General features: G+C 72.0%; 53 protein-coding genes (1 of these 53 only partly in view). 26 read left to right on the top strand and 27 right to left on the bottom strand.

Features of this window, described 5'->3' with window-relative positions:
- The 4 genes from ABL310_RS06980 to ABL310_RS06965 form a co-directional block, all read right to left on the bottom strand.
- Positions 1 to 100, bottom strand: the 5' portion of a protein-coding gene (locus tag ABL310_RS06980; protein WP_349370966.1) for an ABC transporter ATP-binding protein. 686 nt of this gene lie to the left of the window's left edge; the window shows 100 of its 786 coding nt (coding positions 1–100); the start codon lies at positions 98 to 100; its stop codon lies off the left edge, out of view.
- Complete coding sequence (locus ABL310_RS06975) at positions 97 to 1,962, bottom strand: ABC transporter permease (RefSeq protein ID WP_349370965.1); 1,866 nt, start codon at positions 1,960 to 1,962, stop codon at positions 97 to 99. Before ABL310_RS06975 ends, ABL310_RS06980 begins: the two co-directional genes overlap by 4 nt.
- 70 nt (positions 1,963 to 2,032) lie before the next feature.
- Entirely contained in the window at positions 2,033 to 2,863 is an 831-nt protein-coding gene (locus tag ABL310_RS06970; protein WP_349370964.1) for a flagellar motor protein MotB, read from the bottom strand.
- A gap of 12 nt (positions 2,864 to 2,875) precedes the next feature.
- A complete protein-coding gene (locus ABL310_RS06965) occupies positions 2,876 to 3,643 on the bottom strand; it encodes a MotA/TolQ/ExbB proton channel family protein (protein ID WP_349370963.1) in 768 nt (255 codons plus the stop codon).
- 172 nt (positions 3,644 to 3,815) lie between these two features.
- Here ABL310_RS06965 and ABL310_RS06960 point away from each other — a divergent pair, with 172 nt between their 5' ends.
- On the top strand, positions 3,816 to 5,591 hold the full coding sequence (locus ABL310_RS06960; protein ID WP_349370962.1) for a glucan ABC transporter ATP-binding protein/ permease: 1,776 nt from the start codon (positions 3,816 to 3,818) through the stop codon (positions 5,589 to 5,591).
- An 8-nt stretch (positions 5,592 to 5,599) separates the two neighbouring features.
- On the opposite strand, the gene ABL310_RS06955 is transcribed toward ABL310_RS06960, so the two are convergent.
- The 3 genes from ABL310_RS06955 to rph are packed head-to-tail and all read right to left on the bottom strand — an operon-like array spanning position 5,600 to position 7,751.
- Positions 5,600 to 6,382, bottom strand: a complete 783-nt coding sequence (locus ABL310_RS06955; RefSeq protein ID WP_349370961.1) for a molybdopterin-synthase adenylyltransferase MoeB — start codon at positions 6,380 to 6,382, stop codon at positions 5,600 to 5,602.
- A gap of 2 nt (positions 6,383 to 6,384) precedes the next feature.
- A complete protein-coding gene (gene rdgB, locus ABL310_RS06950) occupies positions 6,385 to 7,026 on the bottom strand; it encodes an RdgB/HAM1 family non-canonical purine NTP pyrophosphatase (protein WP_349370960.1) in 642 nt (213 codons plus the stop codon).
- A gap of 11 nt (positions 7,027 to 7,037) precedes the next feature.
- On the bottom strand, positions 7,038 to 7,751 hold the full coding sequence (gene rph / locus ABL310_RS06945) for a ribonuclease PH (protein ID WP_349370959.1): 714 nt from the start codon (positions 7,749 to 7,751) through the stop codon (positions 7,038 to 7,040).
- A gap of 156 nt (positions 7,752 to 7,907) precedes the next feature.
- Between rph and hrcA the strand changes: the two genes are divergently transcribed.
- From hrcA to ABL310_RS06930, 3 genes are read left to right on the top strand one after another with little or no spacing between them, the layout of a single operon-like run.
- The gene (gene hrcA / locus ABL310_RS06940) at positions 7,908 to 9,020 is read left to right on the top strand and encodes a heat-inducible transcriptional repressor HrcA (protein ID WP_349370958.1); all 1,113 of its coding nucleotides are present in this window, start codon (positions 7,908 to 7,910) and stop codon (positions 9,018 to 9,020) included.
- 53 nt (positions 9,021 to 9,073) lie between these two features.
- Positions 9,074 to 9,628 carry a hypothetical protein gene (locus ABL310_RS06935; RefSeq protein WP_349370957.1) on the top strand — a complete coding sequence of 185 codons (555 nt, stop codon included), beginning with the start codon at positions 9,074 to 9,076 and terminating at the stop codon, positions 9,626 to 9,628.
- The gene (locus tag ABL310_RS06930; RefSeq protein WP_349370956.1) at positions 9,625 to 9,957 is read left to right on the top strand and encodes a hypothetical protein; all 333 of its coding nucleotides are present in this window, start codon (positions 9,625 to 9,627) and stop codon (positions 9,955 to 9,957) included. Before ABL310_RS06935 ends, ABL310_RS06930 begins: the two co-directional genes overlap by 4 nt.
- Positions 9,958 to 9,991: 34 nt before the next feature.
- Here ABL310_RS06930 and ABL310_RS06925 read toward each other — a convergent pair whose 3' ends face one another.
- From ABL310_RS06925 to ABL310_RS06910, 4 genes are all read right to left on the bottom strand, one after another.
- Positions 9,992 to 11,359: an outer membrane beta-barrel protein gene (locus ABL310_RS06925; protein ID WP_349370955.1), complete on the bottom strand. Its 1,368-nt coding sequence runs from the start codon at positions 11,357 to 11,359 to the stop codon at positions 9,992 to 9,994.
- 455 nt (positions 11,360 to 11,814) lie between these two features.
- Entirely contained in the window at positions 11,815 to 13,086 is a 1,272-nt protein-coding gene (gene ispG / locus ABL310_RS06920; RefSeq protein ID WP_349370954.1) for a flavodoxin-dependent (E)-4-hydroxy-3-methylbut-2-enyl-diphosphate synthase, read from the bottom strand.
- Positions 13,087 to 13,172: 86 nt separating this feature from the next.
- On the bottom strand, positions 13,173 to 14,582 hold the full coding sequence (locus tag ABL310_RS06915; protein ID WP_349370953.1) for an ATP-binding protein: 1,410 nt from the start codon (positions 14,580 to 14,582) through the stop codon (positions 13,173 to 13,175).
- Positions 14,579 to 15,625: a lysylphosphatidylglycerol synthase domain-containing protein gene (locus ABL310_RS06910; RefSeq protein ID WP_349370952.1), complete on the bottom strand. Its 1,047-nt coding sequence runs from the start codon at positions 15,623 to 15,625 to the stop codon at positions 14,579 to 14,581. Before ABL310_RS06910 ends, ABL310_RS06915 begins: the two co-directional genes overlap by 4 nt.
- Before the next feature lie 239 nt (positions 15,626 to 15,864).
- Between ABL310_RS06910 and ABL310_RS06905 the strand changes: the two genes are divergently transcribed.
- The gene (locus tag ABL310_RS06905; RefSeq protein ID WP_349370951.1) at positions 15,865 to 17,250 is read left to right on the top strand and encodes a malonyl-CoA decarboxylase; all 1,386 of its coding nucleotides are present in this window, start codon (positions 15,865 to 15,867) and stop codon (positions 17,248 to 17,250) included.
- Between the two features lie 157 nt (positions 17,251 to 17,407).
- Complete coding sequence (locus ABL310_RS06900; protein ID WP_349370950.1) at positions 17,408 to 18,928, top strand: malonyl-CoA synthase; 1,521 nt, start codon at positions 17,408 to 17,410, stop codon at positions 18,926 to 18,928.
- Positions 18,929 to 18,944: 16 nt separating this feature from the next.
- Here ABL310_RS06900 and ABL310_RS06895 read toward each other — a convergent pair whose 3' ends face one another.
- The 5 genes from ABL310_RS06895 to ABL310_RS06875 all read right to left on the bottom strand — a co-directional run bounded on the left by ABL310_RS06895 (position 18,945) and on the right by ABL310_RS06875 (position 23,750).
- Positions 18,945 to 19,790 (bottom strand): NlpC/P60 family protein, encoded by an 846-nt coding sequence (locus ABL310_RS06895; protein ID WP_349370949.1) that lies wholly within the window; start codon positions 19,788 to 19,790, stop codon positions 18,945 to 18,947.
- Between the two features lie 7 nt (positions 19,791 to 19,797).
- Positions 19,798 to 21,324 (bottom strand): ABC transporter ATP-binding protein, encoded by a 1,527-nt coding sequence (locus ABL310_RS06890; RefSeq protein WP_349370948.1) that lies wholly within the window; start codon positions 21,322 to 21,324, stop codon positions 19,798 to 19,800.
- A gap of 51 nt (positions 21,325 to 21,375) precedes the next feature.
- Complete coding sequence (locus tag ABL310_RS06885) at positions 21,376 to 22,392, bottom strand: BMP family ABC transporter substrate-binding protein (RefSeq protein WP_349370947.1); 1,017 nt, start codon at positions 22,390 to 22,392, stop codon at positions 21,376 to 21,378.
- Between the two features lie 162 nt (positions 22,393 to 22,554).
- Positions 22,555 to 22,737, bottom strand: coding sequence for a hypothetical protein (locus ABL310_RS06880; protein WP_349370946.1), 183 nt, complete (start codon positions 22,735 to 22,737; stop codon positions 22,555 to 22,557).
- A gap of 386 nt (positions 22,738 to 23,123) precedes the next feature.
- On the bottom strand, positions 23,124 to 23,750 hold the full coding sequence (locus ABL310_RS06875) for a CDP-alcohol phosphatidyltransferase family protein (protein ID WP_349370945.1): 627 nt from the start codon (positions 23,748 to 23,750) through the stop codon (positions 23,124 to 23,126).
- A gap of 135 nt (positions 23,751 to 23,885) precedes the next feature.
- On the opposite strand from ABL310_RS06875, the gene apaG reads away from it, so the two are divergent.
- The 3 genes from apaG (at position 23,886) to ABL310_RS06860 (ending at position 26,284) form a co-directional block, all read left to right on the top strand.
- The gene (apaG, locus tag ABL310_RS06870; RefSeq protein WP_349370944.1) at positions 23,886 to 24,275 is read left to right on the top strand and encodes a Co2+/Mg2+ efflux protein ApaG; all 390 of its coding nucleotides are present in this window, start codon (positions 23,886 to 23,888) and stop codon (positions 24,273 to 24,275) included.
- Positions 24,276 to 24,305: 30 nt separating this feature from the next.
- A complete protein-coding gene (argE, locus tag ABL310_RS06865; RefSeq protein WP_349370943.1) occupies positions 24,306 to 25,466 on the top strand; it encodes an acetylornithine deacetylase in 1,161 nt (386 codons plus the stop codon).
- Between the two features lie 308 nt (positions 25,467 to 25,774).
- A complete protein-coding gene (locus ABL310_RS06860) occupies positions 25,775 to 26,284 on the top strand; it encodes a hypothetical protein (RefSeq protein ID WP_349370942.1) in 510 nt (169 codons plus the stop codon).
- Between the two features lie 18 nt (positions 26,285 to 26,302).
- On the opposite strand, the gene ABL310_RS06855 is transcribed toward ABL310_RS06860, so the two are convergent.
- Positions 26,303 to 27,229 (bottom strand): polyprenyl synthetase family protein, encoded by a 927-nt coding sequence (locus ABL310_RS06855; protein WP_349370941.1) that lies wholly within the window; start codon positions 27,227 to 27,229, stop codon positions 26,303 to 26,305.
- A 94-nt stretch (positions 27,230 to 27,323) separates the two neighbouring features.
- Between ABL310_RS06855 and ABL310_RS06850 the strand changes: the two genes are divergently transcribed.
- Positions 27,324 to 28,058 carry a biosynthetic peptidoglycan transglycosylase gene (locus ABL310_RS06850; protein ID WP_349370940.1) on the top strand — a complete coding sequence of 245 codons (735 nt, stop codon included), beginning with the start codon at positions 27,324 to 27,326 and terminating at the stop codon, positions 28,056 to 28,058.
- Between the two features lie 9 nt (positions 28,059 to 28,067).
- Here ABL310_RS06850 and ABL310_RS06845 read toward each other — a convergent pair whose 3' ends face one another.
- Both ABL310_RS06845 and erpA read right to left on the bottom strand, forming a co-directional pair.
- Positions 28,068 to 28,547 carry a DUF411 domain-containing protein gene (locus tag ABL310_RS06845; RefSeq protein ID WP_349370939.1) on the bottom strand — a complete coding sequence of 160 codons (480 nt, stop codon included), beginning with the start codon at positions 28,545 to 28,547 and terminating at the stop codon, positions 28,068 to 28,070.
- A gap of 112 nt (positions 28,548 to 28,659) precedes the next feature.
- Positions 28,660 to 28,986 carry an iron-sulfur cluster insertion protein ErpA gene (gene erpA / locus ABL310_RS06840; RefSeq protein ID WP_349370938.1) on the bottom strand — a complete coding sequence of 109 codons (327 nt, stop codon included), beginning with the start codon at positions 28,984 to 28,986 and terminating at the stop codon, positions 28,660 to 28,662.
- Positions 28,987 to 29,066: 80 nt separating this feature from the next.
- On the opposite strand from erpA, the gene ABL310_RS06835 reads away from it, so the two are divergent.
- Together ABL310_RS06835 and ABL310_RS06830 are read left to right on the top strand one after the other, a co-directional pair.
- Positions 29,067 to 30,296 (top strand): deoxyguanosinetriphosphate triphosphohydrolase, encoded by a 1,230-nt coding sequence (locus tag ABL310_RS06835; protein WP_349370937.1) that lies wholly within the window; start codon positions 29,067 to 29,069, stop codon positions 30,294 to 30,296.
- Between the two features lie 9 nt (positions 30,297 to 30,305).
- Positions 30,306 to 32,138: a bifunctional 2',3'-cyclic-nucleotide 2'-phosphodiesterase/3'-nucleotidase gene (locus tag ABL310_RS06830; protein WP_349370936.1), complete on the top strand. Its 1,833-nt coding sequence runs from the start codon at positions 30,306 to 30,308 to the stop codon at positions 32,136 to 32,138.
- Positions 32,139 to 32,214: 76 nt separating this feature from the next.
- Here the strand turns inward: ABL310_RS06830 and ABL310_RS06825 are convergent, their stop codons facing one another.
- Together ABL310_RS06825 and ABL310_RS06820 are read right to left on the bottom strand one after the other, a co-directional pair.
- Entirely contained in the window at positions 32,215 to 33,309 is a 1,095-nt protein-coding gene (locus ABL310_RS06825; RefSeq protein WP_349370935.1) for a DNA topoisomerase IB, read from the bottom strand.
- The gene (locus tag ABL310_RS06820; RefSeq protein WP_349370934.1) at positions 33,306 to 33,614 is read right to left on the bottom strand and encodes a SemiSWEET transporter; all 309 of its coding nucleotides are present in this window, start codon (positions 33,612 to 33,614) and stop codon (positions 33,306 to 33,308) included. Before ABL310_RS06820 ends, ABL310_RS06825 begins: the two co-directional genes overlap by 4 nt.
- 279 nt (positions 33,615 to 33,893) lie before the next feature.
- Here ABL310_RS06820 and ABL310_RS06815 point away from each other — a divergent pair, with 279 nt between their 5' ends.
- The 7 genes from ABL310_RS06815 to ABL310_RS06785 all read left to right on the top strand — a co-directional run bounded on the left by ABL310_RS06815 (position 33,894) and on the right by ABL310_RS06785 (position 38,277).
- On the top strand, positions 33,894 to 34,184 hold the full coding sequence (locus ABL310_RS06815; RefSeq protein ID WP_349370933.1) for a DUF1330 domain-containing protein: 291 nt from the start codon (positions 33,894 to 33,896) through the stop codon (positions 34,182 to 34,184).
- Positions 34,184 to 34,495 (top strand): DUF1330 domain-containing protein, encoded by a 312-nt coding sequence (locus ABL310_RS06810; protein WP_349370932.1) that lies wholly within the window; start codon positions 34,184 to 34,186, stop codon positions 34,493 to 34,495. Before ABL310_RS06815 ends, ABL310_RS06810 begins: the two co-directional genes overlap by 1 nt.
- Before the next feature lie 3 nt (positions 34,496 to 34,498).
- Positions 34,499 to 35,029, top strand: coding sequence for a GNAT family N-acetyltransferase (locus ABL310_RS06805; protein WP_349370931.1), 531 nt, complete (start codon positions 34,499 to 34,501; stop codon positions 35,027 to 35,029).
- A gap of 83 nt (positions 35,030 to 35,112) precedes the next feature.
- The gene (gene dapB, locus ABL310_RS06800) at positions 35,113 to 35,916 is read left to right on the top strand and encodes a 4-hydroxy-tetrahydrodipicolinate reductase (RefSeq protein ID WP_349372008.1); all 804 of its coding nucleotides are present in this window, start codon (positions 35,113 to 35,115) and stop codon (positions 35,914 to 35,916) included.
- A 38-nt stretch (positions 35,917 to 35,954) separates the two neighbouring features.
- Positions 35,955 to 36,575: a 2,3-bisphosphoglycerate-dependent phosphoglycerate mutase gene (locus tag ABL310_RS06795; protein WP_349370930.1), complete on the top strand. Its 621-nt coding sequence runs from the start codon at positions 35,955 to 35,957 to the stop codon at positions 36,573 to 36,575.
- Entirely contained in the window at positions 36,572 to 37,198 is a 627-nt protein-coding gene (locus tag ABL310_RS06790; protein WP_349370929.1) for an alpha-ketoglutarate-dependent dioxygenase AlkB, read from the top strand. The genes ABL310_RS06795 and ABL310_RS06790 overlap by 4 nt, the downstream gene beginning before the upstream one ends.
- 56 nt (positions 37,199 to 37,254) lie before the next feature.
- Positions 37,255 to 38,277: a hypothetical protein gene (locus ABL310_RS06785; RefSeq protein WP_349370928.1), complete on the top strand. Its 1,023-nt coding sequence runs from the start codon at positions 37,255 to 37,257 to the stop codon at positions 38,275 to 38,277.
- A 214-nt stretch (positions 38,278 to 38,491) separates the two neighbouring features.
- On the opposite strand, the gene fliG is transcribed toward ABL310_RS06785, so the two are convergent.
- Positions 38,492 to 39,532 (bottom strand): flagellar motor switch protein FliG, encoded by a 1,041-nt coding sequence (fliG, locus tag ABL310_RS06780; protein ID WP_349370927.1) that lies wholly within the window; start codon positions 39,530 to 39,532, stop codon positions 38,492 to 38,494.
- A 262-nt stretch (positions 39,533 to 39,794) separates the two neighbouring features.
- On the opposite strand from fliG, the gene ABL310_RS06775 reads away from it, so the two are divergent.
- The 5 genes from ABL310_RS06775 (at position 39,795) to ABL310_RS06755 (ending at position 47,657) form a co-directional block, all read left to right on the top strand.
- A complete protein-coding gene (locus tag ABL310_RS06775; protein ID WP_349370926.1) occupies positions 39,795 to 41,135 on the top strand; it encodes a flagellar hook-basal body complex protein in 1,341 nt (446 codons plus the stop codon).
- Between the two features lie 177 nt (positions 41,136 to 41,312).
- Entirely contained in the window at positions 41,313 to 42,647 is a 1,335-nt protein-coding gene (locus tag ABL310_RS06770; protein ID WP_349370925.1) for an FAD/NAD(P)-binding oxidoreductase, read from the top strand.
- 25 nt (positions 42,648 to 42,672) lie between these two features.
- The gene (locus tag ABL310_RS06765; protein ID WP_349370924.1) at positions 42,673 to 43,065 is read left to right on the top strand and encodes a DUF5368 family protein; all 393 of its coding nucleotides are present in this window, start codon (positions 42,673 to 42,675) and stop codon (positions 43,063 to 43,065) included.
- Between the two features lie 331 nt (positions 43,066 to 43,396).
- Positions 43,397 to 46,972, top strand: a complete 3,576-nt coding sequence (locus ABL310_RS06760; protein ID WP_349370923.1) for a NahK/ErcS family hybrid sensor histidine kinase/response regulator — start codon at positions 43,397 to 43,399, stop codon at positions 46,970 to 46,972.
- 157 nt (positions 46,973 to 47,129) lie between these two features.
- On the top strand, positions 47,130 to 47,657 hold the full coding sequence (locus tag ABL310_RS06755) for an HPP family protein (RefSeq protein ID WP_349370922.1): 528 nt from the start codon (positions 47,130 to 47,132) through the stop codon (positions 47,655 to 47,657).
- Positions 47,658 to 47,661: 4 nt separating this feature from the next.
- Here ABL310_RS06755 and ABL310_RS06750 read toward each other — a convergent pair whose 3' ends face one another.
- Positions 47,662 to 48,213 (bottom strand): thioesterase family protein, encoded by a 552-nt coding sequence (locus tag ABL310_RS06750; RefSeq protein ID WP_349370921.1) that lies wholly within the window; start codon positions 48,211 to 48,213, stop codon positions 47,662 to 47,664.
- 166 nt (positions 48,214 to 48,379) lie between these two features.
- Between ABL310_RS06750 and ABL310_RS06745 the strand changes: the two genes are divergently transcribed.
- Both ABL310_RS06745 and ABL310_RS06740 read left to right on the top strand, forming a co-directional pair.
- Positions 48,380 to 48,901: a hypothetical protein gene (locus tag ABL310_RS06745; RefSeq protein ID WP_349370920.1), complete on the top strand. Its 522-nt coding sequence runs from the start codon at positions 48,380 to 48,382 to the stop codon at positions 48,899 to 48,901.
- A gap of 7 nt (positions 48,902 to 48,908) precedes the next feature.
- A complete protein-coding gene (locus tag ABL310_RS06740; protein WP_349370919.1) occupies positions 48,909 to 49,808 on the top strand; it encodes a serine hydrolase domain-containing protein in 900 nt (299 codons plus the stop codon).
- A gap of 63 nt (positions 49,809 to 49,871) precedes the next feature.
- On the opposite strand, the gene ABL310_RS06735 is transcribed toward ABL310_RS06740, so the two are convergent.
- The 4 genes from ABL310_RS06735 to ABL310_RS06720 form a co-directional block, all read right to left on the bottom strand.
- Positions 49,872 to 51,572: a Cache 3/Cache 2 fusion domain-containing protein gene (locus ABL310_RS06735; RefSeq protein WP_349370918.1), complete on the bottom strand. Its 1,701-nt coding sequence runs from the start codon at positions 51,570 to 51,572 to the stop codon at positions 49,872 to 49,874.
- Between the two features lie 117 nt (positions 51,573 to 51,689).
- Entirely contained in the window at positions 51,690 to 52,595 is a 906-nt protein-coding gene (locus ABL310_RS06730; RefSeq protein WP_349370917.1) for a PfkB family carbohydrate kinase, read from the bottom strand.
- A gap of 22 nt (positions 52,596 to 52,617) precedes the next feature.
- The gene (locus ABL310_RS06725) at positions 52,618 to 53,058 is read right to left on the bottom strand and encodes a VOC family protein (RefSeq protein WP_349370916.1); all 441 of its coding nucleotides are present in this window, start codon (positions 53,056 to 53,058) and stop codon (positions 52,618 to 52,620) included.
- A gap of 80 nt (positions 53,059 to 53,138) precedes the next feature.
- Positions 53,139 to 54,509, bottom strand: a complete 1,371-nt coding sequence (locus tag ABL310_RS06720; protein ID WP_349370915.1) for an MFS transporter — start codon at positions 54,507 to 54,509, stop codon at positions 53,139 to 53,141.
- Between the last annotated feature and the right edge of the window lie 439 nt (positions 54,510 to 54,948).

The following is a 54,948-nucleotide window of genomic DNA, read 5'->3' as shown; positions in this document are numbered from 1 at the left end:
CGAGCATTTCGCCTGCATGGAGCGCGAAGGAGACCGCGTCCGCGGCGACGACGCCGCCGAAGCGCTTGGTCAGCCCCTTCGCTTCGACGAGCACGCTCACGCCCCAGCCTCCTTCCCGCGACCGCGCGCGCTCTCGATGGCGCCGACGACGCCCCGCGGCGCGAGGAGCACGATGGCGAGGATGACGAGGCCGAGGATGAGGCGCCAATAGTCGGTGAGCGGCATCACCTGGTCCTTGACCAGGTGCAGCAATCCGGCGCCGACGAGCGGGCCGATCACCGTCTGCGCGCCGCCGAGCAGCAGCATGGCGAGGGCGTCGACGGAGACGGGGATGGAGAGCACTGTCGGGTCGATGGCGCCCTTGAGGAAGGTCCAGAGCCCCCCGGCGAGGCCCGCCGCGGCGCCCGAGAGGGTGAAGGCGAGCCAGCGCGTGCGGCGCACGGCGATGCCGATCGCCTCGGCGCGCAGCGCGCTGTCACGGGCGGCGCGCAACGCGTAGCCGAAGGGCGCGTACATGATCCGGCGCAGCGCCCAGATCGCGAGGAGGCCGAGCGCCAGGGTCAGATAGAAATAGACCATCCTGTCGGAGGCCCAGCGCGCGGGCCAGACGCCGACGATGCCGTTGTCGCCGCCGGTGACCTCGACCCATTGGAAGGCCACCGCGTAGAGGATCTGCGCCACGGCGAGCGTCAGCATGGCGAGGTAGATGCCCGACAGGCGCACGACGAAGAGCCCGAACAGGGCCGCGCCGAGCCCGGCGACGAGCGGCGCCAGCGGCAGCGCCGCCTCCATCGGCCAGGCGAGGGACTTCACGCAGAGCGCCGCGGCGTAGGCGCCGAGCCCGAACCAGGCGGCGTGGCCGAAGGAAACGAGACCGCCCACCCCGATGAGGAGGTGCAGCGAGAAGGCGAGCAGCGCGAGGATCACGGCCTCGGTCGCCACCGTGATCCCGTAGGCGTCGAGCAGCAGCGGCGAGACGGCGAGCGCGACGATCGCGACGAGGGCGAGCGCGTTCTCGAGCCGGCTCCAGGGACGCAGGGCCAGCGCGAAGGCCGCGCCCGGGCCGGCGCCAACGGGCTCGGGCTTGCCGAGGAGGCCGTAGGGCCGCACCACGAGGACGAGCGCCATCAAGAGGAAGACCACGACGAGCGTGATCTTCGGGAAGATCAGGATGCCGAAAGCCTGCAGCTGCCCGATGAGGAGGGCCGCGAGGAAGGCCCCTGGCACCGAGCCCATGCCGCCGATCACGGTGACGACGAAGGCCTCGGCGATGATGGCGAGGTCCATCTCGGTGTTGGCCGGCGCGCGCGGGATCTGCAGGGCGCCGCCGAGCCCGGCGAGGAAGGCGCCGAGGAAGAGCGTGCCGGTGAAGAGCTTCGCCTGGTCGACCCCGAGCGCGCCGACCATCTCGCGGTCCTGCGTCGCGGCGCGCACGAGCACGCCGAAGCGGGTCTTCTTCAGGAGGAGCCAGAGAAGGCCCAGCACGATCGGTCCCATGGCGATGAGGAAGAGCTCGTAGAGCGGGAAGCGCCGTCCGAAGATCTCGACGAATCCCGTGAGCCCCGGCGCACGGGGGCCGAGGATGTCCTGCGGGCCGATGAACAGGATCACGAGATCCTGGACGATCAGCACGAGCGCGAAGGTGGCGAGCAGCTGGAACAGCTCGGGCGCGCGATAGATCCGGCGCAGCAGCACGAGCTCGATGACGACGCCGAGCAGCCCCACCGCGAGCGCCGCCGCCGCGATGGCGCCCCAGAAGCCGAAGGGCTTGCCGAGGCTCGCCATGAACAGCGGCGCGAGGATCGCCGCCGCGTAGGCGCCCAGCATGTAGAGCGAGCCGTGGGCGAAATTGACGATCCGCGTCACCCCGAAGACGAGGGTGAGGCCGCTCGCGATCAGGAACAGCGACGAGGCGCTGGCGAGCCCGTTCAGGGCCTGGACGACGAGGAAGGCGGGATCCATCGAGGCTCGCGAGGCTTTGCGGGAGAGCCCGTCTTGTGCCGCCTCGCGGCGCGGGATGCAAGCGTCGGCCTCACGGCCGGAAGTTCGGCGGGACCGGCGGCTCCTCGGCGAGCAGCGTGACGGTCACGCGGCGGTTGGGGGCGATGTAGGGGTTGTCCGGGAAGGCCGGCTCGGTGTCGGCCTTGCCCGTCACCGAGGCGAAGCGCCCATCGGGCAGGCCCGCGGCGGAGAGGATCTCGCGCACGGCGAGCGCCCGGCCGGCAGTGAGGCTCCAGCTGTCGGTGGACGGCGTCGCGCCGGGGCGAACGGCGGCGTCGTGGCCGCTCACGGCGAGCCGGTTGGGCAAGCGGCGGAGCACCGGGGCGATGGCCTCGAGCACGAGGCGGGTCCGCTCGTAGGGGTAGACCGACCCTTCCGGGAACATCGAGCGCCCGTCCTGGTCGACGAGGGAGACGTCGAGCCCCTCCTCGGTCTCCTCGATGACGAGGTTGCGGGAGAGCTCCGCGATCTCCGGCATGTCCTGCAGGGCCTGGCGCAGCGAGGCGGCGGCCAGCCCGAAGCCGCGGTCGAAGGTCACCGAGAACAGGCCGTCGTCGCGCCGGTCGAGCTCGTTGGGCGTGGTGTGGTCCGAGGCCTGCTCCGGCGGCACGGGCTCGACGTTCTGGAGCGCGCTGAGCGTGGGCAGGCCGTCCTGCTCGATGATGCCGGAGAAGCGCGATTCCGGATTGACGCCGAAGGCCTCGCGCAGCGAGCCGGCGACGATCTGCATCTTGCGCTGGTCCTGGGTCGAGTAGGCGGCCAGGATGACGAAGAAGCTCATCAGGAGCGCCATCAGGTCCGCGAAGGTGACGAACCAGGCGGGCGCGCCCTGGGGGGCCGCTTGCTTTCTGCGCTTCGCCACGATCGCGCCTCCTCAGGCCTCTGCCAGCTCTTCGCGGTGGTGCTCCGGCAGGTAGGCGGACAGCATCTCGCGCACGATCGTCGGTGAACGCTGATCGCGGATCTGCAGGATGCCGTCGATGATCATCGAGCGCAGCACCTCCTCGGCGGAGAGACGCATGGCGAGCTTGTCGGCGATGGGGAGCGCGATGACGTTGGCGATGAGCGAGCCGTAGAGCGTGCCCAGCAGCGACACCGCCATGGCGGGACCGAGCTTGGAGGGGTCCTCCATGTTGGCGAACATCATGATCATGCCGACCACGGTCGAGATCATGCCCCAGGCCGGGGCGACGTCGCCGATGCCGCGCCAGACCTTGGAACCGTCCTCGAGGCGCTGGACGAAATTGTCGCGATCCTTCTCCAGCGCGTCCTTGATGAACTCGCGGTCGTAGCCGTCCGCGACGTAGCGCAGGCCCTGGGCGAGGGTCGGGTTGTCGACCTGCACGTTCTCGAGGCCCATCGGGCCGGACTTGCGCACGACGTCGGCGACCTGGGTGATCTCGTCGAGCAGCTGACGCGGGCTCGTCTTGAGCATGCTCAGCCCGTAGCGGATGCCCATGGGAAGGCCGCTCATCATGGTGGGGAATGTGAAGCGCACCATGGTGGAGGCGAAGGCGCCGCCGATCACGCAGACGAGGGCGACCTCGTCGAAATACGAGGCGAGGCTTCCCCCGCCGATCAGGATCATGCCGAGCACGGTCCCGACGCCGGCGACGAGGCCGATCGCGGTTGCGAAATCCATGAGCGAGCTCCACGCGAGCGGCGCCTCGGGGCCCGAGACGGCCGCACTTCCGTCGACGCTACCCGGGCGGGCTGAGCATTTGGTTAAGGTGGCCCACCCGTGACGGCACGCCGCATCGGCCCTAGCTTTGCTCCGGGGCCGCGCTCGCGCCTCGCCGGACCGGAACGGGATCATGTCGCTCAGCCGTATCTACCTGCGCGCCGTCGCCGCGATCGGGCCGGAGCGGCGGCTGGCGGCGATGCTCGTCGCCGGCAACGTCGCCCTCGCCTTCGCGACCTTCGCCGAGCCCGTCCTGTTCGGGCTCGTGATCGACGCCCTCGCCCGTGCGCAGACCGCGCCCGAGCCGGGGGAGGCGCTGGGGCGGCTGCCGTGGCTGATCGGCGCGTGGGTCGGCTTCGGGCTGTTCAGCATCGCCGCCGGGGTGCTGGTCGCGCTCCACGCCGATCGCCTGGCGCATCGCCGGCGGCTCGCGGTGATGGCGGACTTCTTCGAGCACGTGCTCGCCCTCCCCCTCGCCTTCCACGCCGGCACCCATTCGGGCCGCGCGCTCAAGGTGATGCTCGACGGCGCGGGGGCCATGGCGGGGCTGTGGCTCGGCTTCCTGCGGGAGCATTGCGCGGCGCTGGTCGGCGTCGTCGTGCTGCTGCCGCTGACGCTGTTCCTCAACTGGCGGCTGGGGCTCCTGCTGGTGGCGCTCGTCGTCGCCTTCGCCGGCCTGACCCTGGTGGTCGTGCGCCGGACGGAGAAGCTCCAGGGCGGCGTCGAGCGGCACCACACGGCGCTCGCCGGGCACGCGTCGGACGCCTTCGGCAACATCGCCGTGGTGCAGTCCTTCACCCGCATCGACGCGGAGGCGCGGGCGCTGCGGCGCATCGCGACGGATCTCCTCGCGGCGCAGACGCCGGTCCTCTCCTGGTGGGCGCTCGCATCCGTGGCGACCCGTGCGGCGGCGACGCTGACGGTGACCGCCATCCTGGTTCTGGGCGTGGCGCTCTTCCTCGACGGGCTCGCGACGCTGGGCGAGATCGTCGCCTTCGTGAGCCTCGCCGCGCTCGTGATCGCGCGCCTCGACCAGCTCGTCGTCTTCGCCAACGGCCTCCTGATGCAGGCGCCGAAGGTGGCGGAGCTCTTCGCCGTGCTCGACGCCGTCCCGGCCATCGCCGATCGTCACGGCGCCGTCGATCCGGGGCGGCTGACGGGGGCGGTGGCGTTCGAGGGCGTGTCCTATTCCTACGACGGCGCGCGGCCCGCCGTGCGGGACCTCGCCTTCAGCGTGCGCCCGGGCGAGACGATCGCCCTCGTCGGCGAGACGGGATCGGGCAAGTCGACCACCGTCGCGCTCCTCCACCGCGCCTTCGATCCCACCACCGGCGTGGTGCGGCTCGACGGGCGGGACGCGCGGGAGATGAAGCTCGACGCCCTGCGCCGGCAGATCGGCGTCGTGTTCCAGGAGCCGATGCTGTTCGCCCGCACGCTGCGGGAGAACCTCCAGGTCGGCCGGCCGGAGGCCTCGGACGACGAGATGGTCGCGGCGCTGGAGCGCGCCCAGGCGGGCGCCTTCCTGCGGCGGCTTCCGGCGGGGCTCGACACGCCGATCGGCGAGCGCGGGCGCTCGCTCTCGGGCGGCGAGCGCCAGCGCCTCGCCATCGCGCGGGCGCTGCTCAAGGACCCGCCGATCCTCGTCCTCGACGAGGCGACGAGCGCGCTGGACGCCAATACCGAGCGCCGGCTGCAGGAGGCTCTGGCGGAGGCCATGCGCGGGCGCACGGTGTTCGTCATCGCCCATCGGCTCGCCACGGTGCGCGACGCGGACCGCATCCTCGTCTTCCACGAGGGCCGGATCGTCGAGGAGGGGACCTACGACGCGCTCGTCGCCGCGGGCGGTCGCTTCGCCGCGCTCGCCCAGGCGCAATACCTGCTGGCGCGGCTGGAGACCGAGGGCGCGTGAGCGGCGGCTCAGCCGCGCGCCCCCTCCCCGCTCAGCGGGTTCGACGGATCCCAGCCGTAGCGCAGGGTCTCGAAGCGGATGGCGCGCGCGTCGACCATGAGGAGGCGGCCGACCAGCCCCTCGCCGAAGCCGACGATCTCGCGCACGACCTCGAGCGCCATCATCGATCCCATCACGCCCGCGAGGGCGCCGAGCACGCCGGCCTCCGCGCAGGTGGGAATCGCGCCGGGCGGCGGGGCGTCGGGGAAGAGGCAGCGATAGGTGGGATTCGGCCGCCCGTTCGGCCCGGTCTCGTGGGCGCGGATCGTGGTGAGCGTGCCGTCGAACTGGCCGAGCGCGGCGGTGACGAGCGGGCGCTTCTCGTGAAAGCAGGCGTCCGAGACGGCGTAGCGGGTGGCGAAATTGTCCGAGCCGTCGGCGACGAGGTCGTAGCCCGCGACGAGGGCGCGGGCGTTCTCCACGGTGAGCCGCGTGCGGTGCGGCTCGACCGCGACATGCGGGTTGAGCCGCGCCACCGCGTCCGCGGCGCTCTCGACCTTCGGGCGGCCGATGTCCGGCGTGCCGTGGATCACCTGGCGCTGCAGGTTGCCGAGATCGACGGCGTCGTCGTCGACGATCCCGATCGCGCCGACGCCGGCGGCGGCGAGGTACTGGATCAGCGGGGCGCCGAGGCCGCCGGCGCCGATCACCAGCACCCGGGCCGCCTTCAGCCTCGCCTGTCCCGGCCCGCCGACGTCCTGGAGAACGAGATGGCGGGCGTAGCGGGCGATCTCGTCGTCGGCGAGCGCCATGGTCAGCCCTCTCGGCGCGGTCCGAGGATGGCGGCGGCGAGCTTGCGGAAGGCGCGGGCGCGATGCGAGAGGCCGCTCGCCGCGTCGCTCCAGTCGATGCCGTGCTTCTCCTGCGCCGTCATCTCGCCGAAGGTGCGCGTCTCGCCGTCGGGAAGGAAGATCGGGTCGTACCCGAAGCCCGCCGTCCCGCGCGGCGGCCAGACGATCGCGCCGGGGCAGCGGCCCTCGAACAGCTCCTCGTGCCCGTCCGGCCACGCGACGACCAGCGCCGAGACGAACCACGCCGTCGTGTCGGTCGCCTCGCGCATGTCGAGCTCGCGCTTCACCCGTTCCATGGCGGGGCCGAAATCGCGGTCCACCGACCAGTCCGCCGAGAACAGGCCCGGCGCGCCGTCGAGCGCGAGCACGCAGATGCCCGAATCGTCGGCGATGGCGGGAAGCCCCGTCGCCTCGGCCGCGGCATGCGCCTTGAGCGCGGCGTTCTCGGAGAACATCGTGCCCGTCTCGTCGGGCACGGGCAGGCCGCGCTCGCCCGCGGAGGTCGCCTCCACGCCGAAGGGGGCGAGCAGCTCGCGCATCTCGCGCAGCTTGCCGGCATTGTGGGTGGCGATGATCACGGGGCCTTCGAGCCGGCGGTGCTGCATGGGGCGCTCCCTCAGGCGATGGCCTGCTTCTGCAGATCGACGAGCGACCGTACCCCGGACTGGGCGAGGCGCAGGAGCCCGATGAACTCGTCCTCCGAGAACGGCTTGCCCTCGGCGGTGCCCTGCACCTCGACGATGCCGCCCGTGCCGGTAATGACGAAGTTCGCGTCGGTCTCGGCGGCGGAATCCTCGGCATAGTCGAGATCGATCACGGGCTTGCCCTGGTGGATGCCGCAGGACACCGCGGCGACGTGGTCGCGCAGCGGGTTCACCGAGATGATGGAGCGCTTCATCATCCACTGGAAGCACTCGTGCAGCGCCACCCAGGCGCCGGTGATCGAGGCCGTGCGGGTGCCGCCGTCGGCCTGGATGACGTCGCAGTCGATCACGATCTGCCGCTCGCCGATGGCGTGGAGATCGACGACGGCGCGCAGCGAGCGGCCGATCAGGCGCTGGATCTCCTGGGTGCGGCCCGACGGCTTGCCGGAATTCACCTCGCGGCGGGTGCGCTCGTGGGTGGCGCGGGGCAGCATGGCGTATTCCGCCGTGACCCAGCCCTTGCCGGTGCCGCGCAGCCAGCCGGGCGCGCGCTCCTCCAGCGAGGCGGCGCAGAGCACCTTGGTCTCGCCGAAGGTGACGAGGCACGAGCCCTCGGCGTAACGCACGACGCCGCGCTCGAGGGTGACGGGGCGCATCTCGTCGGGGGCGCGCTTCGAGGGCCGCATCGGTCTCTCCTTCTCTCGGGATTGCGGGTGTAGACCCCGCGCGGGCCGTCGGCAAGGCTCGAAGGCGGACCGAGGCGTGCGCGAGCCGAGCCTTGCGCCGCCGTGGACGGGCGGTCACATATAGCGCATGCGCCATCCCCAGACGCGAACCCGAGCATGAGCGAGAGCCCGTTCCGCCACGACGCCTTCAGGCACGATCCGTCCGGCCAGGCCCGCGCGCTCGCGGACCTGAACGAGCGATCGCGCGAGATCTTCCGCCAGATCGTCGAGAGCTATCTCGCCACCGGCGAGCCGGTGGGCTCGCGCAACATCTCGAAGCTGCTGCATGCGCCGCTCTCGCCGGCCTCCGTGCGCAACGTCATGGCCGACCTGGAGCAGGCGGGGCTGATCTTCGCGCCGCACACCTCGGCCGGGCGCCTGCCCACCGAGACGGGCCTGCGCTTCTTCGTCGACGCCATGCTCGAGATCGGCGACCTCTCGCTGGAGGAGCGCGGCAACATCGAGGCGCAGATGCGCGCCGCCGCGCAGGGGCGCGACTTCGAGACGGCGCTCGCGGAAGCCTCCGCCATGCTGTCGGGCCTCTCCCGCGGGGCGGGCGTCGTCGTCACCTCGAAGCAGGACCCGCGGCTCAAGCACATCGAGTTCGTGCGGCTCGACCCGGCCCGCGCCCTCGTCGTGCTGGTCTCCGAGGACGGCTCGGTGGAGAACCGGCTCCTCGACCTGCCGCCGGGCCTGCCCTCCTCCGCGCTGCAGGAGGCGGCGAACTTCCTCAACGCGCGCATCCGCGGCAAGACGCTCGCCGAGGTGCGCGAGGAGACCACCGCGCTGCGCCAATCGATGGAGCGCGAGCTCGACGCGCTCACCGCTCGCCTGATCGAGGCCGGGGTGGCCCTGCCCTCCGAGGGCGCCGAGCAGCGCCAGCTGATCGTGCGCGGCCAGGCGAACCTGCTCTCCGACCTGCAGGCGCTGGAGGATCTCGAGCGCATCCGCCTGCTCTTCGAGGACCTCGAGACCCAGACCGACGTGATCGACCTCCTCGGCCGCGCCGAGGCCGGCGAGGGCGTGCGCATCTTCATCGGCTCGGAGAACAAGCTGTTCTCGCTCTCGGGCTCGTCCCTCGTCGCCGCGCCCTTCCGCGACGGCGCCCAGAAGATCGTCGGCGTGCTGGGCGTCATCGGCCCGACGCGGCTCAACTACGCCCGCATCGTGCCGATGGTGGACTACACGTCGAAGGTGCTCACGCGCATGCTGGAGGGCGGGGGGCGGTAGACCGCTGCCAGACGACGATAATGCTCGCTATGATCGGCCCGACGTGAAGGGGCGTGGACATGCGGGCGCGATCGGAAACCTGGATCCTCATCGAGAACCTCGACGAACGGCATCCGGGATTGACGGCGACGAGGGCGCGAGCGCTCTACGAGGCGGCGAGTGTATGCCTCGATCGGCACCACGCCTCCCCGGCTCTGCTTCGGATCGATGACGAGGGGACTATCGGGGGGCGGCAGATCGCCTGGGTGGAGCCGAACGGCCGGGCGAAAGTTGCAAACGGCAACGAGATCGATGCAACATGCGACGGTGCCTATGCGGTGTCGCTCGCGACTATCGAAGTGGAACGCGGCCTTGTCGCGATCGGGCGCGCGTGGACCGGTAGCGGGGCGGACTTCTTCCTGACACCCAAGGAGATGTGCTCCACGGCGGATTTCGAGACCGCTCTGCGGCTGGAGGTTTCAGGCGTCGACAAGGGCGGTGCGTCGACCCTCCGTCACCGCCTGAAGCAGAAGAGAATGCAGCTGACGCGCGGAAAAAGCGACAGCGCCGCGATCGCGTCGGTCGTCGGATTTCGGGAGCTTCTCGTTCTTCTGGGAACGGTCACATGACGAGCTGGATCGAGCATCACAGGCTGGCCGAAGCCGCGGCCGAGGAGGCGGAAGCCGCCCATCGCGCTGGAGGTTTCGAGGGAGCGCGCGCGGCGTTCGCACGAGCCGGTCGGCACGAGGAGGACGCGTTTCGCGCCGTCGAGCCGAGCAAGACGCGCACCCTCAGCGTCATCGGCGTCAGCGCCGTGTCGCTCTACTCCAGGGCCGCCACCCCTGCGCACGTGACCCGTCTCGCGAGCGACGTGCTCGAGACGCCCGGCCTGCATGGCTTCGCCGGACGGCAGATCCGGGACATGCTCGACGGCACGCCGATGCGCCGACCCGGGTAGACCACGAAAAAGTCGCGTCCGCAGCCGGCGCCCCTCACCGCGTCAGCCGCACCCCCACCAGCGCCACGTCCGCCACGTGATCGCCCCCCGGGCGCGTCGACTCCAGTCGCTCGTGAGAATAGCGCGCGGTGACCGCGAGGCCGCGGTCGAGCCGCCATTCGAGGCCGGCCGCGGCCGCGATCAGCTCCTCGGACAGGGAGACGCCCTCGTAGTCCGTGCCGGCCCAGCTGAGCGAGGCGTCCAGCACGAGACTGCGGCGCAGCCGGTGGGCGATCGCCACGGACGCGCGCCGGGCTTCCGCGGCGGTGGCGCCCGCGACGCTTGTCTCGGCGAGGCGGCTCTCGCCGGCGAGGGTGACCGTCGTGAGCGGCGTCGGCGTCCAGACGAGGCGCGCCTGCGCCACGGCGCCGGTGGCGTCGCCGCGGGCCGGGCTCTCGTAGTCGCGCTCCTGCCAGCCGGCGGAGACCTCGCCCGCGAGGAGGCGCGTCAGCTCGATCTCGGCGCCCACACGCGCGGTCGTCCCGACGGAATCGCGCCTCGCGCCCGCGCCCTCGTAGCGGCGCTGATCGATCTCGGCCTCGACGAAGGGCGTGAGCCGCGGCGAGACCGCGTAGCCGAGGCGCAGGGCCGCGCGCGTCTCGGTGAAATCGTCGTCGGAGCGGTCGACGCGGCTGCCGTCGGCGCGCACGCCGTCCGCGTTGACGGAGCGCGCGATGGCGCCGCGCAGGGTCGTCTCCAGCCGGCCGAAGCCCATGGCGAGGGCGGCCTCGGCGCCGTAGGTCGACGTCTGCGGGCCCTCGGCGAGGTCGCTCGGGACTTCCGGCGAGCCGACGCGCTCGGTGGCCGTGGCCGCGGTGGCGCGCAGGGACAGCGCCGTGCTCTCGCGGATGTCGAGGCGAAGCCCGAGATCGGCGGCGCCGGAAAAGCGCGGCTCGAGATCGCCGCCGCGATAGGCGTCGTAGACGCCGCTCACGGATCCCGTGAGGGCGTGGCGCGACCAGTCGCTCTCGAGCGTGAGGTCGCCCTGCGTGCGCGAGAGCGCGCGGCCCTCGGCGCCGGTCTCGACGCGCTCGGGGTTGGTGTCCCAGCCGGCGGACTGGGTGATCGAGGGGCGCAGGGTGAAGGCGCCCAGGCGGATGCCCAGCGGCGCGTAGGGGTCGCCCTCGGGCGCCCGGCGCGGAGCGGCCTGCCGGGCCGGCGGGCTCGGCGCGAGGCGGGTGACCGGGGCGCGGACCTCGGCGCGCGGGAGACCGGACACGGGCGCGAACACCGCCTCGTCCCGCGCCGGCCGCAGGTCCGGCGGCGCGTCCTCGACGCCGATCACCGTCTGCGCCTGCGCGCTCCCCGCGGCGAGGCCGGCGGCGAGGACGACTACGGTCAGGCGAGCGGCGGCGCGCGGCACGGGACGGGGGCTCCGGAAGGTATGGTTTCCGGAGGGTGAACGAGGAGGGTTAAGGGACGGTTGAAGGGGGACGCGCGCGACGCGGTTCCCCTCTCCCTCGTGGCTACTCGATTCACACTTCGTCCCGCGCCGTTGGTCGCGATCTGCGAGCGGCGCCAGCCGCTCGTCCTTCTCCCTTGTGGAGAAGGTGCCCCCGAAGGGGGCGGATGTGGGTCGGGATGCAGCGCGAGACGTCTCGGGACGGGATCGACGTTCCCGGTTCGAGCGGCATCGAGGTCGCGGCAGTTCTGCACGACCCACACCCCCGGCCCCTCGCCACAAGGGCGAGGGGAGACCGTCGGCGCTCTACGCTTCAGGTCGCGACTGCCTAGCGGAACGCCTTCGCCGAGCGAGATGTGTGCATCAGCTAGCCCTCGTGGAGAGGGAAATCCCGTCGGCGCTCTACGCCAGCGCCGTCACTCCGCGGCGGAGCGGTCCCCCGTGCCGTAGCGCCGGTCGATGTAGTCCACGACCAGCGTCTTGAAGTCGTCGGCGATGGTGGGGCCGCGCAGGGTAACGGCCTTCTTGCCGTCGATGAAGACCGGGGCGGCGGGGGCCTCGCCGGTGCCGGGCAGCGAGATGCCGATGTCGGCGTGCTTCGATTCGCCCGGGCCGTTGACGATGCAGCCCATCACCGCGACGTTGAGCTCTTCCACGCCCGGATGCGTGGTCTTCCATTCCGGCATCGACGTGTCGATCCAGCGCTGGATGTCGCGGGCGAGCTCCTGGAACACCGTCGAGGTGGTGCGCCCGCAGCCGGGGCAGGCGGCGACCAGCGGGACGAAGGTGCGAAAGCCCATCGTCTGGAGCAGCTCCTGCGCCGCCTTCACCTCGAGCGTGCGGTCGCCGCCGGGCTCGGGCGTGAGCGAGAAGCGGACCGTGTCGCCGATGCCGTCCTGGAGCAGTACGCCGAGCGCCGCCGAGGACGCGACGATGCCCTTCGAGCCCATGCCGGCCTCGGTGAGGCCGAGATGCAGCGCGTAGTCCGAGCGCCGGGCGAGCTCGCGATAGACCGCGATCAGGTCCTGCACGTTCGACACCTTCGCCGAGATCACGATCCGGTCCTTGGGCAGGCCGATCTCGATGGCGCGCTCGGCCGAAAGGAGCGCCGACTGCACCATCGCCTCGCGGGTGATGGCCCCCGCCGCCAGCGGGTCGGGCCGCGCGGCGTTGAGGTCCATCAGGTGCGTGAGCAGCTCCTGGTCGAGCGAGCCCCAGTTGGCGCCGATGCGCACGGCCTTGCCGTGCTCGATGGCCTTCTCGACGATCATCGAGAACTGCCGGTCCTTCTTGTCCTTGAAGCCGACGTTGCCCGGGTTGATGCGGTATTTGGCCAGCGCCTCGGCGCAGGCCGGGTGATCGGCGAGCAGCTTGTGGCCGATATAGTGGAAGTCTCCCACCAGCGGCACGTCGCAGCCGATGCGGTCGAGCCGCTCGCGGATGCGGGGCACGGCGGCGGCGGCCTCGTCGCGGTCGACCGTGATGCGCACGATCTCGGAGCCGGCGCGGGCGAGCTGGGCCACCTGCGCGACGGTGGAATCCACGTCCGCCGTGTCGGTGTTCGTCATCGACTGCACGACGACCGGCGCGCCCCCGCCGACCTGGACGTGCCCGATCATCACGCCGGCGGTCCTGTGGCGCGCGGCCGCGCCGGACTTGGTGTGATCGGCTTCAGCGAGGAGATCCATGGGTCGTACCCGTGTCGGAGGCTGTCCGGGGGAGAGGTGACGCGTCGCGCCGCGAAGGTCAAGGTGGGCCGGGACCGGAGGCGGCCTCACGCCACCTCCTTCGGCGCCGGGAAGTCCACGGCGAAGAGCGCGCCCTTCCCGAGCTCGCTCTCGATGGTGAGCTTCGCGCGGTGGCGGGCGACGATGTGCTTGACGATGGCGAGGCCGAGCCCCGTCCCGCCGCGCTCGCGGCTCGCGGCGACGTCGACGCGGTAGAAGCGCTCGGTGAGGCGCGGCAGGTGCTCGGGGGAGATGCCGGGGCCGTGGTCGCGCACGGCGAGGCGGATGGTCTCGGCCTCCTCCCCCGGGCGCCCGTTCTCGGCCGCGCGCCGCGCGATCGTGACCTCCACCCGCTTGCCGGCATCGGCGTACTTGATGGCGTTCTCGACGAGGTTCTCGACGACGCGCAGGAGCTCGTCGCGCTCCCCGGCGATGGTCGCGGGCGCCTCGGGATGCGCGAAGACCACCTCGACGCCGCGCTCGCGGGCGAGCGGAGCGAGGGTGTCGAGCATCTGCTTCGTCACCGCGGTGAGGTCGATCGTGGTCTGCGGCGGCACGTGGGCGCGCAGCTCGATGCGCGAGAGCGAGAGCAGGTCGTCGATCAGCCGGCTCATGCGCTGGGCCTGGACGCGCATGATCTCGAGGAAGCGCTCGCGGGCGGCGGCGTCGTTCTTCGCCGGCCCCTGCAGCGTCTCGACGAAGCCCAGCAGCGAGGAGAGCGGCGTGCGCAGCTCGTGGCTGACGTTGGCCACGAAGTCGACGCGCATGGTCTCGAGCCGGCGCGCCGAGGTCAGGTCGCGGAAGTAGAGCACCACGCTCTGCTCGCGCGGAGGGCGCTCGATGGCGCTCGCCTCCGTCTCGCGGCGCTCGGCCTCGAGGTCGAGCGGGCCGATCATCACCTCGAAGACGCGCTCCGTCGGCACGCGCTCGGCGTATTCGACGCGCACCCGCTCGCCGGTGCGAAGCGCCTCCTCGACCCCGTCGAGGACCTGCGGCGCGCGCAGCGCGAAGGAGAGCGGGTGACCGATCCGAAGGCCGGGAAAGAGCCCGTTCGCCGCCCCGTTCGCCTCGCGCACGATGACGCGCCGGTCGATCATCACCACCGGGTCGGGGATATTGGCGAGAAGCGCCTCGACGATGGCGAGGCGCCGCCCCGCGGCGACGAGCTTCTTGACCCGGCGCGCCTGGACCCGCTCGCCGACCGCGATGGCGGCGGCGGCGACCGCGATGGGCATGGCGACGACGAGCCAGACGTTGACGCCCTCCGTCGCAGCCGCGACGAGGAAGAGCAGGCCCGCCGCGATCAGCGCGCCCGAAGCCACGGCGCGGCGCGAGGCGCGGTCTCGGGCGACGCCGTCCGGCGGCGGGTCGTCTCCGTCCTGCGCGTCCTCCAGGTCCCTCTCCTGCACGGCCGTCTCCTCGGGATCGGCGGTCGGCGGCGGCGGCGGAGGCGTCACGCCAGCGGCTCCTCGGGCTCGAGCACGCTGCGCAGCGCTTTCAGCCGCCGCGTGATCTCGTAGGCGCCGAGCAGAGCCAGCGCCACGATGAACGGGAGGAAGTAGTAGCAGATTCGGAACAGGAGGAGGGCGCCGAGCACCTGCTCGCGCGGCAGGCCCGAGAGCGCGATCAGCATCGTCGCCTCGAAGACGCCGAGCCCGCCCGGCGCGTGGGAGGCGATGCCGAGCATCACCGCGACGACGTAGATGGCGAGGAAGGCCTCGAAGCCGATGCCGTGGCCCGCCGGGAGGAGGACATAGAGCACCGCGCTCGCCGCGCAGACCTCGGCGGCGCCGATCAGCGACTGGCCGAGCGAGAGCCGGAAGCCCGGCAATTCCAGCCGCCAGCCCTGGATCGTCACCGATCGGCGCCTGAGCGAGACGAAGACCATGTAGACGACGAGCGCCGCGCCGACGCCCACCCCGATGAGCTTGACGAGCCCGAGCCCGATGCCCGTCAGCGCCGTCACCGCCGCGCCCTCGGAGAGCAGCGTCCAGGTGAGGACGAGGCCCATGCCGAGCCAGAAGGTGATGCCGGCGATGACGGTGAGGCTCGCCACCCGGCTCGCGCGCAGGCCCTTGGGCGCGTAGATCCAGTAGCGCACGGTCCCGCCGGTGAGGAGCGGGAAGCCCAGGTTGAAGCTCACCGCGTAGCTCGTGAACGAGGCGAGCGCGGTGGTTCGGTAGGGCACCCGCAGCTTCAGCTGCTTGAGCGCCAGCGCGTCGTAGCAGGTGAGGAGCGCATAGCTGATCACGACGAAGCCGATGGCGGCCCAGAGCTGCTCCGCGCTCGCCTGGACGAAGGCCGCCTTCAGCTCCGTCCATTCCAGGTCGGAGACGACCTGCCAGAGGAACACGATCGAGGCGATGAACAGGCCGAGGCCGAGCGCGCTGCCGATCCAGGCGAAGCGGCGCGATCCCTGCGGCATGCGGTTCACCGCCTGCACGCGCAGAGGCGCGGCGGCGGCGTCCGGCTGGCCGTCGAGATCGGGAGGATGGGTCATCGCGTCAGAGGCTCGGGATCAGGGGCTCGTCCGGTCTCGTTCGACGCTCCCCGTCGGCAGCGCGCCGGAGGCCGATCGTGGCCTCGCGGGGAGACATAGGCCGGCGCAACCCCGCTTGCAATGCGCGCGGCGCAGCCCCCTTACCCGAAAAGCCGAGCCCTCGCGCCATGGCGAAGCGCGGCGCGCTCCCCTATCCTGTCCGGACACGGGGGGCGAGGAGGCGCAGGAGAGAGGCGCGGATGGCCGCGGGCACGATCTCGTTCTTCACGGACATGGTCCAGCAGATCGCGGACCGCGGGCGCTCGCTCGTGACGGGCGGACGGGCCCGCGCGCGCGACGCGAAAGAGCTCGCCCATCTCGCCGAGGCGCTGCTCTCCGGCGCGGGCGAGGCCTCGAGCGTGGCGCGCGCCGGCGACCTGCTCACGGCCTACGCCGCCGCGCCCGCCGAGATGCGCCGCGGCTTCCTCTCGCTGCTCGCGAGCCGCTTCGGCCCGGTGGAGGAGCGCATCGCCCACGCGATGGCGGCCTATGCCGACGCGCCCGGGCCCCGCATGGCCATGGCGCTGCACCTCGCCGCCGAGCCGCGCCGGCAGGAGCTGTTCCGCAAGCTCAACCGCGCGCCGGGGGGCACGCTCGCGCTGGTGCGCATGCGCGAGGACGTGCTCGCCGGTCTCGCGGACGACCCCGCGCTCGCCGACGTCGACGCCGATTTCCGGCACCTGTTCTCGTCGTGGTTCAACCGCGGCTTCCTGACGCTGAGGCGCATCGACTGGACCTCGCCGGCCAACGTGCTGGAGAAGATCGTCGCCTACGAGGCGGTGCACCGCATCGACAGCTTCGAGGACCTGAAGGGCCGCCTCGCGCCGCCCGACCGGCGGCTCTACGCCTTCTTCCATCCCGCGCTCGTCGACGAGCCGCTGATCTTCGTCGAGGTGGCGCTCACCCGCGACATCCCCGGCGCCATCGCCGGCATCCTCGCGCCGCAGCGCACGCCGCTGCCGGCGGGCGAGGCGACGACCGCCGTGTTCTACTCGATCTCGAATTGCCAGAAGGGCCTCGCCGGGGTGAGCTTCGGCTCCTTCCTGATCAAGCAGGTGGTGGAGGAGCTGCGCCGGGACCTGCCGCAGCTGCGCACCTTCGTGACGCTCTCCCCCGTGCCGGGCTTCGTCTCGTGGCTGCAGGGGGAACGCGACGACCCCGCCTCGCTTTGCCTGACCAAGGAGGAGCGCGCCGTGCTCGAGAAGCACCTCCACGACGGCTGGGAGACGGACGAGGCGGCGCGCGAGGCGCTGCGCGAACCGCTGCGGGCCCTGTGCGCCACCTATCTCGCCCGCGCCCGCGCGCCGTCCGGTAAGCCGCTCGACCCGGTCGCGCGCTTCCACCTCGGCAACGGCGCGCGGCTCGAGCGCGTGCACGCGCTGGCCGACCTCTCCCCGCGCGGCCTCGCCCAGGCGGCGGGGGCGATGGTGAACTACCTCTACGACCTCGACACGATCGAGCGGAACCACGAGGCCTATGCCGAGCGCGGCGAGGTGGCGCTCTCCGGCGAGGTGCGGCGGCTCGCCAAGCCGGCGCGGGCGGTGAAGCCGTCGGGCGAGAAGGAGACGGCGCCGGCGCAGGGGTGAGGCTCGGGCGGCGGCGGCGAAGGCGCGGATGAGGCCTTCCGGCGCGATCGCGCAATCCCTTCCTCGCGTCCGCCGCCCTTGACGCGGCGCGCGCGGCGGGTCACCCCTCGACGAAGCGGGGAAAAGCCCGGGGAAAAAGCCGAGGACACGCCGAAATATGGCCTCTCATCTCTACGCCCAGATCGTGGCGGGCATCGACGATACGAGCCGCACCTTCATCGAGACGCCCACGGGGCGACGCATCTCCTACGCGGACCTGTTCGCCGAGGCGGGGCGCTTCGCCAACACGCTGCGCGATCTCGGCGTCGAGGTCGGGGACCGCGTGGCGGTGCAGGTCGAGAAGAGCCCCGAGGTGATCCTGCTGCTGCTCGGCTGCCTGCGCGCCGGGGCGATCTTCCTGCCGCTGAACACGGCCTACACGCCGGCCGAGCTCGCCTATTTCATGGAGGACGCCGAGCCCGCCCTCTTCGTCTGCGACCCGAAGGCGCGCGACGCGCTCGCCGCTCTCGCGACCGAGCGCGGCTGCAAGGCGGTCGAGACGCTCGACTCCGCCGGCGCCGGCACGCTGCGGGAGAAGGCGTCCGCCGCCTCCCCCGATTTCGCCGACGCCGAGCGCGGGCCCGACGATCTCGCCGCGATCCTCTACACCTCGGGTACGACGGGGCGTTCCAAGGGCGCGATGCTCAGCCACGAGAACCTCGCCTCCAACGCGCGGACCTTGCGCGAGTATTGGCGCTTCACGAAGGACGACGTGCTGCTCCACGCGCTGCCGACCTTCCATACCCACGGCCTGTTCACGGCGACGAACACCATCCTCGCCGCCGGCGCGACCATGCTGTTCCTGCCGAAGTTCGACCCGGACGAGATCCTGCGGCTGATGCCGCGGGCGACCGCCATGATGGGCGTGCCGACCTTCTACGTGCGGCTCCTGCAGCATCCCGGCCTCACCCGCGAAGCGACGGCGCACATGCGCCTGTTCGTCTCCGGCTCCGCGCCGCTGCTGGCGGAGACGCACACCGCCTTCTCCGAGCGCACCGGCCACGCCATCCTCGAGCGCTACGGCATGACCGAGACCAACATGAACACCTCGAACCCCTACGAGGGGGACCGGCTGCCGGGCACGGTGGGCTTCCCGCTGCCGGAGGTGGACCTGCGCGTCGTCGATCCCGAGACCGGGGCGGCGCTGGCGCAGGGCGAGATCGGCATGATCGAGGTGCGCGGGCCCAACGTCTTCAAGGGCTATTGGCGCAACCCCGAGAAGACCGCGGCCGAGTTCCGCGAGGACGGCTTCTTCGTCACCGGCGATCTCGGCAAGGTCGACGATCGGGGCTACGTCCACATCGTCGGGCGCGGCAAGGACCTCGTCATCACCGGCGGCTACAACGTCTACCCGAAGGAGGTCGAGACCGAGATCGACCTCCTGCCGGGCGTGGTCGAGAGCGCCGTGTTCGGTGTGGCGCACCCGGATTTCGGCGAGGGCGTCACGGCCGCCGTCGTGACGCGGCCCGGCTCCGAGGTGAGCGAGCCGGCGATCCAGGCCGCCCTCGCGGACCGGCTGGCGCGCTACAAGCAGCCCAAGCGGGTGATCTTCCTCCCCGAATTGCCGCGCAACACGATGGGCAAGGTGCAGAAGAACGTCCTGCGGGAGCGCTACGCGGATCTCTACGCGGCCGGGTGAGCGCCCGCCGTCATCCTCACGGCCGGCGGATGCTCGTCACCGGGCCGAAGCTCTTCTCCAGGATGCGGGCGCGGGCGGTCTCGAAGGGCTCGCTCGCGACCTTCATGTGCCAGCCGTTGGCGTGGAGAAGCCGGGTCTCGTCCTGCATGATGCCGACATGGCCCTTCCAGAAGACGAGGTCGCCGCGGGCGAGCGTGGCGCCCTCGGGCACACGGGTCTCGAAGAAGGCCTCCTGCATGTCGGTGTCGCGCGGGCAGGCGCGGCCGGCGGCGTGCCGCGCGGCGCGCACCAGGCCCGAGCAGTCGAGACCGAGGCTGGAGATCCCGCCCCAGAGGTAGGGCGTCTCGAGGAAGCGCTCGGCGACGGCGACGAAATCGGGCTCGGGCGGTGCATCGAGCGGCGCGAGATGGCGGGCGAAGATCCAGCCGGCGCCGTCGACCCGGGCGTAGTCGCCGCGCGTCTCGGCGACGGCGATCTGCGCGCCGAGGGAGAGCCAGCCGAGGATCGGCTGCTTCAGGCTGGGCCCCGGATAGAGGAAGGTGCGCACCTCGGCGACGCGGTGCGTCGGCGCGGGGTCGGCGTCGCCGAGCGCGTCGGCGGAGAGCCAGCCGACATAGCCGTCGCGCACGAGCCGGCCGAAGGCGAAGCCCTCCTCGTCGACGTCGAGCACGTCCACCGCCTCCCCCATCAGGGCCTGCGTGTCGATGCCGACGTCGAGCCGCGGCTCGGGGCGGAGGTCGACGAGCGGCAGGGTCACGCGCCGACGGGTCGGGGCGACGTAGCGCGCGGCCGGAACGACGCCGTCGAGGGCGCTGTCGGCGAGGTCCGGGCGGGCGAGGGTGAGGCGGCGGTCGGGGGTCATGCGAAGGTTACGCCGCGACGCCGGCCATCAGGAGGCCGAGCTCGCCCTCGTTGGTCTCGGAGGGGCGGCGCTCGCCGGTGATCCTGCCGCCGCACATGGCGAGAATGCGGTCCGACAGGCTCATGATCTCGTCGAGCTCGACGGAAACGAGCAGGATGGCCACGCCCTGGTCGCGCAGCGCGATCAGGCGGCGGTGGATGAACTCGATGGCGCCGATGTCGACGCCGCGGGTCGGCTGGCCGACGAGCAGCACCTTCGGGCCGCGCTCGATCTCGCGGGCGAGCACGATCTTCTGTTGGTTGCCGCCGGAGAAGTTCGCTGTCTTGAGCCGCGGCTCCGGCGGGCGCACGTCGTAGAGCTCCATCTTGCGTCTGGCGTCGGCGATCATCCGGGAATGGCTGAGGATCGGCCCGGCGCCGTAGCCGGGATCGTCGACGAACCCGAGAGCGGCGCTCTCGAAGGCCTCGAAGGCCGGCACGAGGCCCATGCGGATACGGTCCTCCGGCACGTGCAGGAGCCCGTGCTTGCGCAGGCGATGCGGGTCGCGCTCCTCGGCCGTGAGCGCGCGGCCCTGCAGCGTGATGGTCCCGGTGGCGATGGGGCGCATGCCGGCGAGCGCCTCGAGCAGCTCGGACTGGCCGTTGCCGGCGACGCCGGCGATGCCGACGATCTCCCCCGCGCGCACGTCGAAGGACACGTCGACCACGCGCATCACGCCCATCGTGTCGGCGACGGAGAGGTCGCGCACCTGCAGCATCGGCTCGCCCGGCCGGTGCTCGCCCTTCTCCACGTGGAGGAGCACGTGGCGCCCGACCATCAGCTCGGCGAGCTGGGCCGGGGAGGTCTCGGCCGTGGTTACGGTGGCCACCATCTCGCCGCGGCGCATGACGGAGACGTGGTCCGTCGCGGCCATGATCTCGTGGAGCTTGTGGGTGATCAGGATGATGGTGACGCCGCGCGCCACGAGCGTGCGCAAGAGCTCGAACAGCCCCTGCGCCTCGTGCGGCGTGAGCACGGCGGTGGGCTCGTCGAGAATGAGGATCTCGGCGCCGCGATAGAGCGCCTTGATGATCTCGACGCGCTGCTGGAGGCCGACCGAGAGGTCCTCCACCAGCGCGTCGGGATCGATGGTCAGCCCGTAATCCCGGGCGAAGCGCGCGAGCTCCGCGCGGACCCTGGCCTCGCCGCCGGCGAGCATGCGCCCGCCCTCCGCGCCGAGCATGACGTTCTCGACCACGGTGAGCGTGTCCACCAGCATGAAGTGCTGGTGGACCATGCCGATGCCGGCGGCGATGGCGTCCGCCGAGGAGCGGATGCGCAGCCGCTCGCCCTTCACCCGGATCTCGCCCCGATCGGCCTCGTAGAAGCCGTAGAGGATCGACATCAGGGTCGACTTCCCCGCCCCGTTCTCCCCGACGATGCCGTGGATCGAACCGGCCTGGACGGCGAGGTTCACGTCCTTGTTGGCGCGGACGGGGCCGAAGCTCTTGTCGATGCCGACGAGCTCGATGGCGAGGGGGGCGGTCGAAGCCATGGGCGGGCGGGCCTTACGCGAACGCTGGAGGCGCGATCACACGGATCGCGATCACATGGACACGGCCGGGCAGGAGCCGTCTTCCATGTAGTCGTGCACCACGACCTCGCCGGAGACGATCTTCTGCTCCGCCTCGGCGACGGCGTCCTTCATCTCCTGGGTGATCAGCGCCTCGTTGTTCTCGTCGAGCGCCCAGCCGACGCCGCCCTCGGCGAGGCCGAGAACCTGGAGGCCCGGCTCGAAGTCGCCCGCCTGGGAGGTGGTGAACAGCTGGTAGGTGGCGTTGTCGACGCGCTTGAGCATCGAGGTCAGGACCGAGCCCGGATGCAGCATGTTCTGGTTCGAATCGACGCCGATGCCGAGCTTGCCGGCGTCCGCCGCCGCGCGCAGCACGCCGATGCCGGTGCCGCCGGCGCCGTGATAGATCACGTCGGCGCCCTGCTCCATCTGCGAACGGGCGAGCTCGCCGCCGCGCACCGGGTCGTTCCAGGCCGCGCCGGTCGTGCCGGTCATGTTGACGATCACCTCGGCGTCGGAATCGACGGCCTTGACGCCCTGCGCGTAGCCGCAGCCGAAGCGGCGGATCAGCGGGATGTCCATGCCGCCGACGAAGCCGACCGTGCCGGTCTCGGAGGCGAGCCCGGCGAGCATGCCCACGAGGTAGGAGCCCTCGTGCTCCTTGAAGACCATGGAGGCGACGTTCGGCAGGTCGACGACGGAATCGATGATGGCGAAGTCGGTCTCGGGGAATTCGGCGGCGACGCGCTCGAGCGCGGATTGCTGCGAGAAGCCGACCGCGAGGATCGGCGAGAAGCCCTGCTGGGCGAAGCGGCGCATGGCCTGCTCGCGCTGGGCGTCGTTCTGCGGCTCGAACTCGCGGAACTCGATCCCGCTCTCCTCCTGGAAGCGGACGGCGCCGTTGTAGACGCCCTCGTTGAACGAGCGATCGAACTTGCCCCCGAGGTCGTAGATGATGGCCGGGCGGACGTCGTCCTGCGCAGCCGCCGGAGCGGCCGCGGCGAAGGCGGCGGCCGTCGCGCCCACAAGGGCGGTGACAATCTTCTTCATGGAAACGGACCCCTCTTGCGGAACGGGAGCGTAGGCCCCCGTTTGCGCCAACGTGGCACGGCGTTTCTCGTACAGTAAAGAGCGTTTGCGCGGCAACTCACGGGATTGCGCACGGGGCGTCGCACCGAGGCGGCGCGGGGCGCGGCGGCCGGGCGGGCCGGCTCACTCCTGGCCGCGCTGCTTGCGCGACAGGGCCGCGCGCACGTGCGCGCTCGCCAGGACGCGCCGCGCCGTCGAGATGCGCCGCTCGCGGATCTCCGCGGAAAGCGCGCTGATGTCGCGCAGCGCCGCATCGACGGCGGCGAGCGCCGGCTCGAACGTACGATCGACGCTGTGAGACGTCATGGCCTCTCGCCCTCTCTCGGCTCGGCTTCTCTCGGCGCGCCGACACAAAGCGGGCGAATGCGGCGAGGGTGCGACGGACGGCCGCCGCTCTCCGCATTCGTTGAAAGAGGCGTGTAAAAAAGAGGCAACCATGCTGTCCTTTTCGCCTTGGCATCGGCGGCGGGGCGACCTAAGTAAGGACTGCGGACGGCGCGATCGCTCGCGTCTCCGTATGCCCTCCTTGGGCGTTTCCTCCCTAGACTCAAGGCCGCCGCACCCCGGCGGCTTTTTTTTGCGCGGAGCGCTTGTTCGATCCTGGATCGCATCTGGATCGACGGCCGGCCCGTGCTCGCGCGTGATCACCACCTGGATCGCCGCCCGGAAGCGTGCCCGGCGCGTTCCCCCGCTCAGCCCTCCCCCTCCTCCTCGTCCTTGAACAGCACGGAGGCGAACACGATGCGCGAGATCGCCGTCATCAGCGTGAGCCCGGCGAAAAAATAGGCGATCAACGGAAACCAGCCCGGCAGCAGGATCATCAGCGCGAAGGCGAGGATGGTCTCGGTGCCCTCGGCGAGGCCCGCGGTGAAGTAGATGGATTTCACCCCCCGTGCGGCGCTCTCCATGCCGCGCTTAGCGGCCACGGCGGCGAAGGCGAGAAAGCTCGCGCCGTTGATGTAGAAGGTGAAGAGCAGCACCGCCGCCGGCAGGCCGAACAGGGCCGGGTCGCGCAGGGCGAAGCCGAGCGGCACCGCGCCGTAGAAGACGAAGTCGAAGACGATGTCGAGAAAGCCGCCGCGATCGGTCTTCGCGGTGGCGCGCGCGATCGCGCCGTCGAGGCCGTCGCACAGGCGCGAGAGCGCGAGCAGGAGGAGCGCGATCGCGTCCGCCGAGGCGGCGATCGCCCCGGCGCAGCCGATCCCGAAGACGAGACCCGCCATGGTGACGCCGTCCGCGCCGATCCCGATCCGGGCGAGCAGCTCGCCCGCGCGGTTCAGCGGCGGGTCGATCAGGCGACGCATCACGCCGTCGAGCATGACGACGCCGTGCGGTGCGCGATTTTCGTGACGTTGACGAGGTGCATGCGCCGGCTTACCACCTTGCTCGTTTCGTTTTCGCCCGTGTCCGGGCCCCGACCGGACCCGAAGCCGCACCCGCGCCGGAGGCCGCTCATGTACACCGCCGTGACGTACGGTGTCCGCGTGACCGTGACGCCGTCCTACATGGAGGACCAGTCCCATCCCGACGAGGGGCGGTACTTCTTCGCTTACACCGTGGAGATCACCAATCTCAATTCCGAGCGCGTGCGCCTACGCGATCGTTACTGGAAGATCGTAGACGGTCACGGCCGCGTGCAGGAGGTGCGCGGCGCCGGGGTGGTCGGGCAGCAGCCCGTGCTCGGCCCCGGCGAGACCTTCACCTACACGAGCGGCTGCCCGCTCGACACGCCGGACGGCACGATGCAGGGGTCCTACGGGATGGAAAGCGAGGGCGAGAGCTTCCGGGCCGAGATCCCCGCCTTCTCCCTCGACAGCCCCTATGCGCGGCGCTCCGTCCACTGACCCACGCAGGCTCCGGAACGCGCGCCCCCGATGACAGCTCCCCGCTACACGCCGCTCGAGATGCTCGAGCGGCTCGTTTCCTTCGACACCGAGAGCCACAGGTCGAACCTGCCGCTGATCGACTTCGCGGAGGACTACCTGCGCGCCCACGGCATCGCGGTGCGCCGCCTGCCGAACGCTCAGGGCGACAAGGCGGCCCTGCTCGCGACGATCGGGCCGCTGGTCGAGGGCGGCGTCGTGCTCTCCGGGCACACCGACGTCGTGCCGGTCGAGGGTCAGGCCTGGTCGAGCGATCCCTATCGCCTGCGGGTGGCGGACGGGCGCGCCTACGGCCGCGGCGCGGTGGACATGAAGGGCTTCGACGCCATCGCGCTTTCGCTCGCGCCCGACTTCGCGGCGGCGCCCTTGAGGGAGCCGATCCACATCCTCCTCTCCTACGACGAGGAAACCACCTGCCTCGGCGTGCTCGACGCCATCGCGGCCTTCGGGCGGGACCTGCCGCGCCCGCGCGCCGTCCTCGTGGGCGAGCCGACGGGGCTCGAGGTGGCGGACGCGCACAAGGGCGTGGCCATGTGCGAGACGCGCGTCTCCGGGACGGAGGCGCATTCCTCCGATCCCGAGGCCGGCGCCAGCGCGGTGATGGCGGCCTGCGACTACGTCGCGCGGCTGATGGCGCTCGGGGACCGCCTGCGCGCCGCCGGCGACGCCACGGGGCGCTTCACGCCGGGCTACTCGACGCTGCACGTGGGCACGATCGAGGGCGGCACGGCACGCAACATCCTGGCGCGCGCCTGCGGCTTCGGCTGGGAGATCCGCTACCTGCCGGGGGTCGACATGGCCGAGATCCAGGCGCAGGTCGAGGACATCGCCCGCGGCGTCGCGGCCGAGCGGCTGACGCGCTACGGGCCGTACGGGGCCATCGAGAACCGCTGGTCGGTGGACGTGCCGGGGCTCGCGCCCGATCCGGGCTCGGAGGCGGAGCGCCTCGCGCTCAGGCTCGCCCGGCGCAACCGGCCGATCACAGTGGCCTACGGCAGCGAGGCCGGGCGCTTCCAGGGCGCGGGCCTGCCCACCGTGCTGTGCGGCCCCGGCGACATCGCGCGGGCGCACAAGGCGGACGAGTACATCACGCTCGACGAGCTCGCCGCCGGCGAGGCCTTCCTGAGACGCCTCGCGGCGGAGCTCTCGTGAGAGTAGCCCGCGGGCGCGACGGGTCGCTCGCTCGGGACGGTCGGAAAACCGGACGATCGCCGTAACGCGCCGTTGACCCTGTCCGCGGAAGCGCTTCGATTTGCTTCCAGTTCCGCGCTTATTTTTCTGAAAATGGAGCCGATCCGGATCGTGCGCGGCGGCGCGGCGGCGTAGACGTCCTCTGGACGCCTCGCGCCGCCGACGCGCCCTCCGGGGCCCGCGCACGGCGCGTCCCCTTTCCCTACGAACCGGCGCCGGTCGCCGGCGCGCCTCGGCGCGCCTGCCCTGGGGCCCCGTGGAGCACGAGGATGACGACGGACGGGTCGAGCGGCAGCGGAAGGCCGCAGCGGTTCCCGCGACAGGAGAAGGAGCGCACGCTGCCGATCGATCGGGACGTGTTCGCGCATCGCCTGTGGCAGGCGATCAAGCGCAGCGGCCTCACCTATCGCGAGGCGGCGCGGCTCGCTCAGGCGCACCTGCCGCCGGGCCAGCGCCTGAGCGACGTCAGCGTCTGGTCCTACGCCAAGGGCCGCAGCCTGCCGCGCCGGATGGCGCAGATCGAGGCGCTCGCGAAGGTCCTCGAGGTCGAGGTCTCGGATCTCGTGGAGGAGACGAGCTCGATGCGCGCGACGCGCCCGAGCGGATCGACGGGCATGACGATCGTGGATCTGGGAGACGGGCGCGCCCGGATCGTCGCCGACATCGAGGCGCCCTGGCCCGTCGCGATCGAGGCGCTGCGCCTCCTGCGCGGAGAGGACGCGGCGGCGGCGGCCGGCAAGGAGGCCGACGACGCCTGCCGGGACGACCGCTCCGCCTGACGCGTCGCGCCGCGCGGCTCAGGCCTTGCGCGCCGCCGTGAAGCGCGCGGCCTCGATCAGGATCCCGGCCCGGTCGCCGTAGGGCGCGAGCGCCGCCTCGGCCTCGGCCACCAGCCGGTCGCATTCGGCGCGCGCCGCTTCCAGGCCGAGGAGGTCGACGAGCGTGCCCTTGCCCTTCTCCGCGTCCTTGCCCACGGCCTTGCCCAGCGCCTCCGCCGTCGCCTCGCGGTCGAGGATGTCGTCGGCGATTTGGAAGGCGGCGCCGAGCGCGCGGCCGTAGGCCAGCAGGCGCGCCCTGTCCTGCGCCGGCGCCTGCGCCGCCACCGCGCCGGCCTCCGCCGACCAGGCGAGGAGCGCGCCGGTCTTCATCGCCTGAAGGCGGCGGATGTCGACCTCGCCCAGCGTGCGCGGGCCGTAGCGCCCCTCGGCGGCGAGGTCGAGCAATTGCCCTCCGACCATGCCGGCGAGCCCCGCGGCGCGGGCGAGGCCGGCGGCGAGCGACGCGCAGACGCCCGCCGGAACGCCCTCCCCCGCCTCCGCCGCGACCTCGAAGGCGAGCGTCAGCAGCGCGTCGCCGGCGAGGATCGCGGTCGCCTCGTCGTAGGCGACGTGAACGGTCGGCTTGCCGCGGCGCAGGTCGTCGTCGTCCATGGCCGGGAGGTCGTCGTGGACCAGGGAATAGCAGTGCACGAGCTCGACCGAGAGCCCTGCGCGCCAGGCGGCCTCGCCCTCGCAGCCGAGCAGGCGCGCGGACTCCACCGCGAGGAAGGGCCGCAGGCGCTTGCCGCCGGCGAGCGCCGCGTGGCGCATCGCCGCCATCAGCCGGTCGGGCCGCGCGATCTCGCCGTCCCGCGGCGCGTCGGCGAGGAGCGCGTCGAGCCGGCGCTCCACCTCTGCGGCGACCGCGCGCAGGCGCGCCTCGAAGGACAGGGGTTCGTACGGCATCGGGGAGCAACCTCGGTGAGACGTCGGACGCCCGCTTGCCGCAGCCGCGTTCCCGGGTCAAGTACGGGGCGGGGGCGCAGGCTGCGGGAATCAGATGGCTCAGCGCATCGAGACGGACGAGACCGGGCGGACGCCCCGGCGGGGGCTGCTCCGCCGGCTCGGGCGCTGGCTCTTCGCCATCGCCTGGCGCGGGGCGCTGGCGCTCGCCGTCGTGCTGGTCCTCCTGACGCTGATCGGCAGCGCGATCACCCCCGTCTCGACCCTGATGATCGGCCGCTGGGCGACGCTCCAGCCGGTGAACCGCACGGTCGTGCCGCTCGAGGCGATCTCGCCCCACGTGCCGCGCATGGTCGTCGCCTCGGAGGACGCCCGCTTCTGCCGCCATGCGGGGGTCGACTTCGACGAGCTGTTCAAGGTGATCGAGGCGGGGGCCGAGCGCGGGGCTTCCACCATACCCATGCAGACGGCGAAGAACGTCTTTCTCTGGCCGGAGCGCTCCTATCTCCGCAAGGCGATCGAGATCCCGCTCGCCCTGTGGATCGACCTCGTCTGGGGCAAGAGGCGACTCGTCGAGGTCTACCTGAACGTCGCCGAATGGGGCGAGGGCGTCTTCGGCATCGAGGCGGCGGCGCGGGCGCATTTCGGCAAGAGCGCCGCCGAGCTGACCCGCCGCGAGGCCGCGCTCCTCGCCACGGCGCTGCCGAACCCGCGCGGGCGCGATCCCGGCGCGCCGGCGGCGGGGCACCGCCGGCTGGCGGAGAACCTGATGGCGCGCGAGCGCGGCTCGGGCGACATCCTCGGGTGCCTCGCGGACGAGAGCGGCGCCTGAGCGACCCGCTCAGCCGATGCGCGCGCCCCCGCGGTAGCGCGAGAACCGCTCGAGCCGGCTCTCGCCGAAGAGGACGACGTCGTATTCCTCGTCCGCCACCCCCGGCACCTCCATGCCCGGCGAGCCGATGGGCATGCCCGGAACCGAGAGGCCGTGCGCCTGCGGCCGCTCGGCGAGGAGCCGCTTGACGGCCTCGGCCGGCACGTGCCCCTCGAGGACGTAGCCGTCGACCGTCGCGGTGTGGCACGAGCCGAGCATCTGCGGCACGCCGAGCCGCTGCTTGACCGGCCCCATGTCGGAGGTCTCGTTGACGGTCAGAGAAAACCCGGCCGCTCGCATGTGGTCGACCCAGGCCCCGCAGCAGCCGCAATCGGGGTCCTTCCAGACGACGACCTCCGGCAGGCTCTGCGCGCGCGCCGGCGTGAATGCGGCCAGCGGCGCCGCCGCGAGCCCGGCCAGGAAGGCGCGACGGTGCATCGCGACGGTCATGGGCGTGTCTCCTTTCACCGAGGGGGCCGCGCAGGGCGCGACGTCGAGCGAGGCGCGGCGGCGCGGACGAAGGAGCCGCGCGTCCCCTCCCCTGCCCGCCGCGCCGCCGCGCTCAGATCGTGAAGCTCACCCCGCAGCCGCAGCTCGCCTGGGCCTGGGGGTTCTCGATCTTGAAGGACTGGCCGATCAGGTCGTCGACGAAATCGATCACCGCGCCGTCCATGTATTGCAGGGAGATCTCGTCGATGAGCACGCCCGCCCCGTCGCGCTCGACGACGATGTCGTCCTCCTGCCGGGCGGCGTCGATGTCGAAGGCGTACTGGAAGCCGGAGCAGCCGCCGCCCTGAACGGAGACGCGGAGCATCGAACCCGGCGCCTCGGACTTCATGATCTCGCTGATGCGCTTCGCAGCGCGCGGCGTGAGCTCGATACCGGCCATTCTCGATACGCCCTCGACCTTGCCAAATCGGTTTCTCGAAATGTAAGTCGGGAGCGGTCGGTCCGCAACGGGGAGAGGTCATGCGCTCGGGCGGCGAGAGATGGCGCGCTGCTTACGCCTGCGATCCGGGCGCGAGCCGCGGCCGGCAGCATGGCGCCGGCGCCTCGCCGACGCGCTCAGAGTTCCAGCGCGACCGCGACCGCATCATCCACTCCACCGCCTTCCGCCGGCTCAAGCACAAGACGCAGGTCTTCGTCTTCCACGAGGGCGATCATTTCCGCACGCGCCTCACCCACACGATCGAGGTCTCGCAGATCGCTCGCGCGCTGGCGCGCTCGCTCGGCCTCGACGAGGACCTCGCCGAGGCGCTGGCGCTCTCGCACGACCTCGGCCACACGCCCTTCGGGCATACCGGCGAGGACGCGCTCGACGCCCTGATGGCGGCCCACGGCGGCTTCGACCACAACGCCCAGGCGCTTCGCATCGTCACGCGGCTGGAGCGCCGCTACGCCGAGCACGACGGGCTGAACCTCACCTGGGAGACGCTGGAGGGGCTCGTGAAGCACAACGGCCCGCTCGTCGACGAGGCGGGCCGGCCGCGGGAGCGCTACGCCGCCTACGGCGTGCCGGGTGCGATCCTGGACTTCGACGCCGAGTTCGGTCTCGACCTGTCGACCCACGCCTCCGCGGAGGCGCAGGCCGCCGCCATCGCCGACGACATCGCCTACGACGCGCACGACATCGACGACGGCCTGCGTGCGGGCCTGTTCGGGCTCGACGACCTTAAGGCGATCCCCTTCCTGGCGGAGGTCCTCGCCGAGGTGGACGACCGCTATCCCGGCCTCGAGACGCCCCGGCGCATCCACGAGCTCGTGCGGCGGGTGATCACCCGCCTCGTCGAGGACGTGATCCGCGAGAGCGAGGCCCGCCTCGCCGAGGCCGCGCCGGGCTCGGCCGAGGCGGTGCGCCAGGCCGGGCGCACGCTCGTGACGTTCTCGCCGGCCATGGCCGACGCGGACCGGGCGATCAAGGGCTATCTCTATCCCAACATGTATCGCCATCCGAAGGTCAAGGCCGTGCGCGCCGACGCCGACCGGGTGGTGCGCGACCTCTTCGCCCGCTTCACCGCCGAGCCCGACGCCATGCCCGAGGAATGGCGGGCGGGGCTTTCCGGGGGAGGCTCGGCCGGCGCGGACGAGGGCCGTATCGCCCGGCGTGTGGCGGACTACATCGCCGGCATGACCGACAGCTACGCGCTGCGCGAGCACCGCCGTCTGTTCGCGTCGACGCCCGACCTGAAGCTGGGGTGAGGAGTTCCGATGCCGCGCCTCAGGCTCATCGCCACCTCGGACCTCCACGCCCACGCCCAGCCCTACGACTACATCCACGACCGGCCCGATCCGCGCCACGGGCTCGCGGCGGCGGCGGCGGAGATCGCGCGGGCGCGGGCGGAGGCCGAGGCGGCGGGGGCGGCGGTGCTGGTGTGCGACAACGGCGACCTGCTCCAGGGCGCGGCTTTGGGGGACCTGATCGGCGGGGAGGGGCTCGCGGAAGGCGAGACGCATCCGATGATCGCGGCCCTCGCGGCGCTCGGTTGCGACGCGGCGACGCCGGGGAACCACGAGTTCAACTACGGCCTCCCCTTCGTCGAGGCGGCCTACGGCGCGGCGCCCTTCCCGGTCGTGTGCGCCAACGTGGCGCGCGCGGACGGGACGCCGCTCTTCGCGCCCTTCGTGGTGATCGAGCGCGCGCTTCCCGGCGAGGCCGCGCCTTTGCGCATCGGGATCACCGGCTGCCTGCCCCCGCAGATCGCGCTGTGGGACAAGGCGCTGATCGCGGATAAGCTCGTCGTGCGCGACATGGTGGACGCCCTCGCCGAGACCGTGCCCGCCCTGCGCGCCGCGGGGGCGGAGGTGGTGGTCGTGCTCTGCCATTCCGGCATCCAGGGCGGCCGTCGCGAGGGCGGGGAGGAGAACGCGGCGGTCTTCGTCGCGCAGATCCCCGGCATCGACGCGATGGTGACGGGGCACCTCCACCGCGTCTTCCCGGGCGGGACGGAATTCGCGGACATCCCCGGCGTCGACATCGAAGCGGGGACGCTTCACGGCGTGCCGGCGCCGATGCCGGGCTTCCACGGCTCGCACGTCGCCATCGTCGACCTCGACCTCGCGCGTGCGGACGATCGCTGGCGGGTCGTGCGCGGGGAGTCCGCCGTGCGGCCGGTGCCGCCTCTGCCGGAGCCCGCGCCGGAGGCGGCGCGGCCCGTCCTCGCCGCCACCGCGGGCGCCCACGCGCGCACGCTCGCCCACGCGCGCAAGCCCGTCGGCGAGACGCTGGCGCCCATCGACACCTATTTCACCGTGCTCGGCGACGACGGCGATCTCGCCCTCCTCGCCGCCGCGCAGGAGGCTTTCGTGCGCGCGCGCATCGCCGGCACCGCGCTCGCCGACCTGCCGCTCCTCTCCGCCGCCGCGCCGTTCCTGGCGGGCGGGCGCGGCGGGCCGGAGGCCTATACCGACGTCCCCGCGGGCCCGCTCGCCATGCGCGACCTGGCCGCGCTCTATCCCTATCCGAACGCGGTCTGCGCCGTGCGCATGACCGGTGCGGACATCGTCGCCTGGCTCGAGCGCGCGGCGGGGCTGTTCGCGCGGATCGACCCGGCCGAGCGCGGGCCGCAGATCTTGCGGGACCGGCTGTTCCCCTCCTACCATTTCGACATGATCCGGGGCCTCGGCTACGTCATCGACCCGACGCGGCCCTCGCGCTTCGACCGGGACGGCGGCCTCGCCGACCCGACGGCGCGACGCGTGCGCGACATCGTCTTCGAGGGCCGGCCGCTGCGCGACGACGACGTCTTCCTTGTGGCCACCAACACCTACCGCGCCGGCGGCGGCGGGCGTTTCTGCGGCGGGCGGCTGGAAACGGTGTTCACCTCGACCACGCTCGTGCGCGAGGCCCTGCGCGACTTCGTCGCCGCCTCCGGGCCGCTGACCCTCGCCGACCGCCTGACCTGGCGGCTCGACCTGCCGGCCGGCTGCGAGATCCTCTACGCCACGGGCCCCGGCGCCGCGGGGCGCGAGCCGCCGGGGCTCGCGCTCGAGGATCGCGGGATCGGGCCCGACGGCTACCGGGTCTACCGCGTCGGGACCTAGAGCGGGAACCGCTCTAGATTCGTGCGTGGAGCATGATCTCGTCCACCAACCGGATTCCACTTGGTGGGATCATGCTCTAGCGCTCGCCCCGGGCGAGGCGGGTGCGCAGCATGCCGAGCACGGCGGCCTCCTCGGGCTCGAGCCCTTCGAGCTCGCCCTTCAGCGCCCGCTCCGCCTCCCGCGTCACCGCGTCGGCGAGTGCCCCCTCGAGATGGGCGGAGAGGATCTCCGGGTGGACGTAGCATTTGCGGCAGATGGTCGGCGTGTTGCCGAGCCGCGCCGCCACGTGCTCGATGGCGGCCTTGAGCTGCTTCTTGGCCTTGGCCTGGCTGTCGAAGCCCTCGAACTCTTTCAGCGCCAGCGCCGCGAGCACCGTGCCGCCCCAGGTGCGGAAGTCCTTGGCCGTGACGTCCTGCCCCGTGATCTCGCGCAGGTAGGCGTTGACGTCGGCGCTCTCGACCGAGTGCCGCTCGCCCTCGTCGTCGACCCACTGGAACAGGCGCTGGCCGGGCAGGTCCTCCAGCATGCGCACCGTGCGAGCGACGCGCCGGTCGCGCATCTTCAGCCGCCATTCCTTGCCGCCCTTGCCGCGGAAGACGAAGCGCAGGCTCTCACCCTCGACGTCGACATGGTCCTCGCCGAGCGTGGTGAGGCCGTGGGTCTGGTTCCGGCGGGCATAGTCGGCATTGCCGACGCGGATGAGGGTCGTCTCGAGCAGGTGGACGAGGGTGGCGAGCACCTTCTCGCGCGAGAGCTTGCGTTTGCGCATGTCGGCATCGACCCGCTCGCGGATGCGCGGCAGCGCCTCGGCGAAGGCGACGAGATGCTCGAACTTGGTCGTGTCCCGCACCTCGCGGAACTTCGGGTGATAGCGGTACTGCTTGCGCCCGCGGGCGTCCCGTCCCGTCGCCTGGATGTGGCCGTTCGGATCGGGCGAGATCCACACGTCGGTATAGGCCGGGGGCACGGCCAGCGACTTCAGCCGGCGAAGCTCGTCGGGATCCGTGATCGTGCGGCCCTTCGGGTCGAGAAAGGTGAAGCCCTTGCCCGACTTCCTGCGGCGGATGCCCGGCTCGTCGTCTTGGACGTAGGTGAGGCCCGCGCTCTGCGCGGCGTCGACGGGATCGACCACCCCGCCTTCCGAGACCGCGCTGTCGGCGAGCGCGCTCACGAGCCGATCTCCGCCGGCCGCGTCCGCGCCCGGCGGCGCGCGCGGCGCAGGTTGCGCAGCTTCATGACGAGGACGGAGCCCGACAGCATCAGGCTCAGCGCGTTGAAGACGATGATCGGCAGGCTCCAGATCATCACGCCGTAGACGATCCACAGCGAGAAGGCGCTCACGGTCACCACGTACATGCGTTTCGAGATCGCGCCGGTGTCGTTCTCGCGCCAGGATTTCCACACCTGCGGCACGAAGCTCGTCGTCGAGCAGATCCCCGCCACGGTCCCGATCAGGGTCGCGAGATACGCCTCCATCCGTCCGCCACGCCTCCATACGCATGCTGGTGAGCGGGATGAACGGCCCCGCGACGGCCGCGTTCCGCGCCGCTTCGCCGCGGGGGCGGCCGCGCGCTTTGTCGGACACGAGGGCGGCCGACCATGGCCGCGGGCCGGCATGGCGATGCGCGGCGCGGCTGCGCCGCCGGCGATGGCGGCGCCGCGCCCTCCCCTCGCGCCTCCCCTTGCGCCCTCTCCCGGCATGGCCGATACGATGGAGCATGCGCCCGAACGGGCCGAACGACAGGAACGAACGCCATGCCCAAGGCCTATTTCATCGCCCGCGTCACCGTCACCGACCCAGAGCGCTATGCCGAGTACGCCAAGGGAGCGACGGAGGCGATCCGCAAGTACGGCGGAAAGCCCCTCGTGCGCGGGGGCGCCATGAAGGTGATGGAGGGCGAGGGCCGGCCGCGCAACGTCGTCATCGAGTTCGAGTCGGTGGAGCAGGCGGAGCGCTACTACCATTCGCCGGAATACCAGGCGGCCAAGGCCAAGCGCGAGGGCGCCGGCATCGCCGACATGGTCATCGTCGAGGGAGCGGAATGATGCCCAAGGGCTACTGGATCGGTCGCGTCGACGTGCGCGACGCCGACGCCTACAAGAACTACGTCGCGAAGAACGCCGCCGCCTTCGCCAGGTTCGGCGGGCGCTTCCTCGTGCGCGGCTGCGCCTTCGAGACCGTCTCCGGCGAGGCGCGGGCGCGCAACGTCGTCATCGAGTTCCCCTCCTACCGGGACGCGCTGGACTGCTGGAACTCGGCCGAGTACCAGGCGGCGCGCGCCGAGCAGAAGGGCGGGGCCGACGTCGATCTCATCGTCGTCGAGGGCTACGACGGGCCGCAGCCCGGAGAGAGCTGACCGGTGAAGGTCGACCCCGCACCCGGCTACGCCGTCCGCCCCGCGCGCGAGGCGGACGTGCCGCTGCTGCCGGCGGTCGAGGCCTCGGCCAGCACGCTGTTCCGGAGCATCGACATCGGCTACCGCGGGGACTGGAGCACGACTCCGCCGGGGGCGCTCGACCTGTGCCGCGTCTCCGGCACGCTCTGGGTCGCGGCCGACCGGGACGATGCGCCGGTGGGCTTCCTCGCCGCCGGCGAGCTCGACGGCTTTCTCTACGTGCACGAGCTCTCGGTGGCGGCGGAGCACCAGCGCCGCGGGCTCGGCGCGGCCCTGATGGCGGCGGCGGTCGATTTCGGCCGCTGGGCCTACATCCCCGCCGTGACCCTCACCACCGACCGCTACGTGCCCTGGAACAAGCCGTTCTACGCCAGGCTCGGCTTCGTCGAGCTCCAGCGCGAGGGCCTGCCGCCGGGCCTCGCCCAGATGCTGGCGAAGCAGGAGGCGCGCGGCCACGATCCCGCCCGCCGCTGCGCCATGGCCAAGGTGCTCTGAAGCGGCCCCCCGCCGCGAGGCTTCCCCTTCGCGCGCGCACGTCCTATACCCGCGGCCATCGAAGGAGAGGTGCGATGAGCGACATGCGTCTCGCCGTGGTAGGCGCCGCCGGCCGGATGGGCCGGATGCTGGTCAAGACGATCGTCGAAACCGATGGCTGCGCGCTCGCGGGCGCCTCCGAACGTCCGGGGTCGGACGCGATCGGCCAGGACGCCGGCGTGCTCGCCGGCCTGCCGGCGCTCGGCGTCGCGATCGTCGACGATCCGCGCTTGGCCATCGACGCCGCCGAGGCGGTGATCGATTTCACCGCGCCGGAGGCGACGAAGGCGCTGGCGGCGCTCTGCGCCGAGCGCGGCGTCGCGCAGATCGTCGGCACGACCGGCCTCTCGGCGGAGGATCTCGCCGTCCTGCGCACGGCGGCGGAGCGATGCTGCATCGTGCAGTCCGGCAACATGTCGCTCGGCGTGAACCTGCTCGCGGGCCTCGCCCGGCAGGTGTCGCGCACGCTCGGGCCCGAGTTCGACGTCGAGATCGTCGAGATGCACCATCGTCACAAGGTCGACGCCCCGTCGGGCACCGCCCTCCTCCTCGGCGAGGCCGCCGCGCAGGGCCGCGGCATCGACCTCGCGGAGCGCGCTGTGCGCGCCCGCGACGGCCATACCGGGCCGCGAAAGCCCGGCGACATCGGCTTCGCCACGCTGCGCGGCGGCTCCGTCGTCGGCGAGCACACGGTGATCTTCGCCGGCGCCGGCGAGCGCATCGAGCTGCGCCACGTGGCGGAGGACCGCTCGCTCTTCGCCGCCGGTGCGGTGAAGGCGGCGCTCTGGGCCCGCGGCCGGCCGCCCGGCTTCCATTCCATGGCCGACGTCCTCGGCCTCACCCCCTGACCCGATTTCCCCCGACCGCGAGAAAGGATCACCGCCCCATGGAGCGCCTCCTCGTGCTCGCCCGCCACGGGCAGAGCGACTGGAACAAGAAGAACCTCTTCACCGGCTGGAAGGACCCCGACCTCACCGAGCTCGGGATCGAGGAAGCGCAGATCGGCGGGCGGCGGCTCAAGGAGCGCGGCTACGCGTTCGACGTCGCCGTCACCTCGGCGCTGGTCCGCGCCCAGCACACCTGCCGGATCATGCTCCAGGAGCTCGGCCAGGAGGGCCTCGAGACCATCGTCGACGCGGCGATCAACGAGCGCGACTACGGCGACCTGTCGGGCCTCGACAAGGACGAGGCCCGCGCCAAGTGGGGCGAGGAGCAGGTCTTCCTCTGGCGGCGCTCCTACGCCACGCGCCCGCCCGGCGGCGAGAGCCTGCAGGACACGGTCGCCCGCGTGCTGCCCTTCTACATCCGCGAGATCCTGCCCCGGGTCATGCAGGGCCAGCGCGTCCTCGTCGCCGCGCACGGCAATTCGCTCCGCGCGCTGATGATGGTGCTCGACGGCATGACCACCGACGAGGTCGCCACCCTCGAGCTCGCCACCGGCATACCCTTCGTCTACCGCCTCGCGGAGGACACGCGCGTCCTCTCCAAGGAGATCGTCAACACGTGAGCGAGACGCGGCTCGCCCTGGCGCCGGGCCTGATCCACGCGCCCGGCTTCCTCGACCGCGCCGCGCAGGAGCGCCTGCGCGACGCGCTGCGCGAGGTCGTGCGGGCCGCGCCCCTGTTCACGCCGCGCATGCCGCGCACGGGAAAGGCCTTCTCGGTGCGCATGACGAATTGCGGGCCGCTCGGCTGGGTCTCCGATGTCGACGGCTATCGCTACCAGCCGACACACCCGGACACCGGCGCGCCCTGGCCGGCGATGCCGGAGATCGTGCGCGACGCCTGGGAGTCGCTGGCGGGCTACCCGCATCCGCCGGAAGCCTGCCTCGTCAACTGGTACGAGGCCACCGCGAAGATGGGCCTGCACCAGGACCGGGACGAGACGGATCTCGGCGCGCCCGTCGTCTCGCTCTCGCTCGGCGACACCGCCGTCTTCCGCTTCGGCGGGACCGAGCGCAAGGCGCCGACCCGCTCGATCAGGCTCGCCTCCGGCGATGCCGTGGTGATCGGCGGGCTCTCGCGGCTCGTCTTCCACGGCGTGGACCGCATCCTGCCCGGGACGTCGACGCTGCTGGACCAGCCCGGGCGCATCAATCTGACGCTACGCCGGGTGACCCAGCCCGGGTGACGCCGCGGAAAAACCGCGTCACCCTGACGCCAACGAAGACCAACGGGAGGCCCCCGATGCCGCGCACCACGCGCCCGATCCGCCTTTTCGCCCCGCTTCTCGCCGCCGTGCTCGCTCTCGGGGCGGCGCCGGTCCGCGCCCAGGACGCGGATGCTCCGGCCGCGCCGGGCGCCCGGCCGCCGTCCGCGGAGCGCCCGGCCGACCAGGTGACCTTCCCGGCGGGCTCGTCCATCGGCATGGCTCCCCTCCCGGGGCTGCGGGCGTCGACCCGCTTCCTCGGCTTCGAGAACCCGCAGGACGGCACCTTCTTCGCCTTCATCCAGGCGCCTCTGGAGGAATGGGAGGCGATCTCCGAGCGCTACGCCCTCGAGAACCTGCCGCCCCAGGGCTTCGCCGATCCGATCCGCACGGACTACGAAGTCGAAGGCGCCGAGGAGGCGTTCCTCGTGTCCGGCGAGCAGCGCCTGCAGCAGTCGCTCACCGTGGACAAGTGGGTCGTCGCCGCGCGCGGTCCGGAGCACGTGGCCATCGTCATCGCCCAGCGCGTGCCGCTCCAGCCCGCCTACACCAAGCAGGCCATCGAGGCCGCGCTCGATACGCTCGCCCTGCGCGCCCCGCCCGGGCTCGAGGAGCAGATCGCCGCCCTGCCCTTCGCGATCGGCGACCGCGCGGGCTTTCGCCCCGTGCGCGTCACCGGCGGCAACTCGATCCTTCTCACCGAGGGCGAGGACGACGTCGTCGAGCAGGCCGATCAGCCCATCGTCATCGTCGCCGCCTCGCAGGAGATCAACCCGCCGCCGGAGCGGCGCGACGAGTTCGCGCGGCGCGCGCTCACGGGGCTGCCCGGCCTCACCGACGTGCGGATCGAGCGCGCGGACGCGTTCCAGCAGGACAATGCCGACTGGCACGAGGCCGTCGCCACGGCCAAGGAGCGCTCCGGGGTTCCCGTGGTCGTGCAGCAGACGATGCGCTTCACCGACGAGGGCTTCATCCGCGCGCTCGCCGTCGTGCGCGAGGAGGAGCGCGCGAGCTGGGAGCCGCGTTTCCGGACGCTCGCGGATTCGCTCGCGCCGCGCTGACGAGTCGAGGCTCCACCCCACTTCCCGGATTGCGAAGCAAGTCCGGGACCCGGACCCTCCATCGCATGTTCAGCGTGCGCGAAAGCGCGCGCGTCTCGCGCCCGCGATGCGGCCATCACCCATGGAGGGACACGGCGCGAACGCCGCTCGGGACACGCCGGCGGATCCGGGTCCCGGGTCGCCGTTCGGCGCCCGGGATGCCCCCCTGTCATGCTCAGTAGATCAGCTCTTCTTCGGCGCGGTTCTTGGAGATCATGATCTCGCCCTTGTCGGCGAGTTCCTTCGCCGTGTTGACCATGGCGAGCTGGGCCTCGTCGACGTCCTTGATGCGGATCGGGCCGAGGGACTCCATCTCCTCCTTGAGGTTCTTCGCGGCGCGGCTCGACATGTTCGACATGAAGAAGGCGCGGGCCGGCTCGGGCGCGCCCTTGAGGGCCTTGCACAGAGCCTGGCGGTCGACCTGGCGGATCAGGGTCTGGGCCGAGCCCGGGTCGAGCTTCGTGAGATCCTCGAAGGTGAACATCAGCTGACGGATACGCTTGGCCGCGTCGCGGTTGATGTCGTCGAGCGCGGAGAGGAAGCGCGTCTCGGTCTGGCGGTCGAAGGCGTTGAACACCTCCGCCATCGCCTCGTGGGCGTCGCGCTTCGCCGTCTGGGCGACGGCGCCGACGAACTCGAGCCGCAGCGTCTCCTCGATGTGGTGGAGCGCTTCCTTCTGCACCGCCTCGAGCTTGAGCATGCGGTTGACGACGTCGAGCGCGAAATCGTCGGGCAGCATGGTCAGCACCCGCGCGGCGTGGTCCGGGCGCACGCGCGAGAGGATCACGGCGACCGTCTGCGGGTATTCCGAGCGCAGGTAGTTCGCCAGGATCTCGGCGTCGATCTGCGAGAGGCGGGTCCAGATGCGCTTGCCCGAGGTGTTGTAGATCTCGGCCATGATGATGGCCACCTGGTCGGGCGGGAAGACCTTCATCAGGAGCTGCTCGGTGCGCTCCACCGAGCCGGACACGCTCGAGTTCGACAGCCGCTGGATGAAGTCGACGATGAGCCGCTCCACCGTCGAGGCGTCCACCGTGCCGAGCTGCACCATGGCGTGGGAGACGGAGCGCACCTCCTCCTCGTCGAGCATCGACCAGATCGGCTTGCCGTGCTGCTCGCCCAGCAGGAGCAGGAACAGGGCCGCGCGTTGCGGCCCGGGCAGCGCGTCGAACTCGGCGCCTGTTTCCGGAGCGGCGGGAAGCGAGGAAGCGGCCATGGGGCACCGATCGTGTTTCGCGACATGGAACGGGCGCGCGGACGCCCGGGCCGATCCCACACGAGGCCTGGTTAACGGCCGGTTAAGATCCGGCGCGCGCCCGGCAGATCCTGCCGCAACCCCGGCCGATCCTGCCCGGCCGCGCCGGCCGCTCGCGGCGAAAAGCGGGCGGAATCAAGGCATTCCCCTCTGGCACGCCGATTGCGCCGGAGCGGGCAGACGCGCTGGGACGGCGCGAGCGTAAACCTTGGAGTGTAGGGTCATGGGCAGCTTCGGATCGATGCTCACGGCGGTCGCCGGCCTCAGGGCGCAGAGCTTCGCCATGCAGAACATCTCGGGCAACATCGCCAACTCGTCGACGCCGGGCTTCAAGCGCGTCGACACCGGCTTCGCCGACCTGATTCCCGAGCAGCCGCTGTCGCGGCAGGTGGCGGGGTCGGTCAGCTCGTTCTCGCGCGCGACGAACACGCTCTCGGGCGAGTTCCTGCCGACCAACCTCGACACCAACATCGCCATCAACGGCGACGGGTTCTTCGCCGTGGGCCAGCGGCCGGTCCAGACGTCCTCGATCGTGCGGCCGAGCCCGGAGCTCTATACCCGCCGCGGCGATTTCGAGCTCGATCGGCTGGGCTATCTCGTGAACGGCGCCGGCTACGCCCTGCGCGGCACGATGCTCGACCGCGTCACCGGCCTGCCCCAGCCCTCCGCGAACGGCGGCTTCATCCAGATCTCGCAGGAGCTGCTCGGACGCCTCGACCCGAGCCCGACCAGCGAGGTGACCTACAACGTCACGCTTCCCAACACCGCGGGCACGACGGACTCGGCCGCCAACGCGGCCTGGGGCGACCAGATCAACCCGACCGCCCAGGACGCGTCGGGCGACATCCCGACCGCCAACAACACCGCCTTCCTGCGCTCGAGCCTGGGCGGCGGCAGCGTGACGGTCTACAATTCGGTCGGCGCCATCGAGAGCATGAACCTGCGCTGGGCGAAGGTCGGCGCGAACACCTGGGACCTCTTCTACGAGAGCAATACCGGCGGCGACGCCTGGCGGCGGATCGGCGGCCCCGGCGCCTTCTCCTTCGACGCCACCGGCGCGCCGACCGCGCCTGTCGGCAACACGCTCTCGGTCGGCGGCGTCGTACAGATCAACGGCGTCGACTACCAGGACATGACCTTCGACTTCGGCGACAGCCTCGCCCAGCTGACCGGCACGACGGTGCAGCCGAGCTTCCTCGACCAGAACGGCTACGGCGTCGGTCGCTACGACGGCGTCTCCATCTCCGAGGACGGCATCGTCTCGATCTCCTACACCAACGGCCAGGTGACGCCGGTGGCCGAGGTCGACGTGGTGGGCTTCTACGCGCCGAACGCCCTGCGGCGCGTCGACGGCGGGGCCTTCGAGGCGACCCGGGAATCCGGAGATCCCTCCGTCGCCTTCGCCCGCGGCACGGTGATGGCCGGCGGCATCGAGAGCTCCAACACCGACATCTCCGAGGAATTCGCCAAGATGATCGTCACCCAGCAGGCCTACACGGCCAACACGAGGGTGATCTCGACGGCGCAGGAGATGATCCGCGACGTGCTGAACGTCGTGCGCTGACGTCTCCCACGCTGGCGTCTTCGGAGGCGCGGTCCCGTCGCGGCGGGGCCGCGCCTCTCGCGTTTTCGGAAGGGTGGGTCCGCACGAACGCGGATCAGGGTCATTCCGACTGGCCATGCCGGTCGGAACATGCATAGTTTAGAATATGCTTTAAGACTCGAGCCAACGGGAAACGCCATGCCGACCGACCCGACGCCGACGAAACCGACCTTCACCCTCAGCCGACGCGACGCGCTCAAGGCGCTCGCCGGCGTGGCCGCGATCGGGACGATTCCCCTCGCCGGGGCCCGCGCGCAGACCTCGCAGAGCCGCGCCAAGATCGTCGTCGCCGGCGCCGGCGCGGCGGGTCTCGCCGCCGCCGCGCGCCTGCGCGAGCTGATGCCCAACGCCGCGATCGTGATCATCGACGCCCGCGAGCAGCACTGGTTCCAGCCCGGCTTCACGCTCGTCGGCTCCGGCGTCTGGCGGCCCGAGCAGACGATCGACCGCAACGCCCGCTTCCTGCCGGGCACCGTCGAGTGGATCAAGGCCGAGGTCGCCGAGATCGACGCGGAGGCGAACCGCATCGTCACGTCCGCGGGCCAGTCGGTGGCCTACGACTTCCTCGTCGTCGCGACGGGCCTCCACCTCGACTACGAGGGGATCGAGGGCATGTCGAGCGACCTCATCGGCCGCCACGGCATCGCCTCGATCTATGCCGGGCCGGAGCAGGCCTGGGCCTCCTGGGGCGCCATGCAGTCCTTCGTCGAGCGCGGCGGCCAGGGCCATTTCGGCCGGCCCTCGACCGAGATGAAGTGCGCCGGCGCGCCGCTCAAGTACACGCTCCTCACGGACGATCGCCTGCGCACCGCGGGCCGCCGCGGGTCGGCGGAGCTGACCTATTTCGCCCACAACCAGGGCCTCTTCGCCGTGCCGCCGGTGAACGAGAAGGTCGGCGAGATCTTCGCCTCCCGCGACGTGAGCTGGCGGCCCGCGCACGTGCTGGCCGCCATCGACCCCGGCCGCCAGCGCGCGACCTACCGCACGCCGGACGGCATGGTCGAGCTGGACTACGACTTCATCCACCTCGTACCGCCCATGCGCGCGCCGCGGCCCGTGCGCGACAGCGCGCTCGCCTGGCAGGAAGGCCCGCTTTCGGCCGACGGCTGGGTCGAGGTGCACAAGCATACGATGCAGCACACGCGCTTCCCGAACGTCTTCGCCATCGGCGACGTCGCGGGCGTGCCCAAGGGCAAGACCGCGGCCAGCGTCAAGTGGCAGACGCCGGTCGCCTGCGAGAACCTCGTCTCCGTCATCGAGGGCCGCGAGCTGAGCGCCTCCTACAACGGCTATACCTCCTGCCCGCTGGTGACGCGGGTCGGCACGGCCATGCTCGTCGAGTTCGACTACGACGACAATCTCGTCCCCTCCTTCCCCTTCATCGACCCGCTCGAGGAGAGCTGGGTCGCCTGGGTGATCGAGGAGAAGGCGCTCAAGCCGACCTACCACGCCATGCTGCGCGGCCTCGCCTGAGCGCGCGGGAGAAGGGAGAAACGCCATGAAGGACTTCGCTCCGCAGACCCTCTTCGCCATCGCCCAGGAGACGTTCGGCGCCTGGCTCTACGTCGGGCTCCTCGCGCTCCTGGCGCTCGTCGCGCTCTACGCCTGGCTCGCGTTCGCGCGCGCCTCGTTCCGCGGCGCGCCGCGCCAGGGCGCCCTCGCGATCGGCTTCGTCGCGGCCCTCGTCGCGGTCGCGATCGCGCCGTTGACGACCGCCGCCGGGCACACGCATCTGGTCGCCTCCATCGACATCGTCGCCATGGCTCTGATCACGGCGGGCGCCTTCGTCGGCGGCTTCCTGGTCGCCTGGCCGGTCCTCACGGCCTTCCTCGGCCTCCCCGGCGAGCGCCGCGCGACGCTGACCGGCCGGGAGACGCACGCGGCGCGGTGAGGACGACGGTGCGGGAGGGGCGGTTACTCGAACCGACGCTACCCGAAGCCGTAGAACGCCGACGGACTTCCCTCTCCCTCGTGGAGAGGGGTCGGGGGTGAGGGGCGTGCGGGACTGTCTCGACGCAGATGAAGCGCTGCCGAACGCCCTCGAGTCGCTCCAACGGACCGTCGTTCTGCGCGGCATCGACGGTGAGCAAGTCCTGCACGCCCCTCGCCCCCAGCCGGTCTCCGCAAGAGAGAGGGGAGCGCGGCGGCGCTCTTCGCACCCGGTCGCCTTTCCTCGCGCGACACGCTAAGGTGCCCGCGCCAACACGGGTGCGGGTTTCGCCATGGTCGCAGGCTGGGCGGTCGTCGTCACGGCCCTCCTCTATCTTTCGCTGCTGTTCCTCGTCGCCCATTGGGGCGACCGCTCCGGCGCGAAGCTCGTCTCCGGGCCGGCGCGGCCGTGGATCTACGCGCTCGCGCTCGCCGTCTACTGCACGTCCTGGACCTTCTACGGCTCGGTCGGCCTCGCCTCGGGCTCGGGGTTCGACTTCCTGACGATCTATGTCGGGCCGATCCTCGTCTTCGTCTTCGGCCACCGCATCCTCGCGCGCATCGTGCGCATCGCCAAGGACCAGAACATCACCTCGGTGGCGGACTTCGTGGCCGCCCGCTACGGCAAGTCCGAGCGGGTCGCGGCCATCGTCTGCCTGATCGCGGTGGTCGGCTCGCTGCCCTACATCGCGCTCCAGCTCAAGGCCGTCTCCTCCTCGCTCGACGTCTTCCTCGCCGCCGACGAGACGATGGCGTATGCCCGCACGACGTTCCCGATCTTCGGCGATCTCGCCTTCATCGTCGCGATCACGCTCGCCTTCTTCGCGGTGGGCTTCGGCACGCGCCATGCCGACGCCACCGAGCACCAGGACGGGCTCGTGCTCGCCATCTCGCTCGAGAGCGTGGTGAAGCTCGTCGCGTTCCTGATGATCGGCTGGTGGACCGTCGCCATGGTCTTCGGCGGCCCGGCCGGCCTGATCGACCGCCTCTTCGCCGTCGGCGACCCCGGCGCGAGCCCCGTCGACACGCTTCTCGCGCAGACCTCGAGCCTCGGCTCGCTCGCGACGCTGACGCTGCTCTCGGCTTTCGCCGTGGTGATGCTGCCGCGCCAGTTCCACATGGGCGTCGTCGAGAACCGCGAGCCGGAGGACCTGCGCCGCGCGGCCTGGCTGTTCCCGCTCTACCTCGTCCTGATCAACCTCTTCGTCATCCCCATCGCGGTCGCCGGGCGGGACGCCTTCGCGCCGGGCGCGATCGACGCGGACATGACGGTTCTCGCGCTGCCGCTCGCCGACGGCGCCGGAGCGATGGCGCTCGTCGCCTTCATCGGCGGGCTCTCGGCGGCGACGGCGATGGTGATCGTCGAGTCGGTGGCGCTCGCGATCATGATCTCGAACCACCTCGTGATCCCGCTCGTGCTGCGTCGGCGCGGCGACTTCTCGGGCGCCGCCGTGGGCGCGGAGCGCGGATCGGTGCCCGACGATCTCGGCGGCTTCGTGCTGATCGTGCGTCGCATCGCGATCGTCGCGATGATCATGCTCGCCTACCTCTACTACCGGGCGGCGGGCGAGGCGGCGCTGGCGGCGATCGGGCTCCTCGCCTTCGCGGCGCTCGCGCAGATCGCGCCGGCCTTCGTCGGCGGCCTGATCTGGCGGCGCGGCACCGCCGCGGGCGCGGCGGCGGGGCTCACGGTGGGCTTCCTGGTCTGGGCCTACACCCTGATGCTCCCCTCGATCGCCTGGCACTCGCCCGTCGTCGACGGGCTGCTCGCCGCAGGGCCCTTCGGCATCGAGGCGCTGCGGCCGACCGCGCTGTTCGGGGTCACGCTCCCCGAGCTGACCCACGGCGTCCTCTGGAGCCTCGGGCTCAACATCGCGGCCTACGTGATCGTCTCGCTGCTGCGCCCGATGACGGCGCTCGAGCGCCTTCAGGCCGCCGCCTACATGCCGGCCACCGACTTGCCGGCGGCGCCGAGCTTCCGGTTCTTCCGGGCCTCGGTGACCGTCGACGACCTGCGGGCGTCGGTCGCGCGCTATCTCGGCGAGGAGCGCGCCAACCGCTCCTTCGAGGGCTTCGCCTCCGCCCGCGGCGCGACGCTCGACCGCAATGCGGAAGCCGACATCCACCTCCTGCGCTACGCCGAGCACCTCCTCGCCTCGGCGATCGGCGCGGCCTCGGCCCGCCTCGCGCTCTCCCTCGTGCTCAAGCGCCGCAACGTCTCGACCCGCGACGCGCTCAAGCTGCTCGACGACGCCTCCGCCGCGATCCAGGCCAACCGCGACCTCCTCCAGCACGCCCTCGATCACGCCAGGCAGGGCATCACCGTGCTCGATTCCGGGCTCCACATCCTGTGCTGGAACCGCGCCTTCGTGGACCTCTACGACCTGCCGCCGGAATTCGTGCGGGTCGGGGTCTCGCTCGACGAGATCGTGCGCTTCAACGCGAGCCGCGGCTCCTACGGGCCCGGCGTGATGGAGGAGCAGATCGCCCAGCGCATCAACTCCTTCATCCACGAGACCGAGCCCGTGCGCCTGCGCCTCTATCCGCGCGAGCGCGTCATCGAGATCCGCACGACGCCGCTGCCCGATGGCGGCTACGTCACCACCTATACCGACGTCACCGAGGCCGTGGCCGCCGAGGAGGCCCGCGCCCGCAACGCCGAGGAGCTCGAGCGCCGCGTCGCCGAGCGCACCGAGGAGCTCACCCGCCTCAACGAGGCGCTGATCCGCGCCAAGGCCGAGGCCGACGAGGCCAACGCCTCGAAGACGCGCTTCCTCGCCGCCGCCTCGCACGACATCCTCCAGCCGCTCAACGCCGCGCGGCTCTACGCCACCTCGCTCGTCGAGCGCGACCGCGACAACGGCGACCCCACCCTCGCCGAGAACGTCGACGCCTCCCTCGACGCGGTGGAGGAGATCCTCACCGCGCTGCTCGACATCTCCCGCCTCGACACCGGCGCGATGAAGCCGCAATGGTCGAGCTTCCGCCTCGACGAGATGTTCCGCCAGCTCTCGCGCGAGTTCGAGCCCGTCGCCGCCGAGCGGGGCCTGCGCCTGCGCTTCGTGCCCTCCGGCCTCACCGTGCGCTCGGACCGCCGGCTGCTGCGGCGGCTCCTGCAGAACCTGATCTCGAACGCGATCAAGTACACGCCCTCGGGCTCCGTGCTCGTCGGCGCGCGCCGGCAGGGCGGGCGGCTGCGGCTCGACGTGCTCGACACCGGGCTCGGCATTCCCCAGTCGAAGCAGCGCGTCGTCTTTCGCGAGTTCCAGCGCCTCGACCAGGGCGCCAAGGTGGCGCGCGGGCTCGGGCTCGGGCTCTCCATCGTCGAGCGCATCGCGCGCGTCCTCGACCACAAGCTCGACCTCAAGTCGGAGAGCGGGCGCGGCTCGCGCTTCTCCGTGCTCGTTCCCGTCGTCGCGCCGCTGCCGGCGATGGCGCATCCGGCGGAGGCGCCCGTCGCCCCGGCGACGCCGCTCGCGGGCCTGCGCATCCTCGCCATCGACAACGAGCCGGCGATCCTGGAAGGCATGCGCACGCTGCTCGGCGGCTGGGGCTGCCAGGTGATCACCGCCGCCTCGCTGAAGGAGGCCACCGAGCGCCTGCGCGATCTGCCCGCGCCGCCCGAGGTCGTGATCGCCGACTACCACCTCGACGAGGGCACCGGCATCGAGGCCATCGCCGCGCTGCGCTGGAAGCTCGGCGGCGCGTTGCCGGCGGTGCTCCTCACCGCCGACCGCACCCTGCCGGTCCGCGACGAGGCCACCGAGAAGGGCATCCACGTCCTCAACAAGCCGCTCAAGCCCGCGGCCCTGCGCGCGCTGCTCGCCCGCTGGCGCGCCGAGCGCCGCACCGCCGCGGCGGCCGAATAGGCGCGCGGCCCCATCCCGGGCTCGGCAGCGCCGCGCGCGCCGCGGCCTTGCCCTAGAGGCATGCGATGGTGTTCATGGGCCGCGCGCGCCGCGCGCGGCCGGCGCGCGTCTCCCTCACGCCGCCGCGCGGCGAGACTGCCATGAAGAGGCCCCCGCGATGAGCGGCGGATTGCGGCCCCGCCTTCCCGGCGAGTTCTGGAAGCGCATGCGGCTTCGCGTGCGCAAGCCCTCGACCCTGATGATCCGCTTCATGCTGGCGGGCGTCGCCACCGCCATCGCGGTGGGCATCCTGGAGGTGGCGGCGCTGACCACCGGCACGCCGTACTGGCAGGTGCCGTTCGTCACCTCGATCGCGCTCGTCATCGGGCTGCCCTATGCGGAAGCCTCCTCGCGCCGCGCGCTCATCGGCGGGCACGTCGTCGCCTCGCTCGTCGGCTACGCCGTCCTCTACACGCTCGGCTCCTCGATCCTCACCGCCGCCGTCGCCTGCGGCCTCGCGGTCACCGCGATGCTCGCCACGCGCACCATGCACCCGCCCGCGGCGGTGAACCCGTTCCTCGTCGTCAACGAGAATCTCGGGCTCGGCTTCCTGTTCGGCACCACCATCCCCGGCGCGATCCTGCTCGCCGTCTTCGCCTTCGTCTGGAACGAGGTGATCACGGTGCGGTGGAACCGGCGGGGGTGATGCCCTACCCCGCCGCCCTCAGCGCGTCCTCCGCCGCGATGAAGGCCGCGACCTCCGGCGTCATCGCGGGCGGCGCGTCCACGCGATAGCCCGCCTCCGCCAGCGCCCGGGCCACCGGCACGAAGGCCTTCGCCGCGCGGTCGTAGAGCCCGACGCGCACCAGCGCGATCGCGGCCAGGATCTCGCCGCCGTCGCGGCCGCGGGTGACCACGCGCTGCTCGACCACCGCCCAGGCCTCGGAGAAGGCGACGACGCGCGTCTCCAGCCGGAAGCGGCGCCACAGCCGCAATTCGCGCCGGAAGCGGATCTTGCCGGCCGAGACGATCGGCACCCAGCCGTGCCGGCGCACGGGCGCCGCGAGCCCCGATCGGATCATCAGGTCGAGCCGCCCGAGATCCATCAGCGCCCAGTACCGGCCATTGTTCATGTGCAGCGAGACGTCCAGGTCGTGCGGCATCACCCGGAAGCGGATCGTCGACGCTTTCTCGATCGGATGCAGCCGCTCGCCGCGCAGGGCGGCGAGGACGACGAGCAGGAGGCGGAGCCAGAGGTTCATCGCGTGTCGATCTCGTGGTGCCGGAGTGTCGTGGTGCCGAGGTGTCGTGGTGCGCCGACGCCGAAGCGGTCTTGGCGTCGGACGAGAGGATAATCCGCATCGCCGCGTTGCGCGCGAGCCGGGCGCCCCTATCCTCGCCGCGGATCGTATCGGGGGGTACCACATCATGTTCATGCGTCTCGCCGCCGTCGCGGCGCTCGCCGTCACGCTTTCCGCCTGCCAGACCACGCAGCAGGCGGCCGAACGCGTCCAGGGCAAATGGATCGGGCAGCCGGTCGACGCGTTCTTCGTCGAGAACGGCCCGCCCGTCTCCAGCTACGCCCTGGCGGACGGCGGCCTCATCTACACCTGGCGCGGCGGCGAGGCCAGCTTCGTTCGCCCGGCCCAGGTTCGCACCACGCCGCTCGCGCCGTCGCAGCCGCTGATGTCGCGCTCCAGGACGACGACGACGACGAGCGCGCCCGAGCCGGGAACGACGGTGACCCGCACGACGACGACCTCCGCCTCCTTCGGCTTCACGCCGCCCGCCGTCACCACGGTGGTGCGCCCGGCCGAGCGCGTGAACCTCGTCTGCGAGGCCCAGATCACGGCGGACGCCGAGGGGGTGATCCGTGCGGTGCGCATCAGCCGCGACACGCAGGGCGCCTTCCTGTCGCTGTCGCGCTGCGCGGACATCTTCCAGGAGTGAGACGCCGATGAGCCCGCCGCGCGCCCGCGCCGTCCTCGACGCCTCCGGCGCGCTCGCGTCGGAGGGTCCCGCCGGCGCGGTCGTGTGGTGGAGCGTGACGAAGCCCGCCATCGCGGCCGCCGCCCTGCGCCTCGTGGCGCAGCGCCGCCTCGCCCTCGACGCCCCGCTCGCCGGCGAGGCCTTCACGCTGCGCCAGCTCCTCGCCCATCGCGCCGGCCTCGGCGATTGCGGCCCGCTGCCCGCCTATCGGGAGGCCGTGGCGCGGGGCGATCCGCCCTGGACCTTCGCGGAGATGCGCGCCCGGATCGAGGCGGCACACCCGCCGCGTCCGCCGGGCAGCCCCTTCGCCTATTCCAATCTCGGCTACGCGCTCGTCGGCCGCCTCGTGACCGAGGCGTCGGGCCTGCCCCTCGGCGCGGCGCTCGCGGAACTCGTGCTCGACCCGCTCGGCGTGACGGACGCGCGCTTCGCCGAGACCGATGCGGACCTCGCGGCGACCGTCTTCCCGCCGCCGGCGGGCTACCATCCCGGCCACGTCCATCACGGCGTCCTCGTCGGCCCGGCCGCCTCCGCGGCGCGCGTGGTGCGCGGGATCGCCGACGGCGCGGCCCTGCCGCCCGATCTCGCCGCAGCGATGCGCGCGCCGGAACCGGTCGAGACCGGTCCCCTCCCCGGCCGGCCCTGGGCCGAGCCCGGCTACGGCCTCGGCCTGATGGCGGGCGTGACGGCCGACCCGCGGACGGGCGCGCGCCTTTCCGTCCTCGGCCATTCCGCCGGCGGCCCCGGCAGCGTCGGCGCGGTCTACCACGCGCCCGCGACCGGGCGGACCGCGGCGGTCTTCGCCCCCGGCCTCGACGAAGGCGCGGTCGAGCACGCCGCCCTCGCCGCTCTGCTCGACGGCGCCTGAAACGCCGAAGGCCGGCCCGGGGCGTCCCGGACCGGCCTTCGCGTCGCGTCTCGCGCGGAGCGGTTACGCCGCGACGCGGGCGAGGAAGCGCTCGATCTCGGCCTCGAGCTTCGTCGAGGCGGCGGACACCGCCTGCGTCGTCTCCTGCACCGCCCGCGCTGTCTCGGAGGTGCGCTCGGCCGCTCCCGAGACCGAGCCGAGCCCGGCGGTGATCTCGTCGGTGCCGCGCGCGGCCTGCTGGACGTTGCGGGAGATCTCGGCGGTCGCCGCGCCCTGCTGGGTCATGGCCGAGGCGATCGCCGCCGTGGTGGCGTTGATCTCGCGCATCTGCTCGGTGATCTGCCGGATCGCGCCCACCGCGCCCTCGGTCGAGCCCTGGATGCCCTCGATGTGCCGGGCGATCTCCTCGGTGGCCTTGGCGGTCTGGGTCGCGAGCGTCTTCACCTCCGCCGCGACCACGGCGAAGCCCTTGCCCGCTTCGCCGGCCCGGGCCGCCTCGATCGTGGCGTTGAGCGCGAGCAGGTTGGTCTGGTCGGCGATGGAGCGGATCAGGTCGACCACGTCGCCGATCGCCTGCGCCGCCTCGGCGAGGCCCGCGATGCGCCCGTTCGTCGCCTCCGTGTTCTCGAGCCCCTGCTCCGCCAGCGCCTTGGCCCGCTCGAGCTGGGAGCCGATCTCCGAGATCGAGGAGGCGAGCTCCTCCGTCGCGCTCGCCACCGTCGCGACGTTCGCCGCCGTCTGCTGCGAGCCGGCCGCGGCGGAGCCGATGGCGCCGCTCGCGCTGGCGGACACCGCCGTCATGTCCTCGGCGCGGGCGCGCAGGCCGTCGGTCTGGCCGGTGAGGGTCGCGAGCACCTCGGCCGAGGCGCCGCGGAAGGCGGCGATGGCTGCCTCCAGCGCGTCGCGCCGCTTCTGGTCGCCCGACCGCGCCGCCTCGCGCTCGGCTGCGAGCGTCGCCGCCTCGCGGCTGCGCTCGCGCAGGACGGCGAGCGCCCGCGCCACCGCGCCGATCTCGTCGCCCCGCTCCGCATGAGCGATCGGGCTCTCCGTGTCGCCCTCGGCGAGGGCCGAGACCCGCGCCGCGATGCCCTCGAGCGGCTTCACCATCCGCCGTGCGACGACGGCGGACGCGATCATCACCGCGAGCGCGATGGCGATGGCGACGACGAGCATGCCGTTCAGGGCCTCGCGCTGGATGGCGAGGAAGCTCTCGTTGGGCAGGCCGATGAACAGGATGCCGTTGACCTTGCCGCCCGCGTCCAGCGTCGGATGGTAGATCGTCAGGTAGTCGCGTCCGAAGAGATGCGCGGGCCCGACATAGGTCTCGCCGGCGCGCAGCGCCGCCTGGGCCGGGTGGTCCTCGGTCAGGGTGGTGCCTACCGCCCGTGATCCGTCCTCCTTGCGCAGGTTGGTCGAACGGCGCACGAAATTGTTCTTCGCCGGGTCGAAGGCGAAGACGGTGGCGACGCCACCCGTCATCTGCGTCGTGCGGTCGACCACCTCGTGGTCGGAGAAGCCCGTCAGGTCCGGCGAGACGGCGCGGCCGACGGCGCCGTCCTCGATCGCGACGCGCGCGTCGGGTAGACGCTCGGCGAAGACGAGCGCGAGCGTGCGCAGATGCAGCGCTCCCTCGGAATATTCCTTCTGGCGCAGCTGATCCGACATCTCGCGCGCGGCGAAGGTCCACATCCCGCCCGCCGTCAGCGCGACCGCGATGAGGACGAGAGCGAGCAGCTTGGACGAGAGCTTGAGCCTTGAGAGCATCTGCGTGAATCCCCCAGCGGAAGTGCTGCCGAATTAAGCAGACGCGACCGGTAAAGGATTGATTTATGGGCAGACTTTTTCGTAGAGTAGCCGCAGAACCTTGCCGATTTACTAATTTCAAGCCGCGTGCCGCTCGCGCAGGAAGGCCTCGACCTCGTCCCGCGTCGGCGCGCCGTCGCGTCCGCCGAAGCGCGTGCACTTGAGCGCCGCCGCGGCGGAGGCGAAGCGCGCGGCGGCGAGCGCGTCCGCGCCCTCGGCGATCCGCACGGCGAAGGCGCCGTGCCAGACGTCGCCGGCGGCGAGCGTATCGACCACCGGCACGGGGAAGGCCGGAAGGTGCTCCACCCGGTCGCCGGACCAGTAGAACAGCCCCTCCCCGCCGTTGGTCACCGCGATCCAGGAGGACACCGCCGGCCGGTAGGCCTCGAGCGCCCGGCGGGCGTCCGAATGCCCGGTCATGTCCCGCAGGCCCTGCATCGAGAACGCGATATGGGTCGCCAGCGAGAGCACTTCCGGCGCGCTGGAGGGATCGCGGTCGGCGTCGAGGATCGCGGGGACGCCGGCCGCGCGGGCCAGGCGGAAGAGATGCGCCGTGCCATCGAGCCAGCGCGTGTCGCCGAGGACGGCGCCGACGCCGTCCGGCAGCCGGTCGGGCAGCCAGTCCGTCTCGCGCGGCAGCAGCGGATCGGCGTAGGAGATCACCAGCCGCTCGCCGATCCCGTCGACGACGATGGCCGAGATCGGCGAGGCGCGGCCCTCGACCCGGCGCAGGCCGCCGCAATCGACGCCCTCCGCCGCCAGGCGGGCGACGATCTCGTCCCCCGCCGGATCGGCGCCGAGGGTCGCGAACAGCGTCACCTCCGCGCCGAGCCGCGCCATGGCGATGGCGGCGTTGCCGGCGGTGCCGCCGGTCGTCGCCGTGTAGTGCTGCGCCCGGTACTTCTCGGCGCGCGTCGGCATCTCCGCGACCTTGTAGACGTGGTCGAGGGTGGCGATGCCGACGGTGAGGAGACGCGGGCGCATGGGCCTCGACCTCGGCCGCGTCTCACCAGGAGCCGGTATTGGGCATGGACGTCCACGGCTCCTGCGGCGCCAGCGGCTCGCCGCGCTGGAGAAGCTCGATGGAGATGCCGTCGGGCGAGCGGATGAAGGCCATGTAGCCGTCGCGCGGCGGTCGGTTGATGGTGACGCCCGCATCCATCAGCGTCTGGCAGGTGGCGTAGATGTCGTCGACCCGGTAGGCGAGATGGCCGAAATTGCGGCCGCCCTGGTATTCGTGCTCGTCCCAATTGTAGGTGAGCTCGATCAGCGGCGCGCGGCTCTCGCGGGCGCGCTCGAGATCCTTCTCGGCCGCGAGGAAGACCAGCGTGTAGCGGCCCTTCTCGTTGTCCATACGCCGGGTCTCCACGAGCCCGAGCTTGCCGACGTAGAAGTCGAGCGCCTCGTCGAGGTCGCCGACGCGGACCATCGTGTGCAGGTATTCCATGGGTGTTCGTCTCCTCCGTTCGCGCCGAATAGAAAGCGCGGCTACGCGCCTGTCAAACGCGCGAGACGCGCCGACGGGCGTCAGGCGCCGTCGCCCGCTCGCTCGGCGTCGGGCCTCGGCTCATGTGGCGACGCCGGCTCGGCCGCGACCCGCGCCTCCCCGCTCTCCTCCCCGGCCGCGGGCGCCGCGCCGCCCTCCGGGCGCTTCGCCTTGGTGAGCTCGGCCGAGACCGCGCTCGTGGCGAGCACGTTGACGAAGCCCGCCCCCGGCGCCTCGCGGGCCTGCACGCGCATGCGCAAGGCGACGAAGAGCGCCAGCGCCAGGCAGATCGCGCCGACATAGAGGAAGAGCGCCTGCGGCCCGGCCGCCTCCATCAGCGCGGTGGCCGGCAAGGGCCCGAGCGTCGCCCCGATCGCCCAGCAGACGAGCAGGCTCGACACCGTCGGCACGATGGCGTCCGGCGCGACGAGATCGCAGGCATGCGCCACGCAGACGGCGTAGATGCACAAGGCGAGGCCCCCGTAGAGCCCGAAGGCGAGGACGAGGGCGAGCGGCGGCAGCGAAACGAGGCTCGCCGCGACGATGAGCCCGCAGGCCAGGGCCGTCGCGAGGAAGAGGCCGGCGATCACGGCGCGCCGGTCGACCCGGTCGGAGAGCCAGCCGAGCGGCCATTGGAAGACGAGGCTGCCGGCCTGGATCGCGAGCAGCAGGAGCGCGGCCTCGGTCGGCGCGAGCCCGACCGCGACGCCGTAGACGGACGCGATGGCGATGACGGGACCGTTGATCAGCCCCACCGCGAAGGCGCCGACGACGGCGGAGGGCGCGGCGCGGAACAGGGAGGGGATGGCGAGCCGCACCCGCGTCGGGGCGCGCGGCTCCTTCGTCGGCGTCGCCGAGATCGGGATCAGCGACAGGCTCATGGCGGCGGCCATCAGCATGAGGAGGCCGGCGCTCTCCACCGGCGCGAGGCCGATGCCGAGGGGCGAGAGGACGAGGGCGATCTTGGTCGCGACCAGGTAGAGCGCGATGACCCGCCCGCGATTGGCGCTCGTCGCCGTGGCCGAGACCCAGCTGTCGATGACCGTGAACAGGCCGGCCAGCGCCATGCCGGAGACCCCGCGCAGGACGAGCCAGGCGAGCGGCCCGGAGGCGACGTCGAAGGCGAGCACCACGCTCGCCGAGACGGCCGCGAGGCTCGCATAGGCGCGGATGTGGCCGACCGTGCGCACGAGCGGCGGGGCCAGCATGCAGCCGAGGGCGAAGCCGATGCCGTAGCCGGCGGCGACGGCGCCGATCTCGGTGATCGAGAGCCCGTCGGCGCTCATGCGCAGCGGCAGGAGCGCCTGGAGGAGACCGTTCGCGCCCTGCAGGAGAAAGGCCGCCGCGGTGATGGTCGCGATGGCGGCCGCGGGGAGCGCGGCCTTCTGGGCGGGGAGGACGGAGGCGGTCATGCGGGCACTCGTGGACGGACGGGCGGGCGAACGGAACGGATCGCGGGTGGGAAGCGGGGCTGCGGCGCCCCGCCGCGGCGCTCCTCCATCGATCGCGCCATTCGCCGCGTGAATAAAGCGTTTTCGCGGCCGGTCGGGGTTCGTCCGGAGGGACGTGGAGCCGGGTTTCCGGCTACCGTCGTAAAAAGTTCGCACGGGGCCGTTGACGCGGGGATCGGGGGCTCGTATACCCCGGCTCCCGACGCGGCGGGGCCTTCTCCGGAAGGTGAGCCGAGACGGGCAGCTCTTTGACAGGTCGGGCTTTTTTCGGATTTCGGCGATCCTTTCGAGGGTGGCCGGGATGCGGGATGAGCCCGGTTTGGTCGGTCTTCGGCGGCTTCGAAAAATTCTCGAAGAAGGCCGTTGACAGGGGGTTGGGGGATCGCTAGATAGCGCTCCT

The sequence above is a fragment of the Salinarimonas sp. genome, assembly GCF_040111675.1.
Lineage (GTDB): Bacteria > Pseudomonadota > Alphaproteobacteria > Rhizobiales > Beijerinckiaceae > Salinarimonas.
The sequence above is the reverse complement of the archived record's forward strand: the minus strand, read 5'-3'. Positions and strand labels throughout refer to the sequence as shown.

Bases quoted from the DNA above. Each gene is read 5' to 3' on its own strand.
- ispG (WP_349370954.1), bottom strand. From the start codon at position 13,086: ATGGATCTCCTCGCTGAAGCCGATCACACCAAGTCCGGCGCGGCCGCG.
- rdgB (WP_349370960.1), bottom strand. From the start codon at position 7,026: ATGCAGCACCGCCGGCTCGAAGGCCCCGTGATCATCGCCACCCACAAT.
- hrcA (WP_349370958.1), top strand. From the start codon at position 7,908: ATGAGCGAGAGCCCGTTCCGCCACGACGCCTTCAGGCACGATCCGTCC.
- rph (WP_349370959.1), bottom strand. From the start codon at position 7,751: ATGCGGCCCTCGAAGCGCGCCCCCGACGAGATGCGCCCCGTCACCCTC.
- ABL310_RS06775 (WP_349370926.1), top strand. From the start codon at position 39,795: ATGGGCAGCTTCGGATCGATGCTCACGGCGGTCGCCGGCCTCAGGGCG.
- ABL310_RS06770 (WP_349370925.1), top strand. From the start codon at position 41,313: ATGCCGACCGACCCGACGCCGACGAAACCGACCTTCACCCTCAGCCGA.
- ABL310_RS06820 (WP_349370934.1), bottom strand. From the start codon at position 33,614: ATGGAGGCGTATCTCGCGACCCTGATCGGGACCGTGGCGGGGATCTGC.
- ABL310_RS06875 (WP_349370945.1), bottom strand. From the start codon at position 23,750: ATGCTCGACGGCGTGATGCGTCGCCTGATCGACCCGCCGCTGAACCGC.
- ABL310_RS06975 (WP_349370965.1), bottom strand. From the start codon at position 1,962: ATGGATCCCGCCTTCCTCGTCGTCCAGGCCCTGAACGGGCTCGCCAGC.
- ABL310_RS06830 (WP_349370936.1), top strand. From the start codon at position 30,306: ATGCCGCGCCTCAGGCTCATCGCCACCTCGGACCTCCACGCCCACGCC.
- ABL310_RS06910 (WP_349370952.1), bottom strand. From the start codon at position 15,625: ATGACCCATCCTCCCGATCTCGACGGCCAGCCGGACGCCGCCGCCGCG.
- ABL310_RS06740 (WP_349370919.1), top strand. From the start codon at position 48,909: ATGAGCCCGCCGCGCGCCCGCGCCGTCCTCGACGCCTCCGGCGCGCTC.
- ABL310_RS06760 (WP_349370923.1), top strand. From the start codon at position 43,397: ATGGTCGCAGGCTGGGCGGTCGTCGTCACGGCCCTCCTCTATCTTTCG.
- ABL310_RS06900 (WP_349370950.1), top strand. From the start codon at position 17,408: ATGGCCTCTCATCTCTACGCCCAGATCGTGGCGGGCATCGACGATACG.
- ABL310_RS06855 (WP_349370941.1), bottom strand. From the start codon at position 27,229: ATGCCGTACGAACCCCTGTCCTTCGAGGCGCGCCTGCGCGCGGTCGCC.
- ABL310_RS06880 (WP_349370946.1), bottom strand. From the start codon at position 22,737: ATGACGTCTCACAGCGTCGATCGTACGTTCGAGCCGGCGCTCGCCGCC.
- ABL310_RS06845 (WP_349370939.1), bottom strand. From the start codon at position 28,547: ATGACCGTCGCGATGCACCGTCGCGCCTTCCTGGCCGGGCTCGCGGCG.
- ABL310_RS06885 (WP_349370947.1), bottom strand. From the start codon at position 22,392: ATGAAGAAGATTGTCACCGCCCTTGTGGGCGCGACGGCCGCCGCCTTC.
- ABL310_RS06850 (WP_349370940.1), top strand. From the start codon at position 27,324: ATGGCTCAGCGCATCGAGACGGACGAGACCGGGCGGACGCCCCGGCGG.
- ABL310_RS06795 (WP_349370930.1), top strand. From the start codon at position 35,955: ATGGAGCGCCTCCTCGTGCTCGCCCGCCACGGGCAGAGCGACTGGAAC.
- ABL310_RS06725 (WP_349370916.1), bottom strand. From the start codon at position 53,058: ATGGAATACCTGCACACGATGGTCCGCGTCGGCGACCTCGACGAGGCG.
- ABL310_RS06955 (WP_349370961.1), bottom strand. From the start codon at position 6,382: ATGGCGCTCGCCGACGACGAGATCGCCCGCTACGCCCGCCATCTCGTT.
- ABL310_RS06895 (WP_349370949.1), bottom strand. From the start codon at position 19,790: ATGACCCCCGACCGCCGCCTCACCCTCGCCCGCCCGGACCTCGCCGAC.
- ABL310_RS06750 (WP_349370921.1), bottom strand. From the start codon at position 48,213: ATGAACCTCTGGCTCCGCCTCCTGCTCGTCGTCCTCGCCGCCCTGCGC.
- ABL310_RS06930 (WP_349370956.1), top strand. From the start codon at position 9,625: ATGACGAGCTGGATCGAGCATCACAGGCTGGCCGAAGCCGCGGCCGAG.
- ABL310_RS06730 (WP_349370917.1), bottom strand. From the start codon at position 52,595: ATGCGCCCGCGTCTCCTCACCGTCGGCATCGCCACCCTCGACCACGTC.
- ABL310_RS06765 (WP_349370924.1), top strand. From the start codon at position 42,673: ATGAAGGACTTCGCTCCGCAGACCCTCTTCGCCATCGCCCAGGAGACG.
- ABL310_RS06965 (WP_349370963.1), bottom strand. From the start codon at position 3,643: ATGGATTTCGCAACCGCGATCGGCCTCGTCGCCGGCGTCGGGACCGTG.
- ABL310_RS06860 (WP_349370942.1), top strand. From the start codon at position 25,775: ATGACGACGGACGGGTCGAGCGGCAGCGGAAGGCCGCAGCGGTTCCCG.
- ABL310_RS06905 (WP_349370951.1), top strand. From the start codon at position 15,865: ATGGCCGCGGGCACGATCTCGTTCTTCACGGACATGGTCCAGCAGATC.
- ABL310_RS06720 (WP_349370915.1), bottom strand. From the start codon at position 54,509: ATGACCGCCTCCGTCCTCCCCGCCCAGAAGGCCGCGCTCCCCGCGGCC.
- apaG (WP_349370944.1), top strand. From the start codon at position 23,886: ATGTACACCGCCGTGACGTACGGTGTCCGCGTGACCGTGACGCCGTCC.
- ABL310_RS06785 (WP_349370928.1), top strand. From the start codon at position 37,255: ATGCCGCGCACCACGCGCCCGATCCGCCTTTTCGCCCCGCTTCTCGCC.
- ABL310_RS06815 (WP_349370933.1), top strand. From the start codon at position 33,894: ATGCCCAAGGCCTATTTCATCGCCCGCGTCACCGTCACCGACCCAGAG.
- ABL310_RS06810 (WP_349370932.1), top strand. From the start codon at position 34,184: ATGCCCAAGGGCTACTGGATCGGTCGCGTCGACGTGCGCGACGCCGAC.
- fliG (WP_349370927.1), bottom strand. From the start codon at position 39,532: ATGGCCGCTTCCTCGCTTCCCGCCGCTCCGGAAACAGGCGCCGAGTTC.
- ABL310_RS06960 (WP_349370962.1), top strand. From the start codon at position 3,816: ATGTCGCTCAGCCGTATCTACCTGCGCGCCGTCGCCGCGATCGGGCCG.
- ABL310_RS06890 (WP_349370948.1), bottom strand. From the start codon at position 21,324: ATGGCTTCGACCGCCCCCCTCGCCATCGAGCTCGTCGGCATCGACAAG.
- ABL310_RS06755 (WP_349370922.1), top strand. From the start codon at position 47,130: ATGAGCGGCGGATTGCGGCCCCGCCTTCCCGGCGAGTTCTGGAAGCGC.
- ABL310_RS06745 (WP_349370920.1), top strand. From the start codon at position 48,380: ATGTTCATGCGTCTCGCCGCCGTCGCGGCGCTCGCCGTCACGCTTTCC.
- erpA (WP_349370938.1), bottom strand. From the start codon at position 28,986: ATGGCCGGTATCGAGCTCACGCCGCGCGCTGCGAAGCGCATCAGCGAG.
- ABL310_RS06735 (WP_349370918.1), bottom strand. From the start codon at position 51,572: ATGCTCTCAAGGCTCAAGCTCTCGTCCAAGCTGCTCGCTCTCGTCCTC.
- dapB (WP_349372008.1), top strand. From the start codon at position 35,113: ATGCGTCTCGCCGTGGTAGGCGCCGCCGGCCGGATGGGCCGGATGCTG.
- argE (WP_349370943.1), top strand. From the start codon at position 24,306: ATGACAGCTCCCCGCTACACGCCGCTCGAGATGCTCGAGCGGCTCGTT.
- ABL310_RS06835 (WP_349370937.1), top strand. From the start codon at position 29,067: ATGCGCTCGGGCGGCGAGAGATGGCGCGCTGCTTACGCCTGCGATCCG.